Source organism: Aeromonas sp. 9A (assembly GCF_963900955.1).
Lineage (GTDB): Bacteria > Pseudomonadota > Gammaproteobacteria > Enterobacterales > Aeromonadaceae > Aeromonas > Aeromonas salmonicida.
This window is the reverse complement of sequence record NZ_CAWRFG010000001.1, coordinates 256,050-312,692: the sequence shown is the minus strand read 5'-3', so window position 1 is coordinate 312,692 and position 56,643 is coordinate 256,050. Positions and strand designations below refer to the sequence as shown.

50 protein-coding genes, 3 tRNA genes, 2 rRNA genes and 5 pseudogenes (1 of these 60 cut by a window edge) are annotated in these 56,643 nt (G+C 59.5%); 19 read left to right on the top strand and 41 right to left on the bottom strand.

Annotation, left to right across the window (positions count from 1 at the left end; genetic code table 11):
* The 6 genes from AACX78_RS01580 to AACX78_RS01555 all read right to left on the bottom strand — a co-directional run.
* Window positions 1–447, bottom strand: the 5' portion of a protein-coding gene (locus tag AACX78_RS01580) for an ExeA family protein (RefSeq protein WP_021139567.1). It extends 444 nt beyond the left edge of the window; 447 of the gene's 891 nt are visible here — the first part of the coding sequence; it begins with the start codon at window positions 445–447; its stop codon lies off the left edge, out of view.
* A 92-nt stretch (window positions 448–539) separates the two neighbouring features.
* The gene (gene mshL / locus AACX78_RS01575) at window positions 540–2,207 is read right to left on the bottom strand and encodes a pilus (MSHA type) biogenesis protein MshL (RefSeq protein ID WP_159165184.1); all 1,668 of its coding nucleotides are present in this window, start codon (window positions 2,205–2,207) and stop codon (window positions 540–542) included.
* A 70-nt stretch (window positions 2,208–2,277) separates the two neighbouring features.
* A complete protein-coding gene (locus tag AACX78_RS01570; RefSeq protein ID WP_087757010.1) occupies window positions 2,278–2,598 on the bottom strand; it encodes a SctD/MshK family protein in 321 nt (106 codons plus the stop codon).
* Window positions 2,591–3,238 carry an MSHA biogenesis protein MshJ gene (locus tag AACX78_RS01565; RefSeq protein ID WP_159165183.1) on the bottom strand — a complete coding sequence of 216 codons (648 nt, stop codon included), beginning with the start codon at window positions 3,236–3,238 and terminating at the stop codon, window positions 2,591–2,593. Before AACX78_RS01565 ends, AACX78_RS01570 begins: the two co-directional genes overlap by 8 nt.
* The gene (locus AACX78_RS01560; protein ID WP_159165182.1) at window positions 3,238–3,831 is read right to left on the bottom strand and encodes a PilN domain-containing protein; all 594 of its coding nucleotides are present in this window, start codon (window positions 3,829–3,831) and stop codon (window positions 3,238–3,240) included. Before AACX78_RS01560 ends, AACX78_RS01565 begins: the two co-directional genes overlap by 1 nt.
* Complete coding sequence (locus tag AACX78_RS01555; RefSeq protein ID WP_159165181.1) at window positions 3,831–4,694, bottom strand: MSHA biogenesis protein MshI; 864 nt, start codon at window positions 4,692–4,694, stop codon at window positions 3,831–3,833. The genes AACX78_RS01560 and AACX78_RS01555 overlap by 1 nt, the downstream gene beginning before the upstream one ends.
* Window positions 4,695–4,763: 69 nt before the next feature.
* On the opposite strand from AACX78_RS01555, the gene AACX78_RS01550 reads away from it, so the two are divergent.
* Window positions 4,764–5,681 (top strand): 1-aminocyclopropane-1-carboxylate deaminase/D-cysteine desulfhydrase, encoded by a 918-nt coding sequence (locus AACX78_RS01550; RefSeq protein WP_159165180.1) that lies wholly within the window; start codon window positions 4,764–4,766, stop codon window positions 5,679–5,681.
* A 22-nt stretch (window positions 5,682–5,703) separates the two neighbouring features.
* Here AACX78_RS01550 and AACX78_RS01545 read toward each other — a convergent pair whose 3' ends face one another.
* Both AACX78_RS01545 and AACX78_RS22140 read right to left on the bottom strand, forming a co-directional pair.
* The gene (locus AACX78_RS01545; RefSeq protein WP_159165179.1) at window positions 5,704–7,632 is read right to left on the bottom strand and encodes an EAL domain-containing protein; all 1,929 of its coding nucleotides are present in this window, start codon (window positions 7,630–7,632) and stop codon (window positions 5,704–5,706) included.
* Between the two features lie 516 nt (window positions 7,633–8,148).
* A complete protein-coding gene (locus AACX78_RS22140; RefSeq protein ID WP_236556386.1) occupies window positions 8,149–8,424 on the bottom strand; it encodes a hypothetical protein in 276 nt (91 codons plus the stop codon).
* Between AACX78_RS22140 and AACX78_RS01540 the strand changes: the two are divergent.
* Window positions 8,326–9,692, top strand: a pseudogene (locus AACX78_RS01540) (EAL domain-containing protein). The gene AACX78_RS22140 and the pseudogene AACX78_RS01540 overlap by 99 nt on opposite strands.
* 169 nt (window positions 9,693–9,861) lie before the next feature.
* On the top strand, window positions 9,862–10,959 hold the full coding sequence (locus AACX78_RS01535; protein WP_159165178.1) for a calcium:proton antiporter: 1,098 nt from the start codon (window positions 9,862–9,864) through the stop codon (window positions 10,957–10,959).
* Between the two features lie 74 nt (window positions 10,960–11,033).
* Here AACX78_RS01535 and hutH read toward each other — a convergent pair whose 3' ends face one another.
* From hutH to ftsY, 10 genes are all read right to left on the bottom strand, one after another.
* Window positions 11,034–12,566 (bottom strand): histidine ammonia-lyase, encoded by a 1,533-nt coding sequence (hutH, locus tag AACX78_RS01530; RefSeq protein WP_059111685.1) that lies wholly within the window; start codon window positions 12,564–12,566, stop codon window positions 11,034–11,036.
* 1 nt (window position 12,567) lies between these two features.
* Window positions 12,568–14,271 (bottom strand): urocanate hydratase, encoded by a 1,704-nt coding sequence (gene hutU, locus AACX78_RS01525; protein ID WP_159165177.1) that lies wholly within the window; start codon window positions 14,269–14,271, stop codon window positions 12,568–12,570.
* 55 nt (window positions 14,272–14,326) lie between these two features.
* On the bottom strand, window positions 14,327–15,271 hold the full coding sequence (gene hutG, locus AACX78_RS01520) for a formimidoylglutamase (RefSeq protein WP_159165176.1): 945 nt from the start codon (window positions 15,269–15,271) through the stop codon (window positions 14,327–14,329).
* Window positions 15,264–16,499: an imidazolonepropionase gene (gene hutI / locus AACX78_RS01515; RefSeq protein ID WP_201302747.1), complete on the bottom strand. Its 1,236-nt coding sequence runs from the start codon at window positions 16,497–16,499 to the stop codon at window positions 15,264–15,266. Before hutI ends, hutG begins: the two co-directional genes overlap by 8 nt.
* 155 nt (window positions 16,500–16,654) lie before the next feature.
* Entirely contained in the window at window positions 16,655–17,359 is a 705-nt protein-coding gene (hutC, locus tag AACX78_RS01510; RefSeq protein WP_058394753.1) for a histidine utilization repressor, read from the bottom strand.
* Window positions 17,360–17,370: 11 nt separating this feature from the next.
* Window positions 17,371–18,030: a carbonate dehydratase gene (gene can / locus AACX78_RS01505; protein ID WP_042868573.1), complete on the bottom strand. Its 660-nt coding sequence runs from the start codon at window positions 18,028–18,030 to the stop codon at window positions 17,371–17,373.
* Window positions 18,031–18,155: 125 nt separating this feature from the next.
* Entirely contained in the window at window positions 18,156–19,010 is an 855-nt protein-coding gene (gene rpoH, locus AACX78_RS01500) for an RNA polymerase sigma factor RpoH (protein ID WP_011899178.1), read from the bottom strand.
* A gap of 451 nt (window positions 19,011–19,461) precedes the next feature.
* Window positions 19,462–20,415 carry a permease-like cell division protein FtsX gene (gene ftsX / locus AACX78_RS01495; protein ID WP_005316425.1) on the bottom strand — a complete coding sequence of 318 codons (954 nt, stop codon included), beginning with the start codon at window positions 20,413–20,415 and terminating at the stop codon, window positions 19,462–19,464.
* A gap of 78 nt (window positions 20,416–20,493) precedes the next feature.
* Window positions 20,494–21,180 (bottom strand): cell division ATP-binding protein FtsE, encoded by a 687-nt coding sequence (gene ftsE, locus AACX78_RS01490; protein WP_159165174.1) that lies wholly within the window; start codon window positions 21,178–21,180, stop codon window positions 20,494–20,496.
* A 50-nt stretch (window positions 21,181–21,230) separates the two neighbouring features.
* A complete protein-coding gene (gene ftsY, locus AACX78_RS01485) occupies window positions 21,231–23,066 on the bottom strand; it encodes a signal recognition particle-docking protein FtsY (RefSeq protein WP_159165173.1) in 1,836 nt (611 codons plus the stop codon).
* 111 nt (window positions 23,067–23,177) lie between these two features.
* On the opposite strand from ftsY, the gene rsmD reads away from it, so the two are divergent.
* The 3 genes and pseudogenes from rsmD to AACX78_RS01475 all read left to right on the top strand — a co-directional run bounded on the left by rsmD (window position 23,178) and on the right by AACX78_RS01475 (window position 24,365).
* Window positions 23,178–23,807, top strand: coding sequence for a 16S rRNA (guanine(966)-N(2))-methyltransferase RsmD (gene rsmD / locus AACX78_RS01480; protein ID WP_159165172.1), 630 nt, complete (start codon window positions 23,178–23,180; stop codon window positions 23,805–23,807).
* Between the two features lie 49 nt (window positions 23,808–23,856).
* A pseudogene (locus AACX78_RS22135) lies at window positions 23,857–23,937 on the top strand (16S rRNA (guanine(966)-N(2))-methyltransferase RsmD); the annotation flags it as partial.
* A 113-nt stretch (window positions 23,938–24,050) separates the two neighbouring features.
* On the top strand, window positions 24,051–24,365 hold the full coding sequence (locus AACX78_RS01475) for a DUF1145 domain-containing protein (protein ID WP_125608572.1): 315 nt from the start codon (window positions 24,051–24,053) through the stop codon (window positions 24,363–24,365).
* Window positions 24,366–24,400: 35 nt separating this feature from the next.
* On the opposite strand, the gene AACX78_RS01470 is transcribed toward AACX78_RS01475, so the two are convergent.
* Both AACX78_RS01470 and fabR read right to left on the bottom strand, forming a co-directional pair.
* On the bottom strand, window positions 24,401–24,766 hold the full coding sequence (locus AACX78_RS01470; RefSeq protein ID WP_021140174.1) for a YijD family membrane protein: 366 nt from the start codon (window positions 24,764–24,766) through the stop codon (window positions 24,401–24,403).
* 21 nt (window positions 24,767–24,787) lie between these two features.
* Entirely contained in the window at window positions 24,788–25,408 is a 621-nt protein-coding gene (gene fabR, locus AACX78_RS01465; protein WP_005316443.1) for an HTH-type transcriptional repressor FabR, read from the bottom strand.
* A 149-nt stretch (window positions 25,409–25,557) separates the two neighbouring features.
* Between fabR and AACX78_RS01460 the strand changes: the two genes are divergently transcribed.
* Window positions 25,558–26,676, top strand: coding sequence for an acyl-CoA desaturase (locus AACX78_RS01460; RefSeq protein WP_159165171.1), 1,119 nt, complete (start codon window positions 25,558–25,560; stop codon window positions 26,674–26,676).
* Window positions 26,677–27,144: 468 nt separating this feature from the next.
* Here the strand turns inward: AACX78_RS01460 and AACX78_RS01455 are convergent, their stop codons facing one another.
* Window positions 27,145–28,398, bottom strand: a complete 1,254-nt coding sequence (locus AACX78_RS01455) for a phospholipase D family protein (RefSeq protein ID WP_159165170.1) — start codon at window positions 28,396–28,398, stop codon at window positions 27,145–27,147.
* Window positions 28,399–28,476: 78 nt separating this feature from the next.
* Here AACX78_RS01455 and AACX78_RS01450 point away from each other — a divergent pair, with 78 nt between their 5' ends.
* On the top strand, window positions 28,477–28,623 hold the full coding sequence (locus AACX78_RS01450; protein WP_201302746.1) for a hypothetical protein: 147 nt from the start codon (window positions 28,477–28,479) through the stop codon (window positions 28,621–28,623).
* A 24-nt stretch (window positions 28,624–28,647) separates the two neighbouring features.
* Here AACX78_RS01450 and AACX78_RS01445 read toward each other — a convergent pair whose 3' ends face one another.
* From AACX78_RS01445 to tatA, 3 genes are all read right to left on the bottom strand, one after another.
* Entirely contained in the window at window positions 28,648–30,069 is a 1,422-nt protein-coding gene (locus tag AACX78_RS01445) for a lytic transglycosylase F (protein ID WP_159165169.1), read from the bottom strand.
* A gap of 227 nt (window positions 30,070–30,296) precedes the next feature.
* Window positions 30,297–30,599, bottom strand: coding sequence for a YfcZ/YiiS family protein (locus tag AACX78_RS01440; protein WP_005316458.1), 303 nt, complete (start codon window positions 30,597–30,599; stop codon window positions 30,297–30,299).
* 14 nt (window positions 30,600–30,613) lie between these two features.
* Window positions 30,614–30,775 (bottom strand): twin-arginine translocase TatA/TatE family subunit, encoded by a 162-nt coding sequence (gene tatA, locus AACX78_RS01435; RefSeq protein ID WP_005316461.1) that lies wholly within the window; start codon window positions 30,773–30,775, stop codon window positions 30,614–30,616.
* A 272-nt stretch (window positions 30,776–31,047) separates the two neighbouring features.
* Between tatA and AACX78_RS01430 the strand changes: the two genes are divergently transcribed.
* Window positions 31,048–32,016: a LysR substrate-binding domain-containing protein gene (locus AACX78_RS01430; RefSeq protein ID WP_005316464.1), complete on the top strand. Its 969-nt coding sequence runs from the start codon at window positions 31,048–31,050 to the stop codon at window positions 32,014–32,016.
* Window positions 32,017–32,126: 110 nt separating this feature from the next.
* Here the strand turns inward: AACX78_RS01430 and AACX78_RS01425 are convergent, their stop codons facing one another.
* Both AACX78_RS01425 and AACX78_RS01420 read right to left on the bottom strand, forming a co-directional pair.
* Entirely contained in the window at window positions 32,127–32,726 is a 600-nt protein-coding gene (locus tag AACX78_RS01425; RefSeq protein ID WP_005316467.1) for a YhgN family NAAT transporter, read from the bottom strand.
* Between the two features lie 110 nt (window positions 32,727–32,836).
* Entirely contained in the window at window positions 32,837–33,082 is a 246-nt protein-coding gene (locus tag AACX78_RS01420; protein WP_005316470.1) for a YecH family metal-binding protein, read from the bottom strand.
* A gap of 208 nt (window positions 33,083–33,290) precedes the next feature.
* Here AACX78_RS01420 and AACX78_RS01415 point away from each other — a divergent pair, with 208 nt between their 5' ends.
* On the top strand, window positions 33,291–34,574 hold the full coding sequence (locus tag AACX78_RS01415) for a dicarboxylate/amino acid:cation symporter (protein WP_017412345.1): 1,284 nt from the start codon (window positions 33,291–33,293) through the stop codon (window positions 34,572–34,574).
* A 14-nt stretch (window positions 34,575–34,588) separates the two neighbouring features.
* Here the strand turns inward: AACX78_RS01415 and AACX78_RS01410 are convergent, their stop codons facing one another.
* Together AACX78_RS01410 and AACX78_RS01405 are read right to left on the bottom strand one after the other, a co-directional pair.
* Entirely contained in the window at window positions 34,589–34,903 is a 315-nt protein-coding gene (locus tag AACX78_RS01410; RefSeq protein WP_159167418.1) for a putative signal transducing protein, read from the bottom strand.
* A gap of 118 nt (window positions 34,904–35,021) precedes the next feature.
* The gene (locus tag AACX78_RS01405) at window positions 35,022–35,924 is read right to left on the bottom strand and encodes a LysR family transcriptional regulator (protein ID WP_021140167.1); all 903 of its coding nucleotides are present in this window, start codon (window positions 35,922–35,924) and stop codon (window positions 35,022–35,024) included.
* 96 nt (window positions 35,925–36,020) lie between these two features.
* Here AACX78_RS01405 and AACX78_RS01400 point away from each other — a divergent pair, with 96 nt between their 5' ends.
* Window positions 36,021–37,073, top strand: coding sequence for an HlyD family secretion protein (locus tag AACX78_RS01400; protein WP_159165168.1), 1,053 nt, complete (start codon window positions 36,021–36,023; stop codon window positions 37,071–37,073).
* Window positions 37,073–38,626: a DHA2 family efflux MFS transporter permease subunit gene (locus AACX78_RS01395; RefSeq protein ID WP_021140163.1), complete on the top strand. Its 1,554-nt coding sequence runs from the start codon at window positions 37,073–37,075 to the stop codon at window positions 38,624–38,626. The genes AACX78_RS01400 and AACX78_RS01395 overlap by 1 nt, the downstream gene beginning before the upstream one ends.
* A 93-nt stretch (window positions 38,627–38,719) precedes the next feature.
* Here AACX78_RS01395 and AACX78_RS01390 read toward each other — a convergent pair whose 3' ends face one another.
* Window positions 38,720–39,346: a lysoplasmalogenase gene (locus tag AACX78_RS01390; protein WP_005316484.1), complete on the bottom strand. Its 627-nt coding sequence runs from the start codon at window positions 39,344–39,346 to the stop codon at window positions 38,720–38,722.
* 174 nt (window positions 39,347–39,520) lie between these two features.
* Between AACX78_RS01390 and AACX78_RS01385 the strand changes: the two genes are divergently transcribed.
* Window positions 39,521–39,673 (top strand): hypothetical protein, encoded by a 153-nt coding sequence (locus tag AACX78_RS01385; RefSeq protein ID WP_005316486.1) that lies wholly within the window; start codon window positions 39,521–39,523, stop codon window positions 39,671–39,673.
* A gap of 489 nt (window positions 39,674–40,162) precedes the next feature.
* Here AACX78_RS01385 and AACX78_RS01380 read toward each other — a convergent pair whose 3' ends face one another.
* From AACX78_RS01380 to AACX78_RS01360, 5 genes are all read right to left on the bottom strand, one after another.
* Window positions 40,163–42,715, bottom strand: a complete 2,553-nt coding sequence (locus tag AACX78_RS01380; RefSeq protein ID WP_159165167.1) for a TRAP transporter permease — start codon at window positions 42,713–42,715, stop codon at window positions 40,163–40,165.
* A gap of 103 nt (window positions 42,716–42,818) precedes the next feature.
* Complete coding sequence (locus AACX78_RS01375; RefSeq protein WP_159165166.1) at window positions 42,819–43,790, bottom strand: TAXI family TRAP transporter solute-binding subunit; 972 nt, start codon at window positions 43,788–43,790, stop codon at window positions 42,819–42,821.
* Window positions 43,791–44,205: 415 nt separating this feature from the next.
* Window positions 44,206–46,359: a S9 family peptidase gene (locus AACX78_RS01370; protein ID WP_201302745.1), complete on the bottom strand. Its 2,154-nt coding sequence runs from the start codon at window positions 46,357–46,359 to the stop codon at window positions 44,206–44,208.
* A 234-nt stretch (window positions 46,360–46,593) separates the two neighbouring features.
* The gene (locus AACX78_RS01365; RefSeq protein ID WP_159165164.1) at window positions 46,594–47,025 is read right to left on the bottom strand and encodes a DUF411 domain-containing protein; all 432 of its coding nucleotides are present in this window, start codon (window positions 47,023–47,025) and stop codon (window positions 46,594–46,596) included.
* 49 nt (window positions 47,026–47,074) lie between these two features.
* Window positions 47,075–47,398, bottom strand: coding sequence for a hypothetical protein (locus AACX78_RS01360; RefSeq protein WP_159165163.1), 324 nt, complete (start codon window positions 47,396–47,398; stop codon window positions 47,075–47,077).
* A 261-nt stretch (window positions 47,399–47,659) separates the two neighbouring features.
* Between AACX78_RS01360 and kefF the strand changes: the two genes are divergently transcribed.
* The 4 genes from kefF (at window position 47,660) to AACX78_RS01340 (ending at window position 51,846) form a co-directional block, all read left to right on the top strand.
* The gene (kefF, locus tag AACX78_RS01355) at window positions 47,660–48,259 is read left to right on the top strand and encodes a glutathione-regulated potassium-efflux system oxidoreductase KefF (RefSeq protein WP_159165162.1); all 600 of its coding nucleotides are present in this window, start codon (window positions 47,660–47,662) and stop codon (window positions 48,257–48,259) included.
* A gap of 64 nt (window positions 48,260–48,323) precedes the next feature.
* Window positions 48,324–50,180, top strand: a complete 1,857-nt coding sequence (gene kefC, locus AACX78_RS01350; RefSeq protein WP_159165161.1) for a glutathione-regulated potassium-efflux system protein KefC — start codon at window positions 48,324–48,326, stop codon at window positions 50,178–50,180.
* Window positions 50,177–50,563: a SirB2 family protein gene (locus tag AACX78_RS01345; protein ID WP_159165160.1), complete on the top strand. Its 387-nt coding sequence runs from the start codon at window positions 50,177–50,179 to the stop codon at window positions 50,561–50,563. Before kefC ends, AACX78_RS01345 begins: the two co-directional genes overlap by 4 nt.
* A 296-nt stretch (window positions 50,564–50,859) precedes the next feature.
* On the top strand, window positions 50,860–51,846 hold the full coding sequence (locus tag AACX78_RS01340) for a helix-turn-helix transcriptional regulator (RefSeq protein ID WP_058394739.1): 987 nt from the start codon (window positions 50,860–50,862) through the stop codon (window positions 51,844–51,846).
* Between the two features lie 1,048 nt (window positions 51,847–52,894).
* Here AACX78_RS01340 and AACX78_RS01335 read toward each other — a convergent pair.
* Window positions 52,895–53,635, bottom strand: a pseudogene (locus AACX78_RS01335) (IS4 family transposase); the annotation flags it as partial.
* Window positions 53,636–53,638: 3 nt separating this feature from the next.
* Between AACX78_RS01335 and AACX78_RS01330 the strand changes: the two are divergent.
* A pseudogene (locus AACX78_RS01330) lies at window positions 53,639–53,827 on the top strand (hypothetical protein); the annotation flags it as partial.
* A 470-nt stretch (window positions 53,828–54,297) separates the two neighbouring features.
* Here AACX78_RS01330 and AACX78_RS01325 read toward each other — a convergent pair.
* The 5 genes from AACX78_RS01325 to AACX78_RS01305 all read right to left on the bottom strand — a co-directional run bounded on the left by AACX78_RS01325 (window position 54,298) and on the right by AACX78_RS01305 (window position 55,412).
* Window positions 54,298–54,374 (bottom strand) — tRNA-Asp (locus AACX78_RS01325).
* Between the two features lie 97 nt (window positions 54,375–54,471).
* Window positions 54,472–54,586: ribosomal RNA gene (rrf, locus tag AACX78_RS01320) — 5S ribosomal RNA — on the bottom strand.
* A gap of 217 nt (window positions 54,587–54,803) precedes the next feature.
* A 5S ribosomal RNA gene (rrf, locus tag AACX78_RS01315) occupies window positions 54,804–54,918 on the bottom strand.
* Window positions 54,919–55,243: 325 nt separating this feature from the next.
* A tRNA-Ala gene (locus AACX78_RS01310) sits at window positions 55,244–55,319 on the bottom strand.
* Between the two features lie 16 nt (window positions 55,320–55,335).
* Window positions 55,336–55,412, bottom strand: a tRNA-Ile gene (locus AACX78_RS01305).
* 133 nt (window positions 55,413–55,545) lie between these two features.
* On the opposite strand from AACX78_RS01305, the gene AACX78_RS01300 reads away from it, so the two are divergent.
* Window positions 55,546–55,926 carry a DUF4573 domain-containing protein gene (locus AACX78_RS01300; RefSeq protein WP_201302744.1) on the top strand — a complete coding sequence of 127 codons (381 nt, stop codon included), beginning with the start codon at window positions 55,546–55,548 and terminating at the stop codon, window positions 55,924–55,926.
* 315 nt (window positions 55,927–56,241) lie between these two features.
* On the opposite strand, the pseudogene AACX78_RS01295 reads toward AACX78_RS01300, so the two are convergent.
* Window positions 56,242–56,643: pseudogene (locus AACX78_RS01295) on the bottom strand (transposase domain-containing protein); the annotation flags it as partial.

Sequence of the window (56,643 nt, the reverse complement as noted above, 5' to 3'; positions counted from 1 at the left end):
GCCAAACAGCCGGATCGCCTCCAGGGTCTCGTCCGGCAGGGCCTGCGCCTCGTCGATCAGCACCACCACTCGACTACCCTGCTGATGCAGGCTGATAAGGTGGCGATGAATACGATCCGTGAGATCCAGCTCGGCCCCCTCCCGCACTGACAATCCCAGCTCCAGCGCCAGGGCTGTGCGCAGCTCGGCCGGCGTGAGGTGCGGGTTGGGCAACCAGGCCAGACGCACGGGGTGAGCCTCAGACCCCAGCTCGCTCAACAGCTTGCGGCAGAGCAGTGTCTTGCCGGTACCCACCTCGCCGGTCACCTTGATGAAGCCCTCCCCCTGTGCCAGCGCCCAGTTCAGCACCTGCAACGCCTCTTCGTGGGGCGGCAAACCATAGTAAAAACCCGTGTTGGGGGTGAGGCCGAACGGCGCCTCCAGCAAGCCGAAGTGGTTCAGGTACATGGGTTGTCACCTGCCATCCCGAGCAAGCAGCCTGCGGTGACGCAGGGCAAGAGGGCACATGGGGTAAGGCTGACCGCGCGCTGCTTCATGGCTTAGCCCTTGGGCGGATACCACTTGTCCAGCAGATCGGCGCTGCGTTTCAGCTCGTTCTGCCAGGTGTCTTTCTCCACCACGGTTGGCTTGAGCATGATCACCAGCTCCACCTTCTTGGTGCTCTCGCGGCGGTTGGTGAAGGCTTCGCCAATCCAGGGAATGTCCCCCAGCAGGGGCACCTTGCTGACGATCTCCTGCTTGTCGGTCTTCATCAGGCCGCCGATGACTATGATGTCGCCGTTATTGGCCTGCACTACGGTATCGGACTCGCGGATCGAGCTCTTGGCGAGCGGCAGTTCCAATTTTCCCCCCGTGATACCCAGATCTATGGTTTTCTTCTGCTCTTCCGTATCGATGACGGAGGGGTGAATATGCAACAGCACCTTGCCGTCTTCATCAATCTGCGGCGTCACGTCCAGTGCAATGCCGGAGAAGAAGGGGGTCAGTTCCACATTGGGGGTTCGTTCGGTACCTGTCGCGGTCGACGTCACAGTGCTGGTCGCATTGGTGACGTAATACTCGTCCGTCCCCACCTTGATCACTGCCTTCTGGTTGTTGGTTGCCGTGACACGGGGACTGGAAAGGGTATTCACGTCGCCCTGAGTTTTGAGCAGATTGACCGCCACGTTGAAATTGCCATCCGAGATGGTGAATCCAGCACCGCCACCCAGTGCGGTGAAAATCTGATTGGGAGTGGTGGGTAGCTGGGAGTTCGCCGCCGAGCCGCCACCGGTAATGCCCTTGTTGCCATCCCAACTGGCGGAGAGACCGCTCCAGTCCACCCCCTGCTCGTACCCCTCGTTGAGGGCCACTTCCAGAATGCGCGCCTCCAGCACCACCTGGCGCTTGAGGTGGGTCTCGGACTGAGTGAGGAATTCACGCGCAGCCTTGAGCTCTTTCGGGTAGGCGCGGATGGTGACCAGACCCGCCTGCGGGCTGGTGATGACGGCGCGGCCATCGCCGCTGCCGATCAGCATCTCCAGCGAGGTACGCAGATCGGTCCAGTAGTCGCTGTTGGTGTCTGTCTGGATACGGGTGCCATTGCTGCTGTTCGAGCCGGAACTGCCGTTGGACGAGTTGTTGCTACCACTGCTGTTGCCGTTGGCATTGTCGATACTGCTGTTATTGCTGTTGTTGTCGTTGGCCGTCACACCGCCAGTACTGACAGAGGTGCGGGACAGACCCCGGCGGGACATCATCAGATAGTTCACAGGTATGGTTTCGGTGCGCAGGCCCGCCGGATAGACGTGGAACACGTTACCCTTGCGCTGCACGTCGAAGCCGTACATGTCACCCACCACGGCCAGCACCTCGGGCAGGGTCACGTCCTTGAGCTCGACGGAAACCAGCCCGCCCACCCCTGGATGCACGGCCACGCTGTAACGGGAGCCCTTGAACAGAGAGCCGAAAAACTCCACAGCTTCCACATCGTGGGCGGCGATGCGCAGCCGCTGCTCCGGCATGCTGATGGCCTGGGGCGGCCGGTTCATCTGCAGCAGTTCGCTTTGTACCGACTTGGGTACGGTCGCCAAGGCGCCGACCTTGTTCTGCTCGGTCATGGCGTGTTTCAGTGCGTCCTTGGCCTGCACGGGTTCGGGGTGCTGGTAGCTAGTACAGCCTGCAGCCAGAACGGCTACGGAGATCAGGCAGAGATGATTTTTTTTCATGTAATGAGTGCACCCTGACTTGCAATTAAACTCGACAAACCTTGCCCCGCCCATCCCGGGCAGGGCCCGTTCAGATACGGACCTTGCTGGCAAACAGGGTCAGCGACTGGCGCTTGCCCCCCTTCTCCAGCACAACGGCATCTGCACTGATGGCCACCAGTCGATATCCCTCGACCTGCTGGCCTACCCGGTAACTTTTCCCGTTGAGCACCGCCAGCGCCGGGCCGTTGCCCAGCACCACACTCTGCAACTTGGGCAGACCGGCGCTCTGGCTCTCTACCGCCCCCGCCTGGCTGTTGACTCCCTCGAGCGGTTCGGTGGGATCCTGCAGCACCTCGGCCTGAGCCACTGAGCCCAGCAGGCAACACAATAGCGTCAGCCATCTAACCACGAATAAACTCCTTGCTGGTGCTCAGGGTGTAGATTTCCATCTCCACCACCGCCTTGGGGTGCGCTTCCACCCGATAGTCAAACTGCTTCCAGTAGAAGTGACGAGGCAGCGCCTCCAGCGCTTTCAGGTACTGATACACATCGAAATAACCGCCTTCCAGTTTGAGACGAATACCATGCTTGAACAGGTTGATGCCCTGATCCCCCGCCATCAGCGGCTCAGGGGCGAGGGAGGTCAGCGCCAGCATGTGCAGATTGGTGGAGCGTGACAGCAAGGCCTCCAGTACCTCCGGCATCTCGTGGGCCGGGATCAGATCCACCGTCTGGGCCTTGAGTTCGGCATCCAGCTTGCCTAGCTCACCCTCAACCCGCGCCAGCTGTTCCCGTACATTCTGATCGGGATCCCGCGCCAGACGCGCCTGCTTGCCCAGATTCTCGAGATCCATGATCTCCAGATCCCGCTGGGCCGAGGTCAAGGCCGCTCGCTCCTGCTCAAGGCGCAGGGTGGCATCATCCAGCCAGCCATAAATGCCACCGGCACAGACCAGCACCAGACCGGTCAACAGTATCAATATCCGCTCGCGCTGGCTGAGGGCGGCAATCTTGTCTGCCCACACCTGCCATTGTGCTTTCAGGCTCATCAGGGCTTCTCCCGCTCGATACCGCTGAGCTGGAAGGCCAGGCGGCCCTCCTTGTCACGGCTCAGGGTCAATTCACCAAACTGCTTGCCCGCCAGCGACGGTGTCTGCTTGAAACGGTTTACCCAGGCAGGCACATCCTGGCTGCGACCGGCGAAGCCGGAGATATTGATGCGCCCCTCGGCGATCTCGATCCGCTGCAAGGAGAGCTGTTTGTCCCGAATGCGGGAGAGATCGGCCATCAGGCCGGCGTAGCCCTGAGATTTTTGCAACGCCAGGCTGCCCAACTGACGCATCAGCCCCTGCTTGGCAGTCAACTCTTCCTGCTTGTTGGCCAGCTGCTGTTGCAACTGTGTGTTGGCCTGATGGCGAGTCAACGCGGCATCCAGCCGCTGGGCCTCCCCACGTTTGACCTCCAGCGCCGCGCGCACCTGTGCCAGTTCACGGCTGACCCCTTGCTGCTGCCAGCCGTAAAAAGCGGCCATGCAGAGCAACAGGGTCACGCAGCCCCCCCACACCAGCGCCATCTGATTAAGGCTGGCCCACTGGCGTTTGGGGCGAAACTCTGCGCCATAGAGGTTTATCTGACGTTTCATCAGGCAGGCTCCCCGATGGCTGCGGCATAGGCCGACAGGTACTCAACACCGGCCAGCACAGCCTTGTTGGCCATGGCGGAGACGGCAAAACCGAAGGTCTGCTCCATATGGCGCACCAGGGTGCCGATGAAGGAGGAGGCGATGGCGAGCTGCATCTGGCCAAGCTCCGGCAGCTTGAGCTGGCCGACCAGATAATCGAGGGAGCGCTGGATCTCCAGCGCCAGTGAATCGAGCAGCATGCTGTCCGGCTCATGCTCCCCCGTGAGGGCGGTGAAACCGCGTAGCTGGCGGGAGAAACAGAGCCCGCCCTGATGGAATACCAGCAGTTGCAGATCCTGCCCCCTGGGTTGCCACAGCAACATGCGTACTGTGTTGTCGGCCTCATAAAGCGCCGTCATGGCCAGCTCGTCGCTGACGATGGCATCCAGACTCGCTATGCTGTTGACCGCATCCGCCAGTTGCTGCACCCGCGCCTTGGGCACGCAGATCACGTTGATCCGCGGCCTGCCAGCAGGCGGAGTGGGCAAGTCCACGTAATCCATGGCGAGCTGCAACACGGGCTCGTTGACATAATCCTTGATGGCCCAGGGCAGAGCGCCCGCCATTTCTGCCTCGGGCACGGCGGGCTTGTCGATCTGGACTTGCTGATAAAGAGTGGCGGCGAGGGCGACCCGCACTTTAGACTTGGCGAGGCCATGGCGGCTGAACAGCTCGCTTATGGCAAGCGGCCACTCTTGCGGGCCGTTGATGGCGCGGGTGGCGAAGACAGGGGGGTTGCCTGGCGAGGCCAGCATGATCCGGTCGTTGGCAAGCAGGAGCCCCACCTGACGGCTTGGGGTTGAACGTCTGAAAAGTTGTTTCATTGAAACCCGCACCTGGCTGCATAAAACGCATTAAACCTTAGCATAAACAGGGCATTAGCCTCCAGATAAATGACGGATTACTCATTGTTACCCAGTTCGGCCCGGCTGCCCTCGCCACTGGAATCCATCTTCCACCCTCTGCTGCGGCAATACGACGTCCAGCTCTGGTGCAAACGAGATGACCTGATCCACCCGACCATCTCGGGCAACAAGTGGCGCAAACTCAAGTACCAGCTGCAACATGCCCGGGAACAGGGCATGCAGCACCTGCTCTCGTTTGGCGGTGCCTATTCCAACCACATTCATGCGCTGGCGGCAGCTGGGAGTCAATCTGGCCTGAGAACTACCGGCATCATACGTGGTGAAGCAGAGGCCGTCAGCAACTCCACCCTGAGCGCAGCAAAAGGCTGGGGCATGGATCTCATTTTTGTCGACCGCCAGAGTTACCGGCGGCGTCAGGACCCCGACTGGCTGGCCCAGTTTGCGGCGTCCGATACCCTGATAGTGCCGGAAGGAGGCAGCAGCCCGCTCGCCATTCCCGGGGTGGCCGAGCTGGTCGAAGAAGTGCCCTTCTCGCCGGATCTCTGGGTACTGCCCTGCGCCAGCGGCGGCACCCTGGCTGGCCTGATCGCCAGCAAACAGGATCGGGAGCAGATCCTCGCCATCGCGGTACTGAAAGGAGCAAACTTCATCACCGACGAGGTACGCCGCCTCCATCCCGCCGCTGCCAGCACGCCCGGCTGGCAGATAGCGCTGGATCACCATGATGGTGGCTATGCCAAATTCAGCCCTTCCCTGTGGCAGTGGGTGCAGGATTTCAGCGCCGAGACAGGCCTGCCGCTGGAACCCATCTACAGCGGCAAGGCGATGTGGGGCCTGTTTCGCGAGCTGGCCGCCGGGCGCATCCCCCGTGGCAGCAAGATAGTCTTTATCCACACGGGTGGCATGCAGGGACTGGCGGGTTTGAAAGAGCAGGGCCGGATCTGAGGGCAGCCCTGCGGTCACACCATCAGGCGCCGGCCGGTTCCATCACCAGCCGCTCCGGCTCGGCGAACCAGGGGCCCTGACCGGCATGAACGCCGAGGTGGCGCAACATCTTCCACTCGTCGCCACTCTCCACCCCGACGGCGATCACCCGGGTACGGGTGTTGGCGCAGCCTCCCACCAGGCTGCGCACCGCCATCTGGTTGACCTGACGGGTGTGGATCTCCCGCACCAGACTGGGGTGAAGCTTGAGGAAGTTGATCTCAAACTCCTTGATGTATTGGGTACTCACCACATCCTGACCGGCGTGATCGATGGCAAGCTGGCAGCCCAGCATGCGCAGCGCCCGCAGCGGCCGCTTGAGTGCCTCGTAGTGGCGAGTCACCTGGGCTTCGGACAATTGCAGGATAAGCCGCTCGTTGGTGCTGCGCGGCAGCTGGAACAGGTCGAAGAAGAGCCAGCGCTGGAACTCCCGGTGCAGCAAACTCTGGGCACAGAGGGTCAGACTGATGGGGCAGCTCTGCTCTGAGCGCTGACGCAGCAGCCGCAGGGTCTGCTCCGCCACCAGCCGATCCAGTGGCAACAGCAGCCCAGCCTTTTCTGCCATGGGCATGAAGACGCCAGCCTGCAACGCCCGCCCCTGCTCGTCGTGAATGCGGATCAGCAAATCCTGCTGAAGCACCACCTGATCCCGCTCCTGCTGCACCGGTTGAACGTAAAAATCGATGCCATGCTCCTCGATGCGGCGCCCTATCAGGGTGCGCCAGCGTACCGTGCCCTTGCTGCTCTGCTCCTCATCCAGCTGCTTCTCGTAGAGGAACCAGCCGGTATGACCCTGCAGCCGCGCGCTCTTGAGCGCCAGTTCGGCCTCTTCCTGCACCTTGAGCAGGGAATCCTGCGCCTGATAGCAGACGGCGCCCAGGTAGACGGCGGTCTCGACGTTGACCGCCGCGGGCCAGTGCAGTCGCTGCAGGCTCTTGTGCAGCTGACCCGCGCCATCCACCATTTCGCTCTCGGACATGTTGGGCAGCAGCACGGCAAATACCTGACCGGCATAGCGGGCCTGCAGGGCGCCGCTGTGCTTGCGCACGAAGGCGGCGATGGAGGCGCTCGCCTCCATCAGCAGATCCTGGCTCTGGCGCCCACTCAGCTCGGGATCCAGATCCTCCAGACCGGCGAGGTCGATCAGCAGCACGCCGCCGCTCATCACGCTCGCCTCCATGATGGCGCTCTCCAGCCGGTTGTCGAAGAACAGCCGGTTGCCTATGCCTGTCATCTTGTCGACGAAGGCATTGCTGCGAATGAAGTTGTCGAAGCGGCTGCGCTCCTTGCGGGCATCCGCCAGCTCGGCCAGCAGATGATCCAGGGCCTGACTGGCGGAGACGGGCCACTCCTCCGCCGGATCGTGGGCCAGCTTGGTGAGCTTGTTGTCGAGAATAAGCTGGGCCCTTTCGGCCAGCAGCTCGGCACCTCGCAGTTGCAGCCGCAACCAGCGAATGGAGTACCAGAGCCCGAAGATGACGATGAAGATACCGAGAGAGATGCCGGACATGGCCTTCATGGAGTATTCGAACTCCTTGAACGGTCGCTCCAGCTTGAAGTCGGCTTGCATGCCTGCCTGATGAGAGATGGGCTGGCTGTAGGGGATCAACAGACTCTCGTCGGTCTGCTGCTGCACGTCGCGAAACCAGTAAATCCGCTGCTTGCCCTGACGGATCTCCAGCTCCACCACGTGGGCCGAACGCAGCAGGGTCGGCAACCAGCGGGTGAGCTCCTGATGGTCATCGGCCACCTCCAGCTGCTTGTCGATCACCTCGACCAGAGAGTTGACCTTCTTTTGCTGCAGCTCCATCCCCAACTCACGAAAGCTGAACACACCGCCTAGCAGCACCATGGCCATGGAGGCGATCACGCACAGGGTAATAAACGAGACAAGCTGAGTAGTCAGTTTCATATGCCTTCCGTATGCCCGACAACATCCATGTGGCTTCATCGTATCAGCCAACGCCGAAGCGCGCCTATGGACGAAGATCCCGCTTCTGGAATTAAGCGGGCGAGCATAACCAAATGGGCACAGGAACACCAAGCCATCCGTGAAAAATGGCTACCGGGGCAGAAAAATGGGAGCGAAGTGGCGGGATCAGGGATTTACAGGCAGAAAAATGGTCCCACTAAGGGGACCGAAAGAAACACTCATATCAAAACTAACACTCTGTGCTACTGACAAAAAAACAGATACAGGAGTATTGAACACACGGTGAGTCAAACCGCACGGCTACTCTAGCCATTTCAGATAAGCTGGACAATTGTCACTTATGACAGGTAAGCGATTGAATCTTCATCATCTAATTTCACAAAACTCTTATTTATCAGTGCGTTAGTTTTTTAGATGGAAGAGTGACCTTCCTCGCTCAAATCGATGTAGCTAATGAACTATGATATTGCCACTCATATGCATCCTATCTCCACATCAGGCAGGTGTACCTTGCGACGAATTTCCCCCCTCTGGATCAGTCTGTTGCTCTTCTGCCTGCCCGTGTTGGTGAGTCTGCCCCTCAGCCAATTGCTCGGCAAACCGCTGGCGCACCATATGTTGCAACAGAAGCGGGAGGAGATAGGGGACGCGCTGGTGGAACGACGCCGGGATTTGGACGATAGCATTCGCGATCAACTGGCCCAGTTCACGTTTGACTGTGGGCAAAAGGACATGGCGCTGTTGCGGGATCCCCGTTTCTACAGCCGTCACATCCGAATCCAGGGGCTCAAGCTCGCCTCGGGAGCTGGCTGCTCCAGCTTGGGTGAGGATCTTTCCTTCACCGCCGCCGATCTCCCCCCTATTCCAGTCAGGAGCTGTTCGGCCTCGCGGCCACCAAGGCCCGCTTCAACACGGAGCAGGAGTTGGTTGTTTATTTCAAGGTGAACGACAATATCGCCTACTGGGTACTGAACAACAGCTGGAGCCATGCGCTGTTGCAATATCCCTGCACCGACTGTTTCTACCTCGAATTTCACCAACAGATCCCGGACGGGGTCACACCGGTTTTCCCCCGCGGCAGCAAGTCCATCAAGGAAGAAGGGGGTACCCAAAGCCTAGGCTTCGTTGATCCCAACAATCGCATCAAGCAGACCCTGTGGGCAGGCCAGGCACTGGAGCGCTATGCCCGGCAGCAGGCACGGCACTATGGGTGCTGGTATGGCGGTGCACTGGGAGTCCTGCTGGTCGCCGCCTACTGGGGGCTGCGCAACTATCGGCGCTCTCTCAAGGGGTTGCTGCAAGCCGGGCTGGCCCGCCGGGAATTTATCCCCTTCTATCAGCCCATAGTGGATAGCCGCAGTCAGCAGGTGGTTGGCTTCGAGGCGCTGCTGCGTTGGCAGCGGGGACGCGAGCTGGTGCCGCCCGGTGCCTTCATCGACTACGCGGAGGAGCAGGGGCTGATCCTGCCGATGACGGAACAGCTGCTGGAGCGGATCATGAAGGATCTTCCCCGGCTGGCACCGGCGCAGTGGATCAGCGTCAACATAGTGGCCGCCCATATCGAGCATGCCCATCTGCGCACCCTGCTGCAGCGACACGGCTGGCCCTCACCAACCAGGCTCACCTTCGAGCTGACCGAGCGCAAGCCGATCACCGATATCAAGGCGGCGATCGGCGAGATCACGGCGCTGCAGCAGCTGGGCTATCACTTCAAGCTGGATGATTTTGGCACCGGCTATGGCGGCTTCGCCTACCTGCAACGACTCGGCATCCGCCAGATTAAGATCGACAAGATGTTCGTCGACACCATAGGCACGGACGACCTCAAGCGGACGCTGCTGGACTCCATCATCGCCTTCGGTCACGAATCCGGCATGGAGATGATCGCCGAGGGGGTCGAAACCGGGGAACAGGTCGACTATCTGCGCCAGCACGGCGTGCATCTGATCCAAGGCTATGTGTATGCCAAGCCCATGGCCCTGACCAGGCTGAAGATCTGGTTGCTGGCCTGGAACCAGAACCACGCTGGCGAGCACTGATGGGCCGGATCCGGCGGTCAGACCGGATCGCTCATATCTTGTAACAAAATGATTTTCCCCAGGCGATACAACTCCCTTTATCATTAGCAGGCCCGCCACACCCGTAGCGGTGCCGTTTTGCCTCCATACCCCGTCGGCTCATGCCGCCCCGAGATGAGAACCATTGCCTATGAAGTCATTTATCCGGCAAGAGATTGCCCTGCCCGTTGGCCTGCTGACCCTGCTGTTCTTCAAGACCACAGGGAGCGAGCTGCTGACAGAGGCGACTCCGCTCGGGATTTATCTGCCTGTCTCGGCGGCGCTGCTTGCCATCGTCACCTGGGCCATCTTCTCTGTGGTGCGCCACTCGGATGCCCTCGCCATCAAGCTGGGTGAACCCTTCGGTACCCTTATCCTGACGCTCTCCGTCATCTCGCTGGAAGTGGTGATGATCTCCTCCGTCATGCTCACAGGCGACCCCAATCCCGTGATGGCCCGCGATACCATGTTTGCCGTGGTGATGCTGGTCACCAATGGCCTGGTGGGCTTCACCCTGCTGTTTGGCGGCTGGCGCTACCACACCCAGAGCTTCAATCTGGATGGGGTCAAATCCTATCTGGTCGCCATCATACCGCTGGCGCTGCTCTGTCTGGTGCTGCCCAACTTCACCCGGGGTGGCACCATTGGCAGCATGTCGAGCCCCATGTCCTGGATGCTGATCATCATCTCCATCCTGCTCTACGGTATCTTCCTGCTGATCCAGACCCGCAGCCACAGCCACTTCTTCGTCGACAGCGACCACGAGGATTACGAGGAGCACCACGGCCCACTGCGCAGCAACGTCTATCACACCATACTGCTGCTCGCCTATCTGGTGGTGGTGATCCTGCTGGCCAAGACCCTGGCCGTGCCCATCAACTTCGGCGTGAAGATCATGGCGGCGCCTCCTGCGCTGGGTGGCTTTATCGTGGCCTGTATCGTACTGGCCCCCGAGGCAGTCGGTGCCATCAAGGCAGCCTTCAACAACCAGTTGCAACGGGCCATGAACCTCTATTTCGGCTCTGTGCTGGCCACCATAGCCCTGACAGTACCGGCCGTGCTGTTCATCGGCGCCATGCTGGGCCAGGAGGTGCGTCTCGGCCTCTCCGCCGCCGACATGGTGCTGCTCGTCACCACGCTTATGGTATGCAAGGTCACCTTCAGCAGCGGCCGCACCAATGTGCTGCACGGCGCTACCCACCTGGTGCTGTTCGTGGTTTATCTGTTCCTGATGTTTGAACACGAATAACCCGCGCCAGCCAACACCAGCAACGACAAGACCGCCCGATGGGCGGTCTTTTGCTATGAGCCGAATGGAGGGGCTTAGAGGCTGGGCAGCACACCGACCGGGATCAGGTCGTTGTAACTCGCCCTGGCCAGCAGCGCAGCCGCCGCCTCTATGTCCGGCGAGAAGTACCTGTCCTTGTCGTAGAAGCTCACCTCTGCCCGCAGCCGGCCCTTGGCCTGCTCCAGCAGCGCTGTGGTGCGCAGCGGAGCACGGAAATCCAGCCCCTGGGCCGCCGCCAGCAGCTCCACCGCCAGAATGCCGCGGGTGTTCTCCGCCATGTCCGCCAGTCGGCGAGCGGCAAAGGTGGCCATGGAGACATGATCTTCCTGGTTGGCGGAGGTGGGCAGACTGTCCACCGAGGCCGGATGAGCCAGGCTCTTGTTCTCGGAGGCGAGCGCCGCCGAGGTGACCTGGGCGATCATGAAGCCCGAGTTGACGCCGCCGTTGTTGACCAGGAAGGCGGGCAGGCCCGACATGCGGGAATCGATCAGCAGCGCCATGCGGCGCTCGGAGAGCGAGCCGATTTCGGCGATGGCCAGGGCCAGGTTGTCGGCGGCGAAGGCCACAGGCTCTGCATGGAAGTTGCCACCGGAGAGGATCTCCTCATCCTCGGCGAACACCAGCGGGTTGTCGGAGACAGCGTTGGCCTCGCACACCAGCACCTCGGCGGCGTGGCGGATCTGGGCCAGACAGGCCCCCATCACCTGGGGCTGGCAGCGCAATGAGTAAGGATCCTGCACCTTCTCGCAGTTGTGATGGGACATGCCGATCTCGCTGCCATCCACCAGCAGGTGACGATAGCAAGCCGCGGCATCGATCTGGCCACGCTGACCGCGCACCTCATGGATGCGGGCATCGAACGGACGACGACTGCCCAACGCCGCCTCCACACTCATGGCACCTATGGTGATGGCGCCGGCGAACAGATCTTCGGCGTGGAACAGGCCTTCCAGCGCAAACGCCGTGCTGGCCTGGGTACCGTTGAGCAGGGCCAGTCCCTCCTTCGGCGCCAATGAAATAGGCTCGAGACCCGCGATCTTCAGCGCCGTGGCGGCGTCCATCAGCTCGCCTTTGTGGCGCGCCTTGCCTTCACCAATCAATAAACAGCTCATATGGGCCAGCGGAGCCAGATCGCCGGAGGCACCGACGGATCCCTTCTTCGGCACCACCGGATAGACTTCGGCGTTGATGAGGGTCATCAGCGCCTCAAGCACAGTCAAGCGGATGCCGGAGAAGCCCCGCGCCAGGGAGTTGACCTTGAGTACCATCATCAGCCGCACGGTGGCGTCATCCATGTAGGTACCGATGCCGGCAGCGTGGGAGAGCACGATGGAGCGCTGCAATTCGTCGAGCTGCTCCACCGGAATGCGGGTGTTGGCCAGCAGGCCAAAGCCGGTGTTGATGCCATACACAACGCGGTTTTGCTCGATCACCTTGGTGACCACGGCTGCGGAGGCGCGGATCCCGGGCAGCGCGGCCGGATCCAGGCTGAGATGGACCGGCTCGCGGCTGACGCGGCGCAGGGTGTTGAGGCAGAGCTTGCCCGGTAACAGATTGAGTTCAAACATCTTATTTAACCCCTTTGGCCGTTGCGGTCAGCATCGGCAGATCCAGTTTCGCATCAACGGCACAATTGATGGCAATCTCGTAACCCGCATCCGCATGGCGCATCACGCCGGTGGCCGGATCGTTGCGCAGCACGCGGCCGACGCGTCTGGCGGCGTCATCGGTGCCGTCACAGACGATCACCACACCCGAGTGCTGGGAGAAGCCCATGCCCACGCCGCCACCATGGTGCAGCGACACCCAGGTCGCGCCACCGGCCGTGTTGAGCAGGGCATTGAGCAGCGGCCAGTCGGAAACGGCATCGGAGCCATCCATCATGGATTCGGTCTCGCGATTCGGGCTCGCCACCGAGCCGGAATCCAGGTGGTCGCGGCCAATCACGATCGGCGCCTTCAGCTCGCCATTTTTCACCATCTCGTTGAAAGCCAGACCGAGGCGCACCCGATCCTTGACCCCGACCCAGCAGATCCGCGCCGGCAGGCCCTGGAAGGCGATGCGCTCGCGGGCCATGTCGAGCCAGTTGTGCAGGTGGGGATCGTCCGGGATCAACTCTTTGACCTTCTGATCCGTTTTGTAGATATCTTCCGGATCGCCGGACAGCGCTACCCAGCGGAAGGGACCAATCCCTTCGCAGAACAGCGGGCGAATGTAGGCAGGCACGAAGCCGGGGAAATCGAAGGCGTTTTTCACCCCTTCTTCCAGTGCCATCTGGCGGATGTTGTTGCCGTAATCGAGGGTCGCCGCGCCACGGGATTGCAGGGTCAGCATGGCTTCCACCTGACGGGCCATGGAGTGACGTGCCGCCTGGTTCACTTCCTGGGGCGCGGATTTTTGCAGCTCGCGCCACTTAGGCAAGCTCCACCCTTGCGGCAAGTAGCCGTGGATCGGGTCGTGAGCCGAGGTCTGGTCGGTCACCACGTCCGGGGTGATGCCACGGGCCACCAGCTCGGCAAAGACATCGGCGGCGTTGCCGAGCAGGCCGATGGAAACGGCGGTGCCGCTCTGTTTGGCTTCCTCGACCATGGCCAGCGCCTCATCCAGGCTGTGGGCCTTCTTGTCGACGTAGCGGGTCTTGAGGCGAAAATCGATGCGGGTCTCGTCGCACTCGACGGCGATCATGGAGAAACCGGCCATGGTGGCGGCCAGCGGCTGGGCGCCACCCATGCCACCCAGACCGCCGGTCAGGATCCAGCGCCCTTTGGGTTCGCCGTTGAAGTGCTGATTGGCCACCGCGAAAAAGGTTTCATAGGTACCCTGCACGATTCCCTGGGTACCTATGTAGATCCAGGAGCCGGCCGTCATCTGGCCGTACATCATCAAGCCTTTCTTATCTAGCTCGTTGAAGTGTTCCCAGTTGGCCCAGTGGGGCACCAGGTTGGAGTTGGCGATCAGCACCCGAGGCGCATCCTTGTGGGTCTGGAACACGCCGACCGGCTTGCCGGATTGCACCAGCAGGGTCTCGTCTTCCTCGAGCCGGGTCAGCACCTCGACAATCTTGTCGTAGCAGGCCCAGTTGCGGGCGGCGCGGCCGATACCGCCATACACCACCAGGGATTGGGGATGCTCGGCCACTTCCGGATCCAGGTTGTTCATCAGCATCCGCAGCGGCGCCTCGGTGAGCCAGCTCTTGGCGGTCAACGTGGTACCACGGGAGGCACGGATGACACGGCTCGGATCCTGACGGGGATCCAGGTGTTGCTCAGACATACACACTCCTTGTTTTATCAATGCAGCAGCATCGCGACCTGCCCTCGGCAGAGCGCTACTTGGTTAACTGATGGACCAGCCGGGCGGCCACGCGGGCGCTGCGGTTATCCTGATCCAGGTTCGGGTTGTACTCGGCCAGGTCGGCGAGCCGCAGCTTGCCGCTGGCCCGGATATGGGCGATCAGCGGTTCGATGACAGCCAGCTCGACACCGCGGGCGGCGGGAGCACTCACCCCCGGCATGACGGCGCCGGGCAAGACGTCGAGATCGATAGTCAGATAGAGGTGGTCACACTGGGCGATAAAGGCATCCAGTCCGTTCAGAAGCTCGGGCACTGCGGCCTGGGTCATGGCCTCATCCAGCGCATACCAGACCCCAAGTTCATCGGCGCGGACAAACAGCGCCTGCGTATTGGCGGTCTCGGCCACCCCCAGGCAGGCGTAATGGAAAGGCGTTCCCTGAACAGTACACTGCTCGGCGATCTGGAAGAAGGGAGTGCCGGAACTCGCCTGCTCTACCTTGCGGCGCAGGTCGAAGTGGGCATCGAAATTGATGATGCCGACCCGGCCCTGACCGGCCAGATGACGGTTGAGACCGCTCCAGCTGCCGAACGCCACCTCGTGACCGCCTCCCAGCACCAGCGGGAAGTGTCCCTCATCCAGCAGGCTCGCCACCCGCTCGGCCAAGAGGGCATGAGCGGCATCGAGATCGCCGTCGTCACAGGTCAAATCCCCGCTGTCATAGACGGGTCGGGTCAGATGCCAGGCACTGTTGGCCAGCAGCTTGCGGATCGCCAGCGGTGCGCCGGCGGCCCCCACGCGCCCCTTGTTGCGGCGCACCCCCTCGTCGCAGGCAAAGCCCACCAGGGCGACGCCGGGTTCGGCAGTACCGCTCAGCGGCCAGTCCTGCACCTTGTCGTGCCAGCGCAGGGCGAGCTCGCCATCTTCCGGATCCTGGCGCCCCTGCCAGACCGACATATGGGGCAAGCTGAACTTATCCATGAAGCGTCTCCTCCCCGTTGACGACCCGACTCACCAGCTGATCGACCCCGATGAGGTAACTCAGCTCGGCCGGGTTCGCGCAATTCCAGACCAGGAAATCCGCCAGCATGCCCACTCTCAACTGCCCCAAACGCTCCTGCTCGCCAAGTGCGCGGGCGGCGTTGCGGGTCACCCCGACCATGGCCTCGACCGGGGTCAGACCGAACAGGGTACAGGCCATGTTCATGGCCATGCGCAGCGACACAATCGGGGCAGTGCCCGGGTTGATGTCGGAGGAGACCGCCATGGGCACATGGGCCTTGCGCAGGGCGGCGATGGGGGGCAGCTTGGTCTCTTTCAGGAAATAGAACGCTGTGGGCAGCAGGGTGGCGACCACGCCACGGTGGGCCAGTGCCTGGATCCCTTCCTGATCCAGATGCTCCAGATGATCCACCGAGAGGGCACCAAAGTTGGCGGCCAGCGCACTGCCTCCCAGGTTGGAGAGCTGCTCCATGTGGCCCTTCACCGGCAGACCGTATTGATCCGCGGCCAGATAGACCTGCTCGGTCTGGGCCAGCGAGAAGCCGATGTGCTCGCAGAAAACATCCACCGCATCCGCCAGACCCGCCTCGGCAGCCGCCGGGATTATCTCCTGGCAGATGGTCTCGACCCAGGAGTCGGGATCGTCGCGATATTCGGGCGGCACCGCATGGGCCGCCAGCAGGGTGGTCTTGACCCGAATGGGCAGAACCTCCCCCAGTCGGCGGGCGACCCGCAGCATCTTGAGCTCATCTTCCAGGGTGAGGCCGTAGCCGGATTTGATCTCTACCGTGGTGACCCCTTCCCGGATCAGCGACTTGATCCTGGCAGCCGCCAGCGTGAACAGCTGCTCCTCGCTGGCGGCACGGGTGGCCCGCACAGTGCTGATGATGCCACCGCCCTTGCGGGCGATTTCGGCGTAAGGCACTCCCTGCTGGCGCAGTTCGAACTCTTCGGCCCGGCTGCCGGCAAAGATGAGGTGGGTGTGGCAATCAATTAGACCCGGGGTTGCCAGCTTGCCCTTCATATCCTGCCAGTGGGCAGGATAAGGGCCCTTGAGATCCTGCATGGGCACCAGGGCGTGGATCTTGCCTTCATGAACGCCGAGGGCGTGGGGTTCCAGCAGACCGTAGTCAGCCAGATCGGGGCGCAGGGTGGCGGGTGTCACGTTGAGCCAGACCCGCTCGCAGTTCAACAGTTCCTTGTTCATACCGACCTCTAAATGTATATACATTATCTTATATCCGATCTCTGTCAGGAAAGAAAGGATCAAGTTCACATCTTGATAACAGCGCTTTCATTAGAGTTTAAGCACAAAAAAGCCCACCATGAGGTGGGCTCTGCCAAAACAATATGTATATACAATTAACTGAGGCTGGTCTTGGAACTCAGCTTGTAGCGGGAGCCTGGCGAGAGCAGACGGGCATAGGAGACCAGATACCCTTCTGACCAGGTACGGCGGTGCAGCAACAGGCAGGGGGTATCGACCCGCACTTGCAGCAGACCGGCTTCACCGGCACTCGGCAACACGGCCTCTACCACATGCTCCATCTCGGAGAGAGGACAGACGTCCATCAGGTAGCGATTCGGGGTCTGCTGAGTGAAATCCTGCTCGCCATAACCGGGCAGACGCTCGGCATCGACGAAGCGCTCCTCCAGTTGCAGCGGCTCCCCATCGGCCTGATGGACGATGAGGCTGTGGAAGATGGCAGCACCGACTCTCAGCCCGAGCTGGACCGCCACCTTCTCGTCGGCGGCCTGGCGTTGCAGCCGGATCACCCGGGCGCTGTACTGGCTGCCCCGCTCGGCGATCTCGTCGGCTATGTTGCGAATGGCCAGCAAGGGCGACTCGGTACGCCTGTCCGCCACGAAGCTGCCGGAACCGGCGGTGCGTACCAGCCAGCCCTCGGCCACCAATTCGCGCAGTGCCTTGTTGACCGTCATGCGGCTCACGGCAAACTGCTCGCACAGGGCCGCCTCGGTCGGGATCCTGTCTCCCGCCTGATAGTGGCGTTCACGGATCCCGTCCAGGATGTGCTGCTTGATCTGAAGATAGAGGGCTGGCGCCAACGGCAGGCTCCTCAGCGACGGCGGTGGGGCGGACGCATGTCCGGCCAGGCGCGGTAAACATCGGGGATCTGATCCGGCCCGCTGATGCAGAGATCCAGATCGTGCAGCAGACCGTCCTTGATGCCATAGATCCAGCCATGCACCGCCAGCTCCTGCCCCTTGCGCCAGGCGTTCTGGATGATGGTGGTGTGGCAGACGTTGGCTACCTGCTCGGCCACGTTCAGCTCGCACAGGTAATCGAAACGCTCGTGCTCATCTTCGATGGCATCCAGCTGTTCGCGATACTTGAAGTAGACATCCTTGATGTTGCGCAGCCAGTTGTCGATGAGCCCCAGCTCCTGGTTCTGCATCGCCGCCTTGACGCCACCGCAGCCATAGTGGCCGCAGATGATGATGTGCTTCACCTTGAGCACCTCGACCGCGTATTGCAGCACCGAGAGGCAGTTGAAATCGGTGTGCACCACCAGATTGGCAACGTTGCGGTGGACGAACACATCCCCCGGCAGCAAGCCCATCAGCTGGTTGGCGGGAACCCGGCTGTCGGAGCAACCGATCCAGAGGTATTCAGGGGCCTGCTGGGCGGAGAGGGTAGCGAAGAAATTCGGATCCTCGGCCTTGATCCGTTCCGCCCACTCGCGGTTGTTGGTAAACAGGTCGTTCAACAGTTTCACTATCTGCTCTCCCTACTGTGGCAGTGGCGGCAACATAACATAGACAAGGGTAACCAAGGCAAGGCCGACCAGATACTCGCGAAACAAAAACAGGGCCATCAGGCCCTGTTTTTGTTTGGGAGGCATCAGGCCTCCATGGCGTCTTTCAGCTTCTTGAGTGCGTTCTTCTCAAGCTGACGCACCCGCTCGGCGGAGACACCATAGGTGTCGGCCAGCTCCTGCAGCGTGGTCTTGCTGTCATCATCGAGCCAGCGGGCACGGATGATGTGCTGACTGCGCTCATCCAGAGTGGCAAGGGCCGAACTCAGGCGACGGGTCGCGTGATCGTCCCAGTTGTCGTTCTCAATGGTGGCAGCCAGATCGGAGGATTTGTCTTCCAGATAATGGACGGGGGCAAAACCGCCTTCGTCTTCATCATCACCGACCAGATCGAACGCCTGATCGTAGTTGCTCATGCGCGCTTCCATCTCGGTCACGTCGGTCGGGGAGACCCCCAACTCGGCGGCGACGGCCTGCACTTCGTCATGGCTGAACCAGCCCAGACGCTTCTTGGATTTGCGCAGGTTGAAGAAGAGCTTGCGCTGGGCCTTGGTAGTGGCCACTTTTACCATGCGCCAGTTGCGCAGGACATACTCGTGGATCTCGGCCTTGATCCAGTGCACGGCGAAGGAGACCAGTCGCACTCCGACGGTCGGGTCAAAGCGCTTGACCGCCTTCATCAGGCCGATGTTGCCTTCCTGAACCAGGTCAGCCTGGGGCAGACCGTATCCGGCATAACTCTTGGCGACGTGAACGACAAAACGCAGGTGCGACATGACCAGCTGACGGGCAGCCTCGAGATCGCCACCCTGCTGCAAACGCTCAGCCAGCTCACGCTCTTCCTCTGCGGTCAGCACAGGAATCGAATTTACTGCCTGGATATAGCCTTCCAGACTACCTTGCGGAATCAGAGCCATAGTGCGTTGCAATGAAGTTCCCATTTTTTACCTCTTTCTTTTCAATCGAACCAGTCTAACACCCTGAGAGGGTCTGTCTACTGACCGGATATCATTCTGCGGCCCACATCAAACACTGTGCCCAGTTTGAACTCGGGCTATCTTAGGGCGGCAGGATGAATCATGAATGAACAGTCAAAAAAAGGGGGTCACAATCAAGGACCCCCGAAAAGTAGCATGCTAAGTCCATTGTTGCGGAGCTCGCAACCTTCACATGCTTGCCAAGTCAGACGAGCAAGGCAGAGGGGCCACACCCGTATAAGTTCTTCAGCACTTGTAGACTGCTTATAAATCAGAAGGTTCACCGGATCCAGAGCAGATCCTGAAGATAGCTGTTAATCAGATTACTCCGAGAACAGTGGCCGAGCCAGAAACGGCCACTCTTTTACTTGATCCAGCTCTCAAAATCCAGCGCTTTGAAACGCTGATAAATTAATCAGGATGGTTCTATGTCACGAATGTGCCGATGTACCGAGAACCAGGAGGCGATCAGCCCCAGCAAGGCACCCAGCAAGACCAGATTGATCCCGTCTATCGCCCCCATGCCCACCAGCCGGAAATTGCTGTTGTAGAGCCCGGCCAGCTCCTTCACCACACCCTCGCTCCAGATCACCATGACTTCGGTCAACCACCAGGCCAGCATGCCGCCGATGACCCCGAACCAGATACCGGTATAAAGGAAGGGACGATGGATGAAGGCGTCAGTCGCCCCCACCAGCTTGAGCACTTCGATTTCTGAGCGCTGGTTGAGGATGTTCAGGCGCAGGGTATTGCCGACGATCAGCAGCACAGCCGAGAGCAACAGCACGGCGATGCCTGTGATGGTATGGCGCAGCAGGTTCATGATCCCCTGCAACCGGGTCAGCCACTGCAGATCCAGCTTGCCCTGCTCAACCCCGTCTTCATTGTTAAGCTTGCCGAGCAGCTCGGCGGCCCCTTCCGGATTCTGCCAGCGAGGATCCGGAATGACGCTCAGCACGGGCGGTAAGGGGTTGCTGTCCAGATAGTCGAGGGCATCGCCGAAGCCGGAGATCTCGCGAAACTCTTTCAGCGCCTCCTCCCGGCTCATGTAGGTGACGGATTCCACCTCGGGATAGAGCAGGATCCGCTGCTTCATGTCGAGAATGCTCTGCTCTGGCAGATCCTTGCGCAGATAAAGAGAAATCTGGGAGCTGGTCTGCCAGCTGCCTTCCACCACTTCGGCGTTTTTCAGCAAGACGTGGAAGCAGGAGGGCAATGCCAGACTGACGCCGAGCACCGCCAGGGTCATCAGGGAGGCGAGCGGATTGCGCCACAACTCTCCCAGGCTGGCAAACGCCTGACGGACGTGATCAACCCCGTACATCATCAGACGGCGCAGCGGTGGCTGTTTATGGCGAACGATAGCCATCAGAGCTCTCCCCCGTGTCGAATATCGGCGACGTGATCCATCCACATGACCATCATCAGACGGCGCAGCGGCGGTTGTTTATGACGAACGATAGCCATCAGAGCTCTCCCCCGCCGAATACATGCGGCCTGCCTTGAGGGTCAGGGTGCGGTAGCGCATACGGGCAATCAGTCCCAGATCATGGGTCGCAATGAGTACCGAGACCCCGAAGCGGTTGAACTCCTCGAACAGCCGCATGATATCCATGGAGAGCTGGGGATCCAGGTTGCCGGTCGGCTCATCCGCCAGCAGCAACGGCGGCTTGTTGACGATGGCACGGGCGATGCCGACCCGCTGCTGCTCACCACCGGAGAGCATGCGCGGCTGGTAGCGCTCCTTGCCGAGCAAGCCCACCTTGTCCAGCGCCGCCGCAACCCGCTTGTTGATGTCTGCATGGCTGTAACCATCGATCACCAGCGGCAGGGCTACGTTGTCAAACACGGTTCTGTCCATCAGCAGCCGGTGATCCTGGAAGATCATGCCGATCTGGCGACGCACATAGGGGATATCCCCCCGCTTGATATGGCTGACATCGTCGCCGTGAAAGAAGACACGGCCATCGGTCGGTCGCTCCATCACGCCAATAAGCTTCAAGAGGGTACTCTTGCCCGCCCCCGAGTGCCCGGTCAGGAAGGCCATCTCCCCCTTGTGCAGGTGAAAGCTGACCTTCTGCAACGCCTGATGGCCGCCGCTGTATACCTTGCTGACCTTATCAAAACGAATCATAACGGACCCTGACATTGACATGCCCCGACCTGAGTCGGGGCATGTGGCGCTTACTCCTCGCGACTGAAGAGTGCCTCGATAAAGTCGTTGGCGACGAAGGGGCGCAGATCGTCGATCCCCTCGCCCACCCCGATATAACGGATCGGGATCTGGAACTTGTCGGCCACCGCGAAGATGACGCCACCCTTGGCGGTGCCATCCAGCTTGGTGAGGACGATACCGTCCAGACCCACGGCTTCGCTGAACAGCTTGGCCTGGCTCAGGGCGTTCTGACCGGTGCCTGCATCCAGCGTCAGCATGATCTCGTGAGGTGCTTCTTCATCGAGCTTCTTCATCACCCGCACCACTTTCTTGAGCTCTTCCATCAGATTGCTCTTGTTCTGCAGGCGACCGGCGGTATCGGCGATCAGCACGTCGGCACCGCGGGAACGGGCCGCCTCGATGGCGTCATAGATGACGGAGGCAGAATCGGCACCGGTATGCTGGGCGATCACGGGTATGTTGTTGCGCTGACCCCATACCTGCAACTGCTCGACGGCAGCGGCACGGAAGGTATCGCCGGCGGCCAGCATGACACTCTTGCCTTCGGCCTGGAACTGCTTGGCCAGCTTGCCGATGGTGGTGGTCTTGCCGACACCGTTCACCCCGACCATCAGGATCACATAGGGCTTCTTGCTGGTGTCGATCACCAGCGGCTGCTCGACCTGAGCCAGCATGGCGCCCATGTCCTGCTTGAGCAGGCCGTAGAGTGCCTCGGCATCCTTGAGCTGCTTGCGATCCGCATGCTGCACCAGGCCATCTATGATGCGACGGGTGGTATCGACCCCCAGATCGGCGGTCAGCAGCTGGGTTTCCAGCTCCTCAAACAGATCGTCATCGATCTTCTTGCCACTGAACAGGCCGAAGAAACCGGAACCGATATTCTCTTTGGTACGCACCAGACTACGCTTGAGGCGGGCAAAGAAACCCTCCCGCTGCGGCTTGTCCTGAGTGTCATCATCCACCTTGGCAGCCAGCGGCAAGGCAGCCAGTGCGGCGGCTTCAGCCTCCATCTCGGCAACCAGGCGAAGATCTTCCGCTCTCTGGGCCTCTTTGGCGATACGAGCCTCTTCGGCGGCCTGGGCTTCGGCGGCAATACGAGCCGCTTCTGCGGCTTGCGCTTCGGCAGCAACACGGGCGGCTTCTGCGGCCTGCGCCTCGGCAGCAACGCGAGCCGCTTCTGCGGCCTGCACTTCGGCAGCAACACGGGCCGCTTCTGCGGCTTGCGCTTCGGCAGCAACACGGGCCGCTTCTGCGGCTTGCGCTTCGGCAGCAACACGGGCCGCTTCAGCGACTTGCGCCTCGGCAGCAACACGAGCCGCTTCTGCGGCCTGTGCCTCGGCGGCAACACGGGCCGCTTCTGCGGCTTGCGCCTCGGCGGCAACACGAGCCGCTTCTGCGGCTTGCGCTTCGGCAGCAGCACGGGCGGCTTCGGCAGCCTGCGCCTCGGCAGCAACACGGGCCGCTTCTGCGGCCTGCGCTTCGGCAGCAACACGAGCGGTCTCGACAGCCTGTGCCTCAACGCGCGCTTGCTCGATCAGCAATTCGTTGACGATGACGGGTTCCAGTTCAGAGGCACACTCCTCCACGACCAGTGGAGCCACGTCCAGCTCAGTGGGAGGGCAATCGTCATCATGAAGTGGAGCGCCAGCATGCAGGGCATCATTTTGTGCGCTGGCCGGCAATTCATGCACCACGACCGGCGTAGTATCAGAAACGGGAGCGGGGGAAGCAGTGACCTCAGGCTCAGTGGTAACAGGGGTGGCTTGGGGTGTCTGTAGTTGGACAGCCTCAGCCTCTTCTTTCTTGCGGCCGAAACCCAGCCAGGAAAACAAACCTTTTGCCATCTAAAAAATACTCACTTCGTTGGCTGACTGCTAAGATAGCCGTCCCTCGGCGGGTCGGCATAAAAATGAACCGCCTTATACTACCACTTTATTTTCTGACGACGAAACGCGATGCCCAGAGTGAAACCCAGCCGTAACATCCCGAACAAAAGCCCGGCCCCGCAGGGGAAATCGGGCTTTGTAAGAATCATCAGCGGCCAGTGGAAGGGCCGCAAATTGCCGGTCAAGGATGTGGAAGGGCTCAGACCCACCACGGATCGCGTCAAGGAGACCATCTTCAACTGGCTGGCTCCCCGTGTGCGTGGAGTGCGCTGTCTCGATCTGTTTGCCGGCAGCGGCGGCCTGGGGCTGGAGGCGCTGTCGCGCTATGCCGAGCAGGTCACTCTGGTCGAGATGGACAAAGGTGCCGCCGACCAGATCAGAAAGAACCTGACCGCCCTTGGCAGCAGCAAGGGCCTGGTGATCCAGTCCGATGCCGTCAGTTGGCTGCAAGGCCCGGCCACCCCGTTCGACCTGGTGTTTCTGGATCCGCCGTTTCGGCGCGAGCTGCTGCCCCGGGTGTGCGATCTGCTGGAACAGCACGGCTGGCTGGCACCGGATGCTCTGATCTATCTGGAGCGGGAGAAAGAGATGGCCGACCTGGCGTTGCCCGCCAGCTGGCAACTGCTCAAGGACAAGCAGGCCGGTCAAGTCTGCTATCAACTCTATCTGCGGGACACCAAGAATGACGCTGCGGTTTAAATTCCGTGTAGGAAGGGGACTAGCGTTGGCCCCTCCCCGTCAATTTGGGCAACGACTCAAGGACAAGCAGGCCGGTCAGGTCTGCTATCAACTCTATCTGCGGGACACCAAGAATGACGCTGCGGTTTAAATTCCGTGTAGGAAGGGGACTAGCGTTGGCCCCTCCCCGTCAATTTGGGCAACGACTCAAGGACAAGCAGGCCGGTCAGGTCTGCTATCAACTCGATCTGCGGGAGGTGAGCAATGAAGCGGATGTTTAATCTGTTGGCGATGGGGCTGACCCTGTTCTTCTGGTTCGGCGTGCTGGTCAGTCTGGTGGCTCCGCTACCCGGCAAGCTGAATGATCTTTTGCCGATCTGCGGCCTGCTCATCGCCCTGGTCCACCTGGTGCAGGCCAGCATGGTCAAGTCTGCCTGCAAACCCTACTTCGTGGTCACCCGGCTCGAAGTCATACTGATACTGGTGTTCGGTGTCTTCGGCATGGCTGATATCCGCGCCCGACTCAAAGCCATCATAGAAGCCAAACAGCACGGTACAGATATCAACAGCGCCGACTGATGCCGGCACTGTCATGGTTCAGGAAGGGGTGCTGGTCACTCCTTCTCTTTTTTCCCCACACTGATACCCAGCTTGATCGACAACACGGCTAGCAGCAACAGCATCATGATGAGCGAGAAGAAATTGCTGCCAAGCTCGGGATACTGCACCTTGACCAGCGCCGCATGCCCGAACCCGCCGATGAAGAAGCAGAGCAGCATGCAAACCGGGGTATTGCCCTCCAGCGAGACATGGCGGTAGTGCTGATAGAGCTGATAAGCCGCCAGCACCAGGGCAATCATGGGAAAGAAGGAGAAGGGCACCGCAGGCTCGATCAGGGCCGACAAGGAAGCATCGCCACAAATACCAACGAGCAGGGCCAGCAGCAGGGGTTTCTTCGGGATCAGATTCTGGTCATGCATGGAGCTGTCCATCCTGTTGACTTAAGAGAGAGGTTCACGGCGCTTCTGGTTTTGAACCTCGGCGCCCATGGCGATCATTCGCAGCTGGCGTATGGTGCGATCTGACAAGGCCCGACACTCCTCGCTCGTCATGTCGAGCGCATCGGCACCGGCGCTGAAGACGATGGTCACCATGGCCTCGGCCTGGATGTAGGCCTCCTCCCGCGGAGCCCCCGAGGTCGCTTCAAGGTAGTCAGTCAGCTCGGCAATGAAGTGCTGGATCTCCCGTGCCACCGCCTGACGAAATGCAGCCGAGGTACCGGAACGCTCGCGCAGCAGCAGCCGGAAGATATTCGGGTTGTTCTCGACAAATTCCATGAAAGTCTGCACCGAGGTGCTGATAACACTGCCACCACCCGCGATGCGCTGGCGAGCCTGACGCATCAACTGGCGCAGGGTCAGGCCCCCTTCATCCACCAGCGTCAAGCCCAGCTCCTCCATGTCGCGAAAATGGCGATAGAAGGAGGTCGGTGCTATGCCGGCCTCCCGCGCTACTTCCCGCAAACTGAGGTTGGAAAAACTGCGATTGGCGCACAGTTGGCTGAACGCCGCATCGATCAGAGTACGCCGGGTTTTTTCTTTTTGTTGCGCGCGAATACCCACGAAAACAGTCACCTTCAGGTTATCGAGGCCAAATGATAACCCGAAGGCCGAGCCAGGATCAGGTTTGTCTCCTACTTTTTTACCATTGACCCGAATTCTTGCTACATGGAGAATGGCGCACAGCTGTTCGCTGAAAGGAACCGAGTGAGATGGAACGCCCACCTATCATCATGACCAACACCCTGCTGTTTGCCCTCTCCGGGCTGACCGCACTGATCGCCGTGCCCTGGTACGGTATGACCCATGGCTATGACCTCTGGCAGTGGAGCTGCTTCCTGCTGCTGTTCTGTTACAGCGGCATCTCCATCACAGCCGGTTATCACCGCCTCTGGTCGCACAAGGCCTACAAGGCCCACCGGATCCTGCAGTGGATCTTCGCCATCGGCGGCGCCCTCGCCCTGCAGAACTCGGCCCTGCACTGGTCTTCCGATCATCGCCGTCACCATCGCCATGTGGATGACAACCTGAAGGATCCCTACAGCGCGGGTCGCGGCTTCTGGTATTCCCACATTGGCTGGATGCTGCGCGAGTACCAACGCGAGATCTATAACGATTACAGCAACGTGCGGGATCTGCAGAACAACCCCATAGTTGCCTTCCAACACAAGCACTATCTGGCGCTGACCCTGGCCACCAATCTGGGCATTCCGCTGCTGCTGGGGCTTGTCCACGGCGATCTGCTCGGCATGCTGCTGCTGGCAGGGGTGCTGCGCATGGTGATGACCCACCACACCACCTTCTTCATCAACTCACTGGCCCACATCTGGGGCAGTCAGCCGTTTACTGACCGCAACACGGCAAGGGACAACGGCATCCTGGCCTTCTTCACCTTCGGCGAGGGTTATCACAACTTCCACCACCTGTTCGAAAACGACTACCGCAACGGCATCAGCTGGTGGCAGTTCGATCCCACCAAGTGGCTGATCCGCAGCGCCTCCTGGTGCGGGCTGGCCCGGGATCTGAGGTCCTGCCCGGAAGAGCGGATCGAACAGGCAAGACTTGAGATGCAACTCAAGCGCGCCCAGGCCAAATTGCGCAAACGCGAAGACAGGGAGCTGTGGCAGGCATTGTTGCAGGAAGAATACGACAAATTGAGCCAGCAGTTGCAGCACTACTATGCCAGCCGCAAATCCCTGCTGGAGCAGCGCAAACGCAAGGCGCTGGCCCGCTACGACAAGCTGAAACTGCAACTGGAGTATCGCAACCTGCACGACGGCTTCGTTGCCAGCAAGCGCAACTGGAGCCGGTTGCTGGCGGGCATCGCCTGAGTTACAGGCCCCGCCACAGCACACAGAGACCGCCAACCGGCGGTCTTTTTATGGGCACAAACTTGGGGTCTGGCCATAAAAAATGGGGTGACATTTCCATGTCACCCCCTCGCAAATAGCATGTTCCATATTGGAGTCCGGTCCTGCCGGGTTCTACCCTGTTTCTTGAGTTTCCGCTACCCATCCGAATCAGGTGCCTGCTGGAGCGATCCAACTGGCGGTTCCCTTCACGACCTTTTTCCACACGACGGACGAGCCGCCGTGTTTGTCCTTGCGATTGAAATATTACGCACTTAAATAAAATAAAAAACCGTTTTATTCAGTCTGCCATGCAAGCGACAGTGCGCTACCAGGATTCCTGCACAAGAACAATCTGATTAAAAACAATACGATAAGATAGAGTGTCGCCTTTGGATGGCAAACGTTATCCTCTAAGGCGCACAAGGCTTTACGAGATCTCGCACACGCTCACAACCAGCGCTGCAAGGGCAACCAGTCACTCATCTTCGCCAACAGCCGGCGCAGGGTTGAGTGAGGCGCAGCCACTGAATGAGCAGACAGCTGCTGCCAGTGCGTCAGCCACTGCTGCAGCTCGGCGCAAAGCGCTGGGCACTCGAGATGCAGCATCAATTCGGTATTGAGCATCAGGGATCGAGGATCCAGATTGAAGCTGCCAAGCAGCGCCTCCCCGTCCCCGATCAGGATCAGCTTGGCATGCAGGCTGAGGGTATCCCCCTCCAGCTCGGACAGCGTTATCCCCTGCCGGATCATCCAGGGACGATGACGCCGGTAAGCACCATACACCAGGGGTACATCCGTACTGGCCAGGGAGTTGGTGAGGATCTCGATATTCACCCCAGCCTGGCGCTGCTGCCTGAGCCGACGGCGCAACCCCCGGGTCAGGATCAGGTAAGGACTCACCAACCTCAGGGAACCCGCGTTGTCAGCCAGCTTGCGCCAGAGCAGGGGCGCCGTGGTCGGTCGCGACACCAGCCCCTTGCCGGGTCGGTCGAACCACACCTCGGCCCGCCCCTGATGCCAGGTCAGAGAGACGGGGTCGGCTTCGAACAGACTGGCAGGCAGATCGTAGACCGCGGCTACGTGCGGATCTGTCATTGTGAGCAGGAAGTCGTTCACCACTGTCACCTCGGCCCGCTGCAGGGGACGGCGCAACAGACGGCGGATCGGGTGACTCCAGCGGCTGCGCCAGAATTGGTCGAAGCCCTGTTCTGCCTGCTGGCAGACAGGGCCGCGGCAGGCGAGGTCCAGATCGACGAATCGGGGCGTACCGCCCAGCCCGAAGTAGCGGTCACCTATGTTGCGGCCACCGATCACTGCCTGGCTGCCATCCACCAGCAGCAACTTGTTGTGCATGCGGTGATTGATGCGGCGAAAGCTGAGCAACCCCTCCAGCAGCAGGGTCAGCGGACGCCAGCCCCGCAACCAGAACGGATTGAACAGCCGTACTTCTATGCCGGGCTGACGCGCGACTATCTCCAGAAAACGGTTGTCACCGGCATAAAGGTCGTCAATGAGCAGCTGTACCCGCACCCCGCGCCGGGCTGCGTGCAGCAACTCGGACAGCAACAGCTTGCCGCTGCTGTCCTCTTCCCAGCTGTAGTACTGGGCCTGGATCCGGCTGCGGGCGTTACGGATCAGCTGGCAACGCACCTTGAGTGCCAGTTCGGGCTGGTCGATCAGTGCAAACTCACCCGGGATCATGGCGTCATCTGCTTGTCATGGAGGAATGGCATAACGCTGGCTACAGGCCTCGTTGGAATGTGGATAAAGGAATTTACCATGGAACTCAGTGATCGCCCCGCCATCAGCTATCGACCGCAAGCAAGCCAGCCGGATCCCTCCCCGACCGGCCAGCTGACGCCCTGGTATCTGCATCACAGGGATCAGGGCTGGGAACCCTTTTCTTCTCCCGAGCAGCCCCACTAGATATCCCCCTGACCGGTGGGGTGATCAGGGCCGGGCCGCCTCTATGGCGGCCGCCTTGCCCTCCAGCTGTGGCAGGCTGAAGCGATAGGCCACATAGTACTTGTAGATGGTACTGACGTAGTTGATGGGGCCCTGCCCCACCTCGTTAGCCACCAGCTGCTCCACGTTGCCAAACCAGACGTTGGGATCCAGCCCGGCGGCTTGCGCCTTGGCCCTGAGTGCCTGTACCCGGTTCGGTCCGGCATTATAGGCAGCCAGTGCAAACAGGTGGCGATTGAGCTGATCCAGCGCAGGATCGTTGAAATAGGTGTCCAGGATCAGCCGCAGATAGCGGCAAGCCGCCTCTACATTGCCCTCCAGACTGGCTAACCTGGCGCCACGTATGCCCACCTCGCTGCCGGTACTCGGCAACAGCTGCATGATCCCCACGGCCCCACGTACCGAGCGCGCGCCGGTATTGAGCCCAGACTCCTTGTAGGCCAGTGCCGCCAGCATCAGCCAGTCCAGTTGATACTTGTCGGCATACTGCTCAAGCACCTTGCGGATGGTCGAGAGCCGCCCCATGGGATCGGGCGCCAGAATATTGCTCATCTGGTCGCTGCGCACCAGCAACTGGCGCAATGTCATGTCGTTGTAGAGGGAGTGCTTGCCCGTATCGGCCAGGTATCCGTTGACCGCCTTGAGCAGCTCGGGGCTGTTTTTACGCAGAGCCCAGGCACTGCGGCCATTATCCCGCAGCGGGATCAGCTTGTGGGCCCTGAGGCCGCTGATCATCCCAAGCCAGATGCGCCCCTTGAAGCTGTCGGTCACTGTGAGGGGGATAATACCTGCCGCCACCATCTCCAGCAGATCCACATCCTGCAGGTATTCGGGGACGGTTTCGATATAGATGGGGGGAAGCCCCAGCTCTCGAAACAACCAGTTGAGCTGGCGCAGACTCTCGTAATAACTGGAGCTGGCCCGCACCCAGACGCGCCGGCCGGAAAGCTGGGTGATACGGTTGAATGTCGGCAGAGCGTGCTGACTCACGATCCACTCTTCGATGGGGGTGATCACCGGATTGGAGAAGGCCACCTGCTCGCGCCGGGTCGGGGTCACCGTCATGTTGGCCGCCACCAGATCGCCACGCCCCTCTGTGAGGTAGTCCAGCAGCTTGTCCTGGCGCACCGGTATGTAGATGATCTTGAGCTTGATCTGCTCCCTGGCGAGGTAGGTCTGGTTCAGCCAGCGCTCGAAACCCTGCAGCTGATTGACCAGAATGCCGTGCTGGGCGCCTTTATCGAGAAAAAAGAAACCCCGCTCATAGACCACCAGGGCCCTGAGTTCTTTCTTTTGCAGTATATGTTCGAGATCCCCGGGTTGGGGCAAGCGCTGTGGCTTGAGGTCCGCCGCCAGCAGAGGAAGACAGCAGAGGGCCAGCAGGCCCCAGATCCATCGCTGCATCATGATGTAATCGCCTTCTGTGGACCAGGTTGCGCCGGACTGTTGGTCAGCAGGATAAGTCGTTATAGAAGGTGGGATTCACGGCAGAGATCTCGCCGCGTCATCATGTGTACGCCTTCTGTTGGCCGACTCCCGCCGGGCAAACCGTCTGTGGGATAACTAACTATAGAACGCAGACCCACAGCAGAAGGGTCAACACGGCAGGCGAACCCGCCGTGTCACTACCGGGCTCAGATAGAGCGGGCGCGCAGCTCGAAAATCAGCTTTTCGGCGGTGCAGGTGAATTGCAACCGGGCCTTCAGGATCACGCCGCTGGCACCCTGGCTCAGCTCGCTGCTGATCATGGCTTCGGCAGTCACCTGCTTGGCCAGCGCTTCATAGGCCGCCAGCTTGGCGCGGGCATCGGCTTCTGTTGCAGCTTCGATCACCAGCTCCATCAGATCGTCACCTTCACCAATGATGGTGCCGATCTCGGCAAAACAGCCGCAGCTGTCGCAGGTTTCGTTCAATTCAACTTTCTCGTCTACAGACATACTTCCACTCCTACTTATTTCGGATGATTGGCATCGTCACGCAAGGCGTTACGAAAATCCCTGATGGCGGTGCCCAGATCCTCACCGGCGCCGGCCAGGCGTTTGCTGCCAAACACCACGACCACCACCACGAGCAGGATCAACAAATGCCAGATATGAATTCCACCGAGTCCCATAGGGATACTCCTGACTGATAGATACGCTTTGTTTGTATCAAAAGAAGGCGCAAGGATTGTTGGGCAAAATCAAGACAGGTGCAAGTTTGCAAATAAATCACCAAAAAAATACGGCGACCCAGGGTCGCCGTATGAATTGATGCTACTTGTCCCCTCAACCGCTACATCCTGTACCAGCCGCCATGAAGGCGAGAGACGAACCGAGCATAGGGTCGCCAAGATATGAAAACAAATGGTATAAATTCATCTAAGAATTGAAAAGGATTCATATCATGTTGTTGGAACAGCTGGGGCGTATCGACCTCAATCTATTGATTATCCTGCAAGTTTTGCTGGAAGAGCGAAATGGTAGCCGGGCAGCCCGTCGCCTGCATCTGAGCCAGTCTGCCGTCAGCAAGGCCCTGGGGCGCCTGCGGGAAACCTTCGACGATCCCCTGTTCGTGCGCTCCGCCTACGGGCTGGAACCCACGGCCCGCGCTCTGGTGCTACAACAGCAACTGCAACCCATACTGCTGTCCCTGGACAACCTGATCCAGCCACCGGATTTCGATCCGGCCAGCACAGAGCGGGAGTTTGTGATCGCCAGCATGGACAGCGCCTTCACCCTGTTTGCCCCGCTCTATTTGAGCGAGCTGAAACGCCAGGCACCGGGCATACGGCTGCGCTACGAGGAGTGGACCGAGAACAGCCTGACCGAGATGAGCCAGGGTCAGGTGGATATTGCCTTCACGGTGCGGGAGAACTGCATCAGCTCGGACTTTCGGCTCGATACCCTGCCCAACGCCATCTGCCAGCGGCTGCTCGCCATCGATGATCTCACCTGTCTGGTGCAGCACGATCACCCTGCCCTGCACGAACCCGAATGGGACCTCGCCCGCTACCTGGCCTATCCCCATGTGCAGACCTATTGCGAGGGACGGGATCGCTGGATGCTGGATCACAAGCTGGCGGGGATGGATCTCTACCGCCGGATTGAGGCAACCGTGCCCTCGTTCGAGGCCGCGCTGCGGATGGGCATGCACTCGGACATGATAGTGACCCTCTCCAGACTCTATGCACGCCACGCCACCCAGGTCTATCCGCTGGTGCCGCTGCCGCTGCCCATTGCACTCGACAGCATCTCCCACCTGCTCATCTGGCATCAGCGCCACGAAGAGGACCCGGGCCACCGCTGGTTACGGGAGACACTGCTCGCCCTCATCATGAGCAAGCTGGAACCCTCGGCAACCGAGCCGTCCTGACTATCAGCGCCGAGCAAGAGAACGCCCGGCCTTCCTCATCATGAGTGAGCCGGATACCGCCGCCAACGACTGGCCTGATGATCAGTGTTGGCGAGGGGAGAGCCTGACCGTCAACCCTGACCCGTCACCGCCAGATAGTGGTGGACACCGTCCAGCAGCATCTGCACCGCAATCATCACCAGCAGCATGCCCATCAGGCGCTCCACGGCTGTGAGTCCTCGCTCACCCAGCAGCTTGTTGAATACCTCGTAGAACATCAGGATCACTGCGCTGGCACCCCAGGCCATCAACAGGGCCAGCGACCAATCCGTCATCCGGGTCGGCTCCTGGTTTGCCAGCAGCAACAGGGAGGCAAGAATGGAAGGACCGGCAATCATGGGGATGGCCATGGGCACCAGGAAGGGCTCCTCGCCCGCCGCCAGCCCGGTCACCCCACCCTCGCTCGGGAAGATCATCTTGATGGCGATGAGAAACAAGATGATGCCGCCTGCGATACTCACCGCTTCCTGGCGCAAATTGAGGAAATTGAGGATCTGCTGACCGGCAAACAGGAAGGCCATCATGATGGCCAGCGAAAACAACAGCTCCCGCATCATCACCTTGCGCCGTCGCTTGGGATCGATATGGCGCAGGATCGACAGGAAGACCGGCAGGTTACCCAGCGGATCCATGATCAGAAACAACATGACGGCAGCGGAGAAAGTGTCCATACGATTCCAGGGCAATGCCCGGGCCAAGCCTTCGGCAGAGAAAAACAGGAGGAAATACTAACAAAGGGACAGAGATTCGGCGAGCACCAAGGATGTGCCCGCCGTGAAGGTCAACCGTGGTTGCAGATCTTGTCGGCGTGGGTCTGGAAACCCTGCGCTGATTCGATGAACTTGCCGCGCTGTGCCAGGAAGGCGATCAGCGCCTCGGCATCCATCTCGCTCGCGCTGCAGGTATGAAAACGGGCATCGGCACCGAAGTGCTCATCGATCGCCTGCTTGAGGCTGGCACGGGTAAATTGCCCCCCTTGTGCCAGCATCATCTCCATCACCTCGTGACCGTGTACCGATTGAGTCATAGCAAACCTCATTAATAAACATATTTAATGCCTATTAAATCCTGCGCCGAAGGGGGTGACCTTGATATAGGCCAATAAATTGCCGATTTCCCTCATAGCAAGCTGGTCGTGAGTACCGCTTTGTCGATAATGTGGCAACCTGACAAGGGGATGGCTACACTAACGCCCCTTTTTGCCATCGCAGACAGAATATAAGGACATTGGCGTCATGCTGTTCCATGGATTGGCTTTCAAGCCCTGGCGGATCTGGACCCGCCGTCCCCTTTGGTTGAAGACCCTGATCGGCATGTTGACGGGGATCGGGCTGGGACTCGGCTTCAGTGAACAGGCGTTGCAGCTCAAGCCCCTTGGCGTCCTGTTCGTCAACACCATACAGATGCTGATGGTGCCGCTCATCTTCTGTTCTGTCATCGCCGGCCTCACCTCCCTGCTCAAGGGCAAGAGCCTGGATCGGATCGGCAGCAAGGCCATAGGCCTCTATCTCTTCTCCACCGCCATCGCCATCTGCATCGGTCTGATGATGGGCTGGCTGCTGGAACCCGGCATGGGCGCCAACATGGGGCCCTATGAGCGGGTCGGCATGGCGGAACAGCCAACCCTGGCCAGCGTGCTGAGCCATCTGGTTCCACGCAACCCTGTGCAGGCCATGGTGGATGGCAAGATACTGCAGGTGATCGTTTTTGCGGTCGCCCTCGCCCTCGCCCTCAACGCCACAGGCCGACGCGGTCGCCCCGCCATCCTCTTCTTTACCTCGCTGGCGGAGGGAATGTTCAAGCTGACCCAGATGGTCATGGCGCTGGCACCCTACGGCGTCTGCGCCCTGATGGCCTGGATGACGGGCAAATACGGGGTGAGTCTGCTCTTGCCGCTGCTCAAGGTTATCGGCGCCGTCTATCTCGGCTGCCTGCTCCATGTGCTTGGCGTCTATAGCAGCCTGCTCATCCTGCTGGCGCGGCTCAACCCGCTTCACTACTTCAAGAGCATCGTCGATGCCCAGGCCGTGGCCTTCACCAGCAGCTCCAGCAGCAGCACACTGCCCATCAGTCTGGCCTGCGCCGAGAAACGGCTCGGGGTCTCCCCCGCCATCACCGCCAAGGTGCTGCCCATCGGCGCCACCATCAATATGGACGGCACCGCCCTCTACCAGGGAGTCACAGCCCTGTTCGTGGCCCAGGCATTTGGCGTGGATCTGCACATGGTGGATTACCTGACCATCATCAGCATCGCCACCCTGGCCAGTATCGGTACCGCAGGCACACCGGGTACAGGGCTCATGTTGCTGACCCTGACGCTCACTGCGGTAGGGTTGCCGCTGGAAGGGGTAGCCCTCATCGCCGGGATCGACAGGATCCTCGACATGGCGCGTACCACGGTCAACGTGTCCGGCGATATTCTGGTGTCCGTGCTGATTGCTCGCAGCGAGAAGGAGCTGGATCTGGCGACCTATCACGACGCCAGCGCAGGAGATGATATCGACTTCACCCTGCGCTGAGGCAGGGTGAGGGATTAACTATCGTGGGGATCGTGATGACAGCGCCAGCAGACCTCAAAGTTGGCTCCGTTCTCCTCCCCGCACTGACCGCAGAGCCAGCCATTGCCCTGGCGCTGCTGATAACGTTCGATGACCCGTCCTGCCTTGCTGCGATCCTGCTCCCGCACCATCAGGGTCACCTGCAACAGATCCACCGGCAGATCGCCCAGCGCCCCCGACAGGGCCTCGCCGTTGAGTCGCACCAGTACCCCTTCCACTTCCAGCGCCCCTTTCAGGGCATGGGCCTCCAGCGAATGGGAAGCCCGATAAAGATTGATCCATTGATCCATGCCTTCCCCCTGCAACCGCTTGTTGATGCCATGTCTAGCTGGCACCATGCCCCTCTTCCATCCTCGGGATCGAACCTGGATCCCATGATCCAGTCTTCCCCGTCCCCTGACCTGCCTGTCACAGCAAGTTGTCTATCCCGTAATCCGCCCCCTGCGCCACCATAAAATCGATAAAGGCCCGCAACTTGCGCGGCATCAGCCGCCGCTCCGGGAACAACAGATAAATCGGCACCTTGGGCTGCTGCCACTCGGGTAGCAGGGGCACCAGGGCGCCGCTGGCAAGCTCCTCATGGCAAAGCATGGCGGGCAGGGAGGCGAGCCCGAGCCCCGCCTTCGCTGCCTCTCTGGCACAGGTTATATTATTAACCCTAAAGCGGGAGGGAGGGTCAACCAGCACCTCTCTTCCATCCAGCTCGAAGCACCAGTGCGAAGCCAGAAACCCGCTGCTCACCGCCACCCTTTCATGGCGCACCAGATCCTCGGGATCAGTGATGGCCGGACTGCGGGCCAGATAATCCGGGCTGGCACACAGCAGCCGTTCCGTGCTCCACAGCCGCCGCGCCGCCAGGTTGGAGTCGCTCATGTCGCCGATGCGCACTATGGCATCCAGCCCCTCGTTGATGGGATCCACTATGCGATTGGTCAGCTCCAGCTCAACCTGCAGCCCCGGATAAACTTGCAGAAATTTGGCCACCAGCCGACCCACCACCAGCTGCCCCGTCTCGATGGGTACCGCCAGCTTGAGAATGCCGGTCACCTCCTGCTGGCTGGCGCTCACCATCAGCTCGGCCTGAGCCAGCTCATCCACTGCCTTGCTGCAGCGCAGATAGTATTGCTCACCGGCCTCGGTCAGGGTGAGCTGACGGGTTGAGCGGTAGAGCAGTCGTACGCCGAGGCGCTGCTCCAGCTCTGCGATGCGGCGACTCACGGTCGCCTTGGTCATGCCCAGATCCTGGGCAGCCCCAGTAAAGGAGCCCTTGTCGACGATCCGCACCAGGATCAAGGCAGCGTTCAGATCCATTGTTGCACCAGTGAAACTGTATATCTCATTAATGGATACTAATCGAAACAGTTGGCCAGTGTTAGCCTGCGCTGCTTAAGTTCAGGAATCCCCAAAATGAGCCAACACAAGAAAATCCCCCTGCTGGCCGCCATGGTGCTGGCCCTGCTCGGCCTGCTGTTCGCCGGTTACTGGTATCTGCATGGCCGCTATTTCGAGAGTACCGACAACGCCTACCTGCAGAGCGAAGTGACCGGGATCGGATCCAAGCTGCCCGGCTACATCAGTGAGGTGCTGGTCACCGACAACCAGGCGGTGAAGGCCGGTCAGCTGATCGCCCGACTGGACGATCGGGAGTACAAGACCAGGGTGGCCGAGGCCGAGGCTGACCTGCACCTCAATCAGGCAACCGCCGAGAATCTGGCCGCGACCCGGACCCAGCAACTGAGCCTGATCCGTCAGGCCGAGGCCAAGGTCGCCTCCGCCAATGCCGAGCAGGTGCGCGCCAGACAACAGGTGCAAAGGGTCAGCCAGCTCAACCAGCGCCATTACAGCTCGCAAGACAGCCTGGATGAAGTGCGGGCCGGACTGCAGGTCAATCAGGCGCAGGAACAGGAAGCCAGGGCCGCCCTGCAGGCCGCCCGTGAACGGCTGCTGGTGCTGGATGCCGAGGCCAAGCAGAATCAGGCCAGGCTGGCATTGAGCGAGGCGCAGCTGGAACAGGCCAGACTGGAGCTGAGCTACACCGAGTTGCGGGCACCGGCTGACGGCATCATAGGAAAGCGCAGCCTGCGGGCAGGGCTCTACGTTCAGTCCGGCATGCAGGTCGCCAGTCTGGTGCCGCTGCAACAGGTATGGGTCGAGGCCAATTTCAAGGAGACCCAGCTGCACCATATGCAACCGGGCCAGAAGGTCAAAGTGATCCTTGACGCCTATCCGGATCAACCGGTCGAGGGGATCATCGACAGCCTGGCCCCCGCCACCGGCGCCAGGTTCGCCCTGCTGCCACCGGAGAATGCCACTGGCAACTTCACCAAGATAGTGCAGCGGGTACCGGTCAAGATCCGCATCCCCGAGCCGGGTGCCCTGGCAGGCAAGCTGCTGCCGGGCCTCTCCACCGAGGTGATAGTGGATACCCGTGATCCTGCCGCCCTGATGGCAGCCAACTGATGGAACCCATTCCACGTCGCAACTGGATAGCCGTCATGGGGGGCCTCATTGGCGCCTTCATGGCCATCCTCGACATCCAGATCACCAACGCCTCCCTGAAGGATATTCAGGGGGCCCTGTCGGCCACCCTGAGCGAGAGCTCCTGGATCTCCACCTCCTATCTGGTGGCGGAGATGATCGCCATCCCCCTGAGCGGCTGGCTGAGTCGGGGTCTGAGCGTGCGTCGTTACCTGTTGTGGACCACGGGGGCCTTTATCGTCGCCTCCGTGCTCTGCTCGTTCAGCTGGAACCTCACCAGCATGATCGTCTTCCGGGCGCTGCAGGGTTTCACCGGCGGCGCGCTGATCCCAATGGCCTTCTCCCTTATTGTCAGCCTGCTGCCGCTGCACAAGCGAGCGACCGGCATGGCACTGTTCGGCCTCTGTGCCACCTTCGCTCCCGCCATAGGCCCGACTTTGGGCGGCTGGCTGACGGAGCAGCTCTCCTGGCACTACATCTTCTACCTGAACGTACCGCCCGGCCTGCTGGTGATGGCCATGCTGGCCCATGGTCTGGACAAGAAGCCGGTCGACTGGACCGTGATCAAGCAGGTGGATCTCATCGGCATCATCACAATGGCGATGGGACTGGGTCTGTTGGAAGTGGTGCTGGAAGAGGGCAACAGAGAGGACTGGTTTGGCTCGAGCTTCATAGTGCGGCTCACCGTCATCTCTGTGGTGGCCCTGGTGTTCTTCGTCATCAGCCAGCTGCTCAGACGCCATCCGCTGGTCAACCTGCGGCTGCTGCACAACCCGCGCTTCGCGCTGGCCTGCTTTGCCTATCTGGTGCTCGGCATGGCGCTGATGGGCTCCATCTATGTGCTGCCGCTCTACATGGCGCAGATCCACAACTACAACGCGCTGGAAATCGGTGAGGTGCTGATGTGGATGGGGCTGCCCCAACTGCTGGTGTTGCCGCTGGTGCCCAAGCTGACCCACAAGATAGACCCGCGCTATCTGGTGAGCTTCGGTTTTCTGGTCTTTGCCATCAGCTGCTTCATGAACATGAACATGAGTGCCGACTACGCCGGCCCCCAGCTTATCCAGTCGCTGATAGTGCGGGCCCTGGGTCAACCCTTCATCATGGTGCCGCTCTCTCTGGTGGCGACAGCCAGCCTGAGTCACGACGAGATCCCCTCCTCCTCGACCCTGCTCAACGTGCTGCGCAACCTGGGGGGTGCCTTTGGCATCGCCATCATAGCGACCCTGATCGACAACGACACCCGCGTCCATGTCAGCCAGATCAGCAGCACGCTGGCCGCCAGCAGCATAGAGGGGCAGAGCTACCTGCTGCAGCTGGCCCGGAGCATGATGGCGCAGGGCTCGGGTCCCGAGCTGGCCCAACAGCAGGCCCAGGCCATGCTGTCGAACACCATCAGCCGCGAGGCTGCCATCATGGCTTACAACCAGGTGTTCTATGTGATGGGGATCTTCCTGCTTATCGCCAGCGCCCTGATGCTGCTGCTCAAGCAGCCAGCCCCCAGAGCGGCCGATGCCGAACCGCTCGAGGCATAGCCAAGGCGTAAAAACAGACACAAAGAATGGGCCAACAGGCCCATTTTTCTTGCCGGTGATCAACTGCAAGTGACGAAAGAGACCGGCTCCTCTTCACCCCGCCAGAGAGGCTGCGATCAGAAACTGGGCCGCGAAGTAACTGCTCATGATCCAGGCCGTGGCGTGAGGAAAGGGACGCCGGAACCTGTCCAGCGCCAGCATGCTGTCGGAAAAGAGGAACATCAGTGCCCCCACCAGGGCGGCGGCACTGCCCGCGGTCAAGGAGGCGTGCCAGGCACCGGCGGCCACCCAGGCCATGCCGATGATCACCAGCATGTAGCAGAAGACGGGGATCTTCATCTCCCCCAACCGGCCCCACAGCAGGCCGAATACCATGCCAGCCACCAGCAGCAGCAAGAGACCATCCACCAAGTTCAACACCAGGGGTCCCTGGGCAAAGCCAACTATGTAGCAGAGGTGTGCGACAAAAAACGCCGCCAGGCCCTGAATGAAGCGATCCCTTGGCAACATCAGCAGCACGTCCCCGGCCAGCGACAGGCAGAGCCCGAGCAGGATCCAGGCGTGTGAGCCGTCATGGTCATCGCTCTGATAGCCAAACGCCAGCGCTATGATGAACAGCATGGTCAGCGGCTTGCTGATATAGAACTGACGGGAGTCTGAGCCGTAGGCCGCACGAATGTGCCACCAGCCCGATGCGATGATCAAGAAACTCAATAACATGCCCTGCTCCTCACGTGTTGCTCGCAGTCATACGGCAACATCTTCTGACTGGCAGCAGAGTAGCAAATTCCCTCGGCCAGTGGCAGGGGAGCTCAGCAAATGAGCAGTCTACGCCTAAAGTCTAATTGCCCGCCGGCCCAGGTCAGGGCATAAGGAAGGGTCTGGAGGATCACCATGGAAGACGAAATGAAAAACTATCTGCCCGCTATCGATATCATGATGTGCCATCTGGGGATCAGCTTCGAACAGGCCTGCGAACAGCTTGGACTCAGTCCGCAAGAACAGCAGGCGCTGGATCAGCTGCAGCAGCAGGCTCAGTCAAACTAGCACTCCCGATATGGATATCATGATGTTCCAGATCCGGGGATCAGCTTCGAGCAGGCCTGCGAACAGCTTGGTCTCAGTCCGCAAGAACAGCAGGCGCTGGATCAGCTGCAGCAGCAGGCTCAGTCAAACTAGCACTCCCGATATGGATATCATGATGTTCCAGATCCGGGGATCAGCTTCGAGCAGGCCTGCGAACAGCTTGGACTCAGTCCGCAAGAACAGCAGGCGCTGGATCAACTGCAGCAGCAGGCTCAGTCAAACTAGCACTCCCGATATGGATATCATGATGTTCCAGATCCGGGGATCAGCTTCGAGCAAGCCTGCGAACAGCTTGGACTCAGCCCGCAAGAACAGCAGGCGCTGGATCAGCTGCAACAGCAGGCTCAGTCAAACTAGCCCTATCGCATGAGCCACAGGCTCCGAGCAAGCGGCAAGACCCGGCTTGGGATATAAAAACGGCGCCTTGATGGCGCCGTTTTTATTGGCATTTTATTGGCGAACCACACGTCGCCGTTGCAGCCAGACGATCAGCCCAAAAAGCAGGAAGCCCGGGAACCAAATCAGCTCCTTTGGCCAGCGCTCGGTAGGCGCCTTGACGGAGAGGATCTCCTGGTCAAACTCCAGCCCCATGGTGGCGGCCGGGCTGCCAAAGGCCACGCTGTCGATCAGGGTCTTGCCATCCTGCTCATAGATCGTCAGTCCCAGGTTCGCCAACCGCTCGTCGCCATTTGCACCATCCGGCACTGCGACCAGCAGGGTGGATTGACGGGGCTTGCCTACCATATCCTCACCCTTGAGCCGCAACCTTAATGTGCTCTGCGCTTCTACCTCCCCCATGGTCTGGGCAAGCTGGGCTGGCGGTGTACTGCGATAAGGATCGTGCACCATGTCCATCCAGAACCCCGGACGGAACAGGGTGAAAGCCACCAGCAGCAGCAAGACGCTCTCGTACCAGCGGTTCTTCACCAGGAACCAGCCCTGGGTCGCGGCGGCGAAGATCAGCATGGCAATGGTCGCGACTATGAAGATCAGCACGCCGTGGGCGAAGTCCACGTCGATCAGCAGCAGATCCGTGTTGAAGATGAACAGGAAGGGCAGTGCCGCGGTGCGCAGACTGTAGTAGAAAGCCGTGATACCGGTCTTGATGGGATCGCCCTTGGAAACGGCAGCCGCCGCAAACGAGGCCAGACCCACAGGCGGTGTCACGTCCGCCATGATGCCGAAGTAGAACACGAACAGATGCACGGCTATGAGCGGCACTATCAGGCCGTTCTGCTGGCCGAGCGTCACCACCACGGGTGCCAGCAGGCTGGACACCACTATGTAGTTGGCGGTGGTGGGCAACCCCATGCCGAGGATCAGGCTCAGCAGGGCGGTGAGCAGCAGCATCAGCAGCAGGTTGCCCATGGAGAGGAACTCCACCAGATCCGCCAGCACCAGGCCAACCCCGGTCTGGGAGACTGCACCGACTATGACCCCCGCCGTGGCGGTGGCAATGCCGATACCGATCATGTTGCGGGCACCGGCGACCAGCCCTTCCCGCAGATCCACCATGCCATCGAGCAGCGAGCCGTAGTCATGCTTGCCATCGGTACGCAGCCAGTTGAGCAGCGGCCGCTGGGTCAGCAAAATGATGACCAGCATGACGGTGCCCCAGAAGGCCGACAGACCCGGCGAGAGGCGCTCGACCATCAGACACCACACCAGCACCACCACGGGCAGCAGGAAATGCAGACCGGAGAGCAGCACGGCGCGGGTGTTGGGCAACGTGATCAGCGGCTTGTCGGGATCCTCCGCCGCCAATGGTTCATTGCTGGCCGCAATCTTGAGCAGACCCACATAAGCGGCAGCCAGCAGCAATGAAATCCCTGGCAAGGCATAATCACCCAGCGCGGGCTTGAGCCAACCGAGGCCATAGTAGACCGCCAGCGACAGGCCACTGATGAGGGCCGCGCCGAAGGCAAAGCCGGTCAAACGACGCAGCCAGGGCTTGGGTTGATGGCCGCCGATGGGCTGCATATCGAGCTTGAGCGCTTCCAGATGCACTATGTAGAGCAGCGCTATATAGGAGATGGCGGCTGGCAGGAAGGCATGCTTGATGATATCCACATAAGGGATGCCCACGTACTCCACCATCAGGAAGGCCGCGGCCCCCATCACGGGGGGCATGATCTGGCCGTTGACCGAGGAAGCCACTTCCACCGCCCCCGCCTTCTCGGCACTGAAGCCCACCTTCTTCATCATGGGGATGGTGAAGGTGCCAGTGGTGACCACGTTGGCGATGGACGACCCCGAGATGAGACCAGTCAGCCCGGAGGCCACGACGGCCGCCTTGGCCGGGCCGCCGCGCAGGTGGCCAAGCAGGCTGAAGGCGAGCTGGATAAAGTAGTGACCGGCACCGGCCCGCTCCAGCAGGGCGCCGAACAGCACGAACAGGAACACGAAGCTGGTCGACACGCCGAGCGCTATGCCAAACACCCCTTCTGTGGTGATCCACTGGTGATTGGCCAGGGCGGTGAAGCTCACCCCGCGGTGAGCCAGCAGACCCGGCATCCAGGGGCCAGCCAGGCTGTATACGAGGAACAGCAGGGCAATGACCGCCAGGGCGGGGCCCAGAGCACGCCGTGCCGCTTCCAGCAGCAAGGGGATGCCGATGCAGGCCGTGATCAGATCAGAGGTGGTGAGGCTGCCCGGACGCAGGGCCAGCGCTTCATACATCACAAACAGATAAGAGGCCGCACCGGCTGCAATCAGCCCCAGCGCTATGTCGCTGAGCGGGACTCTGTCCCGGGGAGAGCGTCGAAATGCCGGAAACACCAGATAGGCCAGCAACAGGGCAAAGGTGAGGTGAATGGCACGGGTTTCGGTGTCATTGAGTACGCCAAAACCCAGCATGAAGGGCAGTGGCGAGGCAATCCAGAGCTGGAACAGGGACCAGGCCAGCGCCAGGGCGGTAATGAGCCAGCCCATGATGCCGAGCGGCAGACGAGCGCCCACATCCTGGGCGATCAGTTCCTCGGTAGAGAGTTGTGTATCTTGCATAGGGTTAACTTGTGCCAACGAGTACAACAAAAACGACACCCGCCGCCGCAAACAGCGCAGCCAACGGGTGTCGAGGGAGTGACAAAGGCCCTTGGGCCCTCAATCAGAGCCAGCCGCGCTCTTTGTAGTAGCGAGCAGCCCCTTCATGCAGCGGTGCAGAGAGCCCTACCTTGATCATGTCGGCCTCTTTCAGGTCGGCAAAGGCAGGGTGCAGGCGCTTGAAGCGATCCAGGTTGTCAAAGACAGACTTCACCAGCTGATAGACCACTTCCGGATCGGCCTTGGCGCTGGTGGAGAGCACAGCCTTGCCACCGATGGACGGGGTCGGCTGGTCGCTGCCCTTGTAGAGGCCACCCGGGATCTCGGCCTTGGTGTAGTAGCTCTTCTCTGCCAACAGCTTGTCGATAGCCTCGCCGGTCACCGGCACCAGCACGGCATCCGTGGTGGTGGAGGCTTCCTGGATGGCGCCGTTCGGATGACCAACGAAGTAGCTCATGGCGTCGATATTGTTGTCACCCAGTGCAGAAGCCTGCTCCGCCGGTTTCAGCTCGGAAACCAGCGCGAAGTCACCCTTCTTCCAGCCCTTGACCGCCATGATCTCTTCCATGGTGTCACGCTGACCCGAGCCCGGGTTGCCGATGTTGACGCGCTTGCCCTTCAGATCGTCAAAGCTGGCGATCTTGGCATCGCGACGAGCCAGAATGGTGAACACCTCGCTCTGCAGGGAGAAGACGGCACGGATATCATCCATGGCCCCTTCGGTCTGGAAAGGGGGCAGCCCTTTCATCGCCTTGAACTGGTGGTCAGACTGCATGATACCGAAGTTGAATTCACCGCTGCGGATGCCGTTGACGTTGGCAACACCGCCACCACTGGCTGGCGCGTTGCACTTGATCTGATGATCGGCAGCGCCGCGATTGAGGAAACGACAGATAGACTGGCCTGCCACATAGTAGACGCCAGTCTGGCCGCCGGTGCCTATGGTCACGAAGCGCTCCTGCGCCTGTACCTGGCCGCCAAACGAAACACCGACCAGAGCCGCCGACAGGGCGCACGCCAAGGATAATCCTTTCATGTTTTCCATCCTTTTCATTGATTTATCTCATCCGATTCCCGGATGAATGTACGACAACACCCTGTTCTGCGCTGGGCTTGCCTAACTTGCCTCATGCAAGAAAAGGGTTGGGCTGCGATGCCTTTCCCAAAAATCACCCTCATCCTGCGGTGAGTCAACCGGCCTCGTGCCAGTTGAAGATAATTTGGCCCCTGAGGGGCCAAAGAAAAAGTTATAAGCACTCCGATTAAGCACATTAAGCCAACACAAATCAAACAAAATGGCAAAATCCCGGAATTAAATCTCGAAAATTATGACGCTGATCATTCATTTTCCTACCAAAGATTAATTCCATCTGCTACCTGATGGAAGCAATAAAAAGCGATGACGGATTCTTTTGTAACCCTTGCAGGGCAAGGGCCTGTGTCATCTTGTCTCAGCTACCGGCTTGGGCCAGATCCAGAATAAACGCGAATTCCAGCGCTATGTCTTCGTAAGCCTTGAAGCGACCGGATTTGCCACCGTGGCCAGCATCCATGTCGGTATTCAGCAACAACTTGTTATCATCCGTCTTCATCTCGCGCAGCTTGGCGACCCACTTGGCAGGCTCCCAATACTGTACCTGGGAGTCGTGCAGACCCGTGGTGACCAGCAGATTGGGATAGGCCTGTGCCTTGACCTGATCGTAGGGGCTATAAGCCTTCATGTAGTCGTAGTAACGCTTCTGGTTCGGGTTGCCCCACTCGTCGTACTCCCCCGTGGTGAGGGGGATCGACTCATCCAGCATGGTAGTGACCACATCCACGAACGGCACCTGGGCGACCACGCCACGATAAAGCTGGGGAGCCTGGTTGATGACGGCCCCCATCAGCAGGCCACCGGCACTGCCGCCCATGGCATAGACCTGATCTTTGGCGCCATACCCTTGCGCCACCAGCGCCTCGGTGACGTCGATGAAGTCGTTGAAGGTATTCTGTTTTTTCAGCAGCTTGCCATCTTCATACCAGTGACGGCCCAGCTCCTCGCCACCCCGGATATGGGCGATGGCATAGACGAAGCCTCTGTCCAGCAGGCTCAGACGGGCGGTGCTGAAGTCGGGATCCATGCTGGCGCCGTAGGAGCCATAGCCGTAGACCAGCAGTGGATTTTTTGGCGACCCGGCACTCTCTTTCTTGAACAGATCCTTGCGATAGACCAGGGACACAGGCACGGCCACCCCGTCGCGGGCAGTCACCCAGAGCCGCTCGCTGGCGTACAGCTCCGGCTTGAAGCCCGCCACCGCCTGCTGCTTGAGCAGGGTGCGCTTGCCGCTCGCCATATCCAGCTCATAGGTGGACGAGGGGGTGGTCATGGAGGAGTAGCCGTAGCGCAGGGCACTGGTATCCGGCTCCGGGTTGTAGGCAAGCCAGGTGACATAAGCGGGATCGTCGAAAGCGATCTCTTTCTCCTCGCCGCTCTGCCAGTTGATCTGGCGCAGTCGGGTCAGGCCCTGGTTGCGCTCCTCCAGCACCAGCCACTCCTTGAACAGGGCGTAGCTCTCCAGCAGCACGTCCGGGTTGGGTGCTATCACAGATTTCCAGCGATCGACCGGGCTCTCTTTGGTCTCGTAGAGGCCGAAGTTCTTGCCGTCCTTGTTGGAACGCACATAGAAGCGGCCACGATAGTGATCCAGGCTGTATTCGTGATCCACCTGACGGGGCAGGAACAGCCGCGGCGCCTGGGTCGGCACGTTGGCGTCTATGAGACGCGCCTCGCCCGTTGTGGTACTGGAAAGGGCGATGACGATGAAGTCTTCCGAGGTGGTGGCATAGAGGCTGACGTAGAAGGTGTCGTCTTTTTCCTCATACACCAGGGCATCTTTCGCCGGATCCGAGCCAAGCTCGTGGCGATAGACCTGATAGGGCAACAGGGTCTTGGGATGCTTGCGCACGTAGAACACTGTCTTGCTGTCGTTGGCCCATACCAGGTTGCCGGAGGTATTTTCCAACTTGTCGCCGGCCCACTGACCACTCTCCAGATCGAGGAACTGGATCTGGTACTGACGACGAGAGAGGAAATCTTCCGCCACCGCCAGCCAGCGGTTGTTGCGGCTCACCTCCAGGGCGCCCAGGGCGTAGAACTCGTGCCCTTCGGCGCGCTGGTTGCTGTCGAGCATCACATCGGCGTGCTTCTCCCCGACCTTGGTGCGGGAGTAGATGCCGTACTCCTTGCCCGGCTCATAACGGGTCTGGTAACGGTAGCCATTCTTCACATAGGGCACCGACTCATCCTGCTGGGGAATGCGGGCCACCATCTCTTTGTAGAGTTGATCGCGCAGCGGCTGGGTGGGCTTGAGCATGGCATCGGTATAGGCGTTTTCAGCCTTGAGGTAGGCCAGCACCTCGGGGTTCTGGCGCTCGTCATCCCGCAGCCAGTAGTAGTTGTCGACCCGGGCATCCCCGTGTTTTTTGATGGTATGAGGATGTTTGGCGGCCACGGGAGGCTGGATCAGGGTGTCACTTGTGGGCATGGCGGACTCATCATTGGCATATGAACAGGGGACGGCGGCCAGACAAGCCAGCAGCAGAAGCCCTCGGGAAAAGGTGAACATCTCGCATCCTTTGCGCTTTAAAAGGGTTGGCAAACCTGAGCCTTGGCTCCTTGGTGTGGCCAACAATCTGCCCCTTGTCGCCCCCAGTTGCAAGTTATCAGCGCAAAACCCGCCAGAACACGTAAAAGGGCCACTGTCTCGCGACAGTGGCCCTCAAACCTGACCATGAGCGACACGGATTCGCTCAGGTGTGCCTCACATGATGGAGTTGTGTCTGCTCATGACCAGTTTGCGTCAGCCGGGATAGCTCGACCAGGTCTTGGTCGCGCCCTCATGACTGATGCTCAGCACCTGATAGGGCTGACCCGGTATATCCATGCCTGGCGCACTCTGGGGCATGCCCGGAATGGTCAGGCCGCGGATCGCCGGTTTTTCCTTGAGCAGCTTCTGCACGTCGGCAGCGGGTACATGTCCCTCCACCACATAGCCATTGACTACACCCGTGTGGCAGGACGCCAGCTGCGGAGTGATGCCGTACTGCTGCTTGATGGGTTCAAGCTGCTCGGTTTCGACGACCTTGATCTCAAAGCCGTTCTCTTCCATGTGCTTGATCCAGGTCTTGCAGCAGCCGCAATACTGGGACTTGTAGACGGTCATCTGCTCGGCCGCGAGGGCGGAGAAGCTGACGGTACCGGCCAGCAGGGCCAGTAACAGGGACTTGTACATGACTCACCTCGGATAAGAAGAAATACCCAAAAAAACAGGGGAACTCGACTCAATCTGGATGACGGGGAGGACGCTCGAGCCGCTCGGGCGGCGCATCCGGCGTATACAGGGAAGGGGAAATAAACTCAGGCCTGTCAGGCTCCAGCACGGCCACCGTCAGGCTGTCGCTGGTGAGCACCGTCATGGCGAGCGCCGCTGTAAAGCTGCCACACGGCATGGCTTTCTCCAGGGTACGCTCGCTCTGGCTGCAATGGGGGGTCAGGGTACAGAGATCGGTCGCCGCCCGGCTGCCAAACGACATCAGCACCATCAGCAGACTCCACAAGGGGAGCCAGCGGCGGGCGCGAGCGAGTTGGCGACGGGTCAGAACCATGACATGACTCATTAAGCAGAAGTGCCCTATGGTAACCTCTGGCCCAGGGGGAGGGTCAAGCCCTCCCCTCTGTGGTTCGCGGGATGTAAGTAGTCTGACGGGGCGTGATTCACCCACGGATCGCCGCGTCCGGGGTAACGGGAGCTGATCCCGGAACTGGCGGGCCATGGTACTTCTTGATAACGTCACCGCTCAATGCATCTTCTTTTCGCCAGTACTGGTTTTTGCCAGTACCAGGCTCAGTCTTCAGGTTATGACCCCATGAAACGCATTCTGGTTATCTTTTCACACCCGGCCCTGCAGAGCTCAAGAGCCAACAAGCAGCTGTTGCAGGCTATCGAAGGGCTGGAGGGTGTCACAGTTCACGACCTCTATCAGCACTACCCGGACATGTTCATCAATGTAAAACAGGAACAGGCCCTGCTGTCGGAACACGATATCATCGTCTTTCAACACCCCTTCTACTGGTACTCCTGCCCCGCCATCATGAAGGAGTGGATGGACCTGGTGCTGGAATACGGCTATGCCTACGGTCCCGAGGCCCATGCCCTCAATGGCAAGCAGTGGCTGAGTGCCATCACCACGGGTGGCGCCCCCGAGTCCTATTGCAGCGCAGGCTACAACAGTCGCCCGCTGCTCGACTTTTTGCTGCCGTTCCAGCAAACGGCACAACTGTGCGGCATGACCTGGCTGCCCCCGTTCGTGCTCCACTCCTTTCACAAGATCAAGGATCCGGAGGCATTGCGTCGCTGTGGCCAGGATTATCGCCAGCTGTTGTGTGCCCTGCGCGACGAGCAACTGACCCCCGATCAGCTCGCGGGGCAATCTTATCTGCGGGATCTGCTGGAGGTGCTCTCATGAAACACTGTCAGCTGTTTGGCCGACTCCATGAGCCTGACCAGACGTTCAAACGGAGGGCAGGCTGATGGGTCATGGATTACTGTTTGATGCGCTTATCTACCTCTCGGCGGCGGTGATCGCCGTGCCGCTGGCCAAACGCTGGGGGCTGGGTTCTGTGCTTGGCTACCTGCTGGCGGGCATCATCATAGGTCCCTTCCTGCTGGGGCTGGTGGGGGAGCAGAAGGATGTGATGCACTTCGCCGAATTCGGGGTAGTGCTGATGCTGTTTCTGGTCGGGCTGGAGCTGCGCCCTGCCCTCTTGTGGCAGCTGAAGGGACCCATACTCGGCACCGGCGGCCTGCAGGTGCTGCTCACCACAGGTGCTCTGACTGGCGTGGCATATCTCATCGGACTGCCCTGGCAGCAGGGACTGGCCATCGGCCTCATCCTGGCGCTCTCATCTACTGCCATAGTGTTGCAGAGCCTGCAGGAGCGCAAACTGATGCAGAGCGAAAGCGGTCGATCCGCCTTTGCAGTGCTGTTGTTCCAGGACATCGCCGTCATTCCCATACTGGCGATCCTGCCGCTGCTCGCCATAGCACCGGTGGCCAGCAATGGCAGTGCGGAGCTGGCCGGCTGGCAACACGGCCTGCTGGTGGTCGCGGCCATCTCCGGCATAGTGCTGGGCGGCCACTACCTGATGCGGCCGGTGTTTCGCGCCATCGCCCAGTCCCACTTGCGGGAGATCTTCGTCGCCGCCGCCCTGCTGCTGGTGATCGCCATCGCAGTGCTGATGGAGTCGGTGGGGCTCTCCCCTGCCCTTGGCTCCTTCCTCGCCGGCGTGGTGCTGGCCGACAGCGAATATCGCCACGAGCTGGAGGCGGACATAGAGCCGTTCAAGGGCTTGCTGCTCGGCCTCTTCTTCATGTCGGTGGGCGCCGGAATCAACTTCAGCCTGTTTGCCGAACACCCCTTTCTCATCCCGGCGCTGGTGATCGGCCTGATGGCATTGAAATGGCTGGTGCTGATGGCGCTCGGCTTTGTCATTCGTATCTCGCCCAACCAGCGCTGGACCTTCGGGCTGGCGCTGGCACAGGGTGGCGAGTTTGCCTTCGTGCTCTTCTCGTTTGCCTCCCAGAACAAGGTGCTGCCTGGCGACACCATATCGCTGCTCACCTTGGTGGTGGCCCTCTCCATGGCGCTGACGCCGCTCTTGCTGATCCTCAACGATCGGGTGATCCAGCCCTGGTTCGATTACCGTACCCACAGCGATTCGCCGCAGCACGAGCAACCTGAATTGGTGGAGCACCCCGTCATCATCGCCGGCTTCGGCCGCTTCGGCCAGATAGTGGGGCGCCTGCTGCACGGCCACGGCATAGGCACAACCATACTGGAGCAGGATGCCAGTCAGATAGAGATGCTGCGTAGGTACGGCTATCAGGTGTTCTACGGCGACGCCAGCCGGCTCGATCTGCTGCATGCCGCCGGCGCCCACAAGGCAAAACTGCTGGTACTCTCCATCAATGACCCGGCCACCTCGCTTGAGGTGATTGAAATGGTGAAGAAACACTTCCCGCACCTTAAGATACTGGCGCGTGCCCAAGACAGACCCCATGCTCACGAGATCCTGCGCCACGGCGTGGACAGCGTGCATCGGGAAACCCTGGGTTCTGCTGTGGATCTGGGGGTGGAAGCGCTGACCCAGCTGGGATTTCGGGCCAACCAAGCCTGGCGGGCGGGACAGACCTTCAAACAACACGACAACTGGTTGCTGCGGGAGCAGGCCAATTACCTGGACGACGAACACACCTACATCAACAAGAGCCTGCAATACAGGGACATCCTTTCCGATCTGTTGCAAGACGATCAGGAAGGACAAGAGCGTATTCACGCTCACAACTGGAACAGCGGTCTGCCCGACAACGACAAGGAAGCAATATGATTGCCTATTACCCTCTGCTCAAACACCTGCACATGACCCTCGCCATCGTCAGCCTGCTGCTGTTTGTCTATCGCTGGATGCTCTCTCTCAATGCCAGCCCGCGTCTGCAACAGCGCTGGCTGAAGATAACGCCCCACGTCAACGACACCTTCTTGCTGCTGTTCGGGGTGCTGCTGGCTGTCACGTTGCAGATGAGCCCGGGCCAGCAACCCTGGCTGATGGCCAAGCTGATCGCCCTGGTGGTCTACATAGGGCTCGGTGTCATGGCGTTAAAACGGCCTGCTCGCAGCCAGAAGCTTATGGCGGGTGTCGCCGCGCTGGCGGTGTTTGGTTACATGGTGGGAGCCGCCATGACCAAGTCGGCCTGGTCCTGGCTGGCTTGACGAGAATGTCCACCTGGTGGGGGGAAGCCATTCCCTCCACATCATCTTCTGCCCTTTAACGTGATTTCTATTTTTTCTTCTCCCTAAAAACCGCAAGACAGTACTTTAATTTGCGATTTTTTCATCAATTAAAAGCCTCAATTGCCACCCCACAAAACAGTAATCATATTTAATATCATGTAGTTAATGACGTTTGTATGAAAATGGCGACAGTTGTCGCAGCAAAACTTGCGACATAGACTGTCGCATGCCATGGCTAGGATACACTCAACGCTAAACCAGTGAAGGCATGCACCATGAGTAAGAAGCTGTTACGACAACTGACCTTGGCGCGTTGCATCCCGCACCGCCCTTACAAGCTGACCGCCAGCCAACTTCAGGTAAAACTGGAAGAGGAAGGTATCCATGTCAGTCTGCGTACCGTGCAACGGGACCTGGAAGAGATGTCCGGCATGGGGTTGTTCGACCTCACCTCGGATGAGCGCAGCAAACCCCACGGCTGGTGCTTTGAGCGCCATGGCCTCAACGACTTCGCCAATATCATGCCGTTGTCACTGGCGGTGGCCCTGAAAACCTGGAGTGATCAGGCAAGCCAACTGCTACCGGCAAGTGTGCTGACCGAATTGAATCCGCTGATCGACAAGGCCAGCCAGGTGATCCGCGACAGCCAGAGCGAACTGGCCGAACGCTGGCTCGAGAGCGTACATCAGTCACCGCGTCCGTTTGCCGGCAACCCGGAGATCCGTCGCAGCACCCTGATCCGCGATGCTCTCTGGCGTGGTCGCAAGTTCAGCGCCGAGATACAGCGCGTCATCAAGGAGCGTACTGTATGGCTCTGCTATGACCGCATCAATCCGCTCGGCATCCTGAATCAGGCCGATGGTCCGACCCTGCTCTGTACTTTGTCCGAGCTGGATCCCAAGGTATACGGCATCCCGTTCGATCACATCAAGGGCGTGGAATTGACCAACTTCAGCGCAACCCAGCCGAAGGATTTCAATATCCAAAAGCTGATCCGTGACCAGGGCTACCAGGACGTCAGCGGTCCAATCCGCTTTGTCGGTCGCATTGATGCAAACTGCCCGACCCTGGTCGATGGTCAGATCCCGGGCCACAACCCACGCATGACTCGCTATGACAAGCGCAGTGTCGTGGTGGAGACCGAAGTCCAGGACACCCCTGAATTTCGCACCTGGCTCAATAACATGAGCGGTAACCTGGAAGTACTGGCGCCAGAGTCATTGCGCAAGGCATACCCGACGCCAAGCAGCCGGGTTAGCTAATCCCAAAAAGCCGAGCTCAGCCTCGGCTTTTTGTATTCTTTTCAAGCATATTTATTCAACTAATTTTTAACTCTTGCCAGTTGAATTGAGCAGTCTTGTACCATCGTTTTCCCCCTGTTTTTTCGTGTGAGAGATCCGCCATAGCGGCTGTAAGAGGCCACTGTGTTGCACCGTACGCGAAGCCATCTTTGAATCCATGTGCTTTCCAATGAAACAAACTAACATAATGATTAATATGGATTTATCTTGTTAATGATTGGGTTTAATCAAGCTGGCTCATGCCGATAACTACCCAAGCTCCCTTGTTACTCTGTGCGCTTCCCTTAATATGGGTCTCACAAGGACGAAGCTGGTTCGGCAGGATGCAGGAACAGCGCATAAACAGGGAATAATCCACAGGACGTGGTCAGGGATACCTCAGGATGAGGCAGGTAACCGGGACGGTTATCAAACGGATTGAACAGGACACCACAGGATGTGGTTGCAGACACCTCGGGATGAGGCAGAGCAGTACGGATTACCGCTCTTCAGGAAGAACAGGACCTCGCCGGATGCGAGCAGGACAGCTTCAGGATGAAGCGAGATAGCCCGGATGGTTATCTGTCAGGACGACGCAAGGAACACCACAGGATGTGGTAAGGGACACCTCCAGGATGGAGAGAGTGCAGCAATCAGGAACGATTGCCAGACTAGGATGGTCACAGGACACCTCAACGGATTGGGAAGGGGATATTCCGAAGGATCAGGATAAAGTCAGGGATCGCAGGGAGCATTGCAGTTCATGGACTGGACTAGATGACTTGAGGGGACGGCAACTGCCGTCCCCTTTTCTTTATGTACACATTCTCAAGCCTCCTGTTGGCACTTTCACGCAGACCAACGCCTCCGGCCTTACATCACACTTTGTGAGCCTGTAAATCCAATTGTGTAACCGCCCACGAATAAGTAACTTTTTCAAAAGGATACCTTCGTGGGTAAGCAAATGGACCAAGACAAACTCAAAGCACTGGCCGCTGAGCTGGCCAAAGACATCACTAATGCCAGTCAGTTAAGCCTGACTGGCATTGTTTTTATTGGCTTTTTTTACACTGTATTTCTGTGGCCTTGGCTTCACGCAGCGGGGGTAACTTCGTTCCCTTCGTGCCGGCAGCACAAACTGCCCCGCCTGCTGCTCCAGCTCCGCCACCCGCTTCGGGATAGTCCCCGGCGACATGTACGGCATGCAGCTCAACTCATGGATGAGGTACACCGATGCCATGTGAAAGCTCAGCTGGCTTGCCGTGTATCCCTTTAGACTCGCCGCCATCCTCACCATCTGGCTGCGCAGCAGGTTGTACGCCAGCAGCACGCCCCACAGCTCTTGCCGTATCCCCGCCGCCTTCTTGCTGCGCAGGGTCAGTCGGTGTTGTTGCAGGCTGTGCTTCATCTCCCGATAGCCCAACTCAATTTCCCAGCGGTGGCCATACAGTTCGACGATATCGGCGCCAGGGAAACACATCGGGTCGACCATCGAGGTCAGTACCTGCCGCTCCTTGCCGTTGATAGTGCGGGTCAGCAAGCGGGCTTCTATCGTCTCTGGCAGTTGTGGCCACTTCTTGCGTGCCTGCGGACTGGTCTTGAGCTGCACCAGTGCATCCTGGCGCCCCAGCTTGCGCACCACCTCGTATTGCGTGCCCTTTTTGAGTGGCAGCAGCCAGTGACGCTCGTTGCCGGTGGTTTGCCAGGTGTGGAGCAGGCCGAGGGAGTAAAACCCCTTGTCGAACAGGGTCAGCGAGTGGTCCGGTGTGCGNCACTGAACAGCGTGCTGCGCAAAGCGACCAAGCAAAGGAAGCTGTTCCCGACCGACGACTCTGCGCTAAAAGTGGCGTTTCTCGCGATACAGCAGGCTTCAAAGAAGTGGACCATGCCGATCCAGAATTGGAAGCCTGCCCTGAATCGCTTTATTATCGAGTTCGGTGATCGCTTGAACGGTCACCTGTAATGGGGTGGGCAGTTACACAGAATTATTTACAGGCTCCACTTTGTATTTCCCCATTACTTGAGCGCTTTTTAACCGAGCAACCACCTTGCATAACAGGGCAAGATATCCATCCAGCTGGTGATGCAATGGCAATCTGCCAAAGCTCAAAGCTAGCTACTCCGTAGCCAGGAACACAAAAGACCTGCCCAAGCAGGAGGGCCTTGTTGTACTGAGCAAAAATGCACAAAAAAACCAGTCGTTAGATTGGGCTTCTCAATTTACTGGCTGAGCGGACGGGAGGGTGCTGTCCGGCTCAAGCACAAGCGGACATAGGTAGGGACCGGGCTGCCAGTGGCAAGGAGACAACCAGCGGCGAACATCAAGATGCCTCAGCATGGAGAAAAGAAGAGGAGGTGGAGAATGGTGACCGCTGACTTTGCAGTTTCGGAAATGAAAAAAAGCCCAGTCTTTCGACTGGGCTTCTTAAGTAGTGGCGGAGCGGACGGGACTCGAACCCGCGACCCCCGGCGTGACAGGCCGGTATTCTAACCAACTGAACTACCGCTCCGCTATTTGGTTAGCCTTTCGCTAAATCTTTTGCCGATTATCAGAGGTGTCATCCTCTCGGCCAACGTCGTGATGTGCACGTCGCTGTTTAATTGGGTGCCTGGCAGTGTCCTACTCTCGCATGGCGAATGCCACACTACCATCGGCGCTACCGCGTTTCACTTCTGAGTTCGGCATGGGATCAGGTGGTTCCACGGCGCTATGGCCGCCAGGCAAATTCTTCAATCTGAGAAAGCTGACGTGAATAACGAACTGCCTGTTGGCTTCGCTATCACTGAATTAGGTAGTAGTTCTTCGATTTGCTACAAGCCTTAGAACACTTCTTGGGTGTTGTATGGTTAAGCCTCACGGGTAATTAGTATGGGTTAGCTCAACACATCACTGCGCTTACACACCCCACCTATCAACGTTGTGGTCTCCAACGTTGGGTGCCTGGCAGTGTCCTACTCTCGCATGGCGAATGCCACACTACCATCGGCGCTACCGCGTTTCACTTCTGAGTTCGGCATGGGATCAGGTGGTTCCACGGCGCTATGGCCGCCAGGCAAATTACTTCANCCTTCATCGCCTCTGACTGCCAAGGCATCCACCATGTACGCTTAGTCACTTAACCATACAACCCCAAGAAGTGTCGTCGAAACGGCACGGCTTGTTGCTGCACAACTGTCTTCCCGAAGGAAGGTGACCAAAATAAATTTTGGTTTTCGCCAAGAAGTTTCCAAAGCACTTGTAACAAATGTTTGAGAACTACTTTTTAAATCAGCTTTCCAGATTGTTAAAGAGCAAACTTCATAAAGAAGTCAAAGGCATAGATTGAACATCAAGGCTCAATGCATGGCTTTTGCTTCTCGCAAAATACAGTACCGATTATGGTGGAGCTATGCGGGATCGAACCGCAGACCTCCTGCGTGCAAAGCAGGCGCTCTCCCAGCTGAGCTATAGCCCCATAATCGGGAACGAAGTGGTGGGTCTGAGTGGACTCGAACCACCGACCTCACCCTTATCAGGGGTGCGCTCTAACCACCTGAGCTACAGACCCACTTCGTGTACTGTCTCTAAACTTGAATCAAGGCAATCTGTGTGAACACTCAACAACTTCGACATCTTAAGGTAAGGAGGTGATCCAACCCCAGGTTCCCCTAGGGTTACCTTGTTACGACTTCACCCCAGTCATGAATCACACCGTGGTAAACGCCCTCCCGAAGGTTAAGCTATCTACTTCTGTTGAGGCAGTTGAGGCAGTTGAGGCAGTTGAGGCAGTTGAGGCAGTTGAGGCAGTTGAGGCAGTTGAGGCAGTTGAGGCAGTTGAGGCAGTTGAGGCAGTTGAGGCAGTTGAGGCAGTTGAGGCAGTTGAGGCAGTTGAGGCAGTTGAGGCAGTTGAGGCAGTTGAGGCAGTTGAGGCAGTTGAGGCAGTTGAGGCAGTTGAGGCAGTTGAGGCAGTTGAGGCAGTTGAGGCAGTTGAGGCAGTGTCGATGGAGGCGCATTATAGAGAGATTGATCGCGTTGGCAAGGGCCGCAATGCAATAAAACTGCAAAAATCGGCACTTTTTTAGTTATTCATAACCAACCACAGCTTTTGTACAAACTTATCCACAAAAACACATAGATACAGGGTAATTACACTCCTTTCTTACGTGTCGCCAGGCAGCACATACAAGTAGTCATAAAGACCAGGGCGTAAGGACTTGGTTATGGACAAAGCATAATGCTGTATATAGAAGAGATTAAAAAATCAGGGAACGGGCAGTTGAGGCAGTTGAGGCAGTTGAGGCAGTTGAGGCAGTTGAGGCAGTTGAGGCAGTTGAGGCAGTTGAGGCAGTTGAGGCAGTTGAGGCAGTTGAGGCAGTTGAGGCAGTTGAGGCAGTTGAGGTGCGCGCGACAAGCTGTTCGGCCAGCGCCATCTCGTTGATGGCGCAACTCTCCATGACAGCCTGAACAAGCAGGTGGCTGGTCAGCTCCATCTGGCAGAGCATGCGCACCTGCGGATAGGCGGTCTCCCCATGCTGGGTGCCGGGTTTGGCAAAGGCGGCGGCATTGTCCGGGGTATCGGGCGTGCGCCACATCACGCCATCGACGGCGAGTAGTTGCAACCCGGCCCAGCCGGGGTGATTGGCCTGCTGGTGCCAGCCTGCGGCGGTGTCGTGAAATAGCCGCTCAATGCTCTTGTGGCCAAGCTTTTGGCGAGCTTGCAGGAAGGCGCTGGGGGCGACAAAGGGGCGGTCACCGGGCAAGAGGATATCGAGCTGATTGACCAGCTGGGTCATGGGGAC

Coding starts and splice junctions, on each gene's coding strand:
- AACX78_RS01560 (WP_159165182.1), bottom strand. CDS start 3,831: ATGAAACGTCAGATAAACCTCTATGGCGCAGAGTTTCGCCCCAAACGC.
- rsmD (WP_159165172.1), top strand. CDS start 23,178: ATGCCCAGAGTGAAACCCAGCCGTAACATCCCGAACAAAAGCCCGGCC.
- AACX78_RS01360 (WP_159165163.1), bottom strand. CDS start 47,398: ATGGTTCTGACCCGTCGCCAACTCGCTCGCGCCCGCCGCTGGCTCCCC.
- AACX78_RS01535 (WP_159165178.1), top strand. CDS start 9,862: ATGAAGTCATTTATCCGGCAAGAGATTGCCCTGCCCGTTGGCCTGCTG.
- hutU (WP_159165177.1), bottom strand. CDS start 14,271: ATGTCTGAGCAACACCTGGATCCCCGTCAGGATCCGAGCCGTGTCATC.
- ftsE (WP_159165174.1), bottom strand. CDS start 21,180: ATGATTCGTTTTGATAAGGTCAGCAAGGTATACAGCGGCGGCCATCAG.
- AACX78_RS01340 (WP_058394739.1), top strand. CDS start 50,860: ATGAGTAAGAAGCTGTTACGACAACTGACCTTGGCGCGTTGCATCCCG.
- AACX78_RS01475 (WP_125608572.1), top strand. CDS start 24,051: ATGAAGCGGATGTTTAATCTGTTGGCGATGGGGCTGACCCTGTTCTTC.
- AACX78_RS01395 (WP_021140163.1), top strand. CDS start 37,073: ATGGAACCCATTCCACGTCGCAACTGGATAGCCGTCATGGGGGGCCTC.
- mshL (WP_159165184.1), bottom strand. CDS start 2,207: ATGAAAAAAAATCATCTCTGCCTGATCTCCGTAGCCGTTCTGGCTGCA.
- AACX78_RS01550 (WP_159165180.1), top strand. CDS start 4,764: ATGACGGATTACTCATTGTTACCCAGTTCGGCCCGGCTGCCCTCGCCA.
- AACX78_RS01430 (WP_005316464.1), top strand. CDS start 31,048: ATGTTGTTGGAACAGCTGGGGCGTATCGACCTCAATCTATTGATTATC.
- ftsX (WP_005316425.1), bottom strand. CDS start 20,415: ATGGCTATCGTTCGCCATAAACAGCCACCGCTGCGCCGTCTGATGATG.
- AACX78_RS01455 (WP_159165170.1), bottom strand. CDS start 28,398: ATGATCCCGGGTGAGTTTGCACTGATCGACCAGCCCGAACTGGCACTC.
- AACX78_RS01445 (WP_159165169.1), bottom strand. CDS start 30,069: ATGATGCAGCGATGGATCTGGGGCCTGCTGGCCCTCTGCTGTCTTCCT.
- AACX78_RS01380 (WP_159165167.1), bottom strand. CDS start 42,715: ATGCAAGATACACAACTCTCTACCGAGGAACTGATCGCCCAGGATGTG.
- tatA (WP_005316461.1), bottom strand. CDS start 30,775: ATGGGACTCGGTGGAATTCATATCTGGCATTTGTTGATCCTGCTCGTG.
- AACX78_RS01370 (WP_201302745.1), bottom strand. CDS start 46,359: ATGTTCACCTTTTCCCGAGGGCTTCTGCTGCTGGCTTGTCTGGCCGCC.
- hutH (WP_059111685.1), bottom strand. CDS start 12,566: ATGTTTGAACTCAATCTGTTACCGGGCAAGCTCTGCCTCAACACCCTG.
- AACX78_RS01375 (WP_159165166.1), bottom strand. CDS start 43,790: ATGAAAGGATTATCCTTGGCGTGCGCCCTGTCGGCGGCTCTGGTCGGT.
- AACX78_RS01300 (WP_201302744.1), top strand. CDS start 55,546: ATGAATCACACCGTGGTAAACGCCCTCCCGAAGGTTAAGCTATCTACT.
- AACX78_RS01460 (WP_159165171.1), top strand. CDS start 25,558: ATGGAACGCCCACCTATCATCATGACCAACACCCTGCTGTTTGCCCTC.
- AACX78_RS01450 (WP_201302746.1), top strand. CDS start 28,477: ATGGAACTCAGTGATCGCCCCGCCATCAGCTATCGACCGCAAGCAAGC.
- AACX78_RS01415 (WP_017412345.1), top strand. CDS start 33,291: ATGCTGTTCCATGGATTGGCTTTCAAGCCCTGGCGGATCTGGACCCGC.
- AACX78_RS01400 (WP_159165168.1), top strand. CDS start 36,021: ATGAGCCAACACAAGAAAATCCCCCTGCTGGCCGCCATGGTGCTGGCC.
- AACX78_RS01470 (WP_021140174.1), bottom strand. CDS start 24,766: ATGCATGACCAGAATCTGATCCCGAAGAAACCCCTGCTGCTGGCCCTG.
- ftsY (WP_159165173.1), bottom strand. CDS start 23,066: ATGGCAAAAGGTTTGTTTTCCTGGCTGGGTTTCGGCCGCAAGAAAGAA.
- AACX78_RS01440 (WP_005316458.1), bottom strand. CDS start 30,599: ATGTCTGTAGACGAGAAAGTTGAATTGAACGAAACCTGCGACAGCTGC.
- AACX78_RS01425 (WP_005316467.1), bottom strand. CDS start 32,726: ATGGACACTTTCTCCGCTGCCGTCATGTTGTTTCTGATCATGGATCCG.
- AACX78_RS01385 (WP_005316486.1), top strand. CDS start 39,521: ATGGAAGACGAAATGAAAAACTATCTGCCCGCTATCGATATCATGATG.
- kefC (WP_159165161.1), top strand. CDS start 48,324: ATGGGTCATGGATTACTGTTTGATGCGCTTATCTACCTCTCGGCGGCG.
- hutI (WP_201302747.1), bottom strand. CDS start 16,499: ATGAACAAGGAACTGTTGAACTGCGAGCGGGTCTGGCTCAACGTGACA.
- AACX78_RS01365 (WP_159165164.1), bottom strand. CDS start 47,025: ATGTACAAGTCCCTGTTACTGGCCCTGCTGGCCGGTACCGTCAGCTTC.
- kefF (WP_159165162.1), top strand. CDS start 47,660: ATGAAACGCATTCTGGTTATCTTTTCACACCCGGCCCTGCAGAGCTCA.
- rpoH (WP_011899178.1), bottom strand. CDS start 19,010: ATGGGAACTTCATTGCAACGCACTATGGCTCTGATTCCGCAAGGTAGT.
- AACX78_RS01390 (WP_005316484.1), bottom strand. CDS start 39,346: ATGTTATTGAGTTTCTTGATCATCGCATCGGGCTGGTGGCACATTCGT.
- AACX78_RS01565 (WP_159165183.1), bottom strand. CDS start 3,238: ATGAGCCTGAAAGCACAATGGCAGGTGTGGGCAGACAAGATTGCCGCC.
- AACX78_RS01405 (WP_021140167.1), bottom strand. CDS start 35,924: ATGGATCTGAACGCTGCCTTGATCCTGGTGCGGATCGTCGACAAGGGC.
- hutG (WP_159165176.1), bottom strand. CDS start 15,271: ATGGATAAGTTCAGCTTGCCCCATATGTCGGTCTGGCAGGGGCGCCAG.
- AACX78_RS01545 (WP_159165179.1), bottom strand. CDS start 7,632: ATGAAACTGACTACTCAGCTTGTCTCGTTTATTACCCTGTGCGTGATC.
- AACX78_RS01555 (WP_159165181.1), bottom strand. CDS start 4,694: ATGAAACAACTTTTCAGACGTTCAACCCCAAGCCGTCAGGTGGGGCTC.
- AACX78_RS01420 (WP_005316470.1), bottom strand. CDS start 33,082: ATGACTCAATCGGTACACGGTCACGAGGTGATGGAGATGATGCTGGCA.
- AACX78_RS01410 (WP_159167418.1), bottom strand. CDS start 34,903: ATGGATCAATGGATCAATCTTTATCGGGCTTCCCATTCGCTGGAGGCC.
- AACX78_RS01345 (WP_159165160.1), top strand. CDS start 50,177: ATGATTGCCTATTACCCTCTGCTCAAACACCTGCACATGACCCTCGCC.